55 protein-coding genes, 1 pseudogene and 1 riboswitch (2 of these 57 only partly in view) are annotated in these 57,437 nt (G+C 53.7%); of the genes and pseudogenes, 33 read left to right on the forward strand and 23 right to left on the reverse strand.

Going from position 1 to position 57,437, the window contains the following annotated elements; translation table 11 throughout:
* Nucleotides 1–564 carry the 3' portion of a DedA family general envelope maintenance protein YghB gene (gene yghB / locus B9P82_RS09650; RefSeq protein WP_016154504.1) on the forward strand. Its footprint begins 96 nt before the window's first position, so only the last 564 of its 660 coding nucleotides appear in the window; its start codon lies beyond the left edge, outside the window; the stop codon is at nt 562–564.
* A gap of 77 nt (nt 565–641) precedes the next feature.
* On the opposite strand, the gene B9P82_RS09655 is transcribed toward yghB, so the two are convergent.
* Nucleotides 642–1,541, reverse strand: a complete 900-nt coding sequence (locus B9P82_RS09655; RefSeq protein ID WP_029139662.1) for an AraC family transcriptional regulator — start codon at nt 1,539–1,541, stop codon at nt 642–644.
* A 194-nt stretch (nt 1,542–1,735) separates the two neighbouring features.
* Here B9P82_RS09655 and yqhD point away from each other — a divergent pair, with 194 nt between their 5' ends.
* The 3 genes and pseudogenes from yqhD to B9P82_RS09675 all read left to right on the forward strand — a co-directional run.
* A complete protein-coding gene (gene yqhD, locus B9P82_RS09660; protein WP_003838168.1) occupies nt 1,736–2,899 on the forward strand; it encodes an alcohol dehydrogenase in 1,164 nt (387 codons plus the stop codon).
* A 306-nt stretch (nt 2,900–3,205) separates the two neighbouring features.
* Complete coding sequence (gene dkgA, locus B9P82_RS09670) at nt 3,206–4,033, forward strand: 2,5-didehydrogluconate reductase DkgA (RefSeq protein WP_016154506.1); 828 nt, start codon at nt 3,206–3,208, stop codon at nt 4,031–4,033.
* Between the two features lie 91 nt (nt 4,034–4,124).
* Nucleotides 4,125–4,262 (forward strand): annotated as a pseudogene (locus B9P82_RS09675) (hypothetical protein); the annotation flags it as partial.
* 85 nt (nt 4,263–4,347) lie between these two features.
* Here the strand turns inward: B9P82_RS09675 and B9P82_RS09680 are convergent.
* On the reverse strand, nt 4,348–6,519 hold the full coding sequence (locus B9P82_RS09680) for a YgiQ family radical SAM protein (RefSeq protein ID WP_003024532.1): 2,172 nt from the start codon (nt 6,517–6,519) through the stop codon (nt 4,348–4,350).
* 199 nt (nt 6,520–6,718) lie between these two features.
* On the opposite strand from B9P82_RS09680, the gene B9P82_RS09685 reads away from it, so the two are divergent.
* Entirely contained in the window at nt 6,719–8,194 is a 1,476-nt protein-coding gene (locus B9P82_RS09685) for a TrkH family potassium uptake protein (protein ID WP_016157477.1), read from the forward strand.
* A 16-nt stretch (nt 8,195–8,210) separates the two neighbouring features.
* Here B9P82_RS09685 and ftsP read toward each other — a convergent pair whose 3' ends face one another.
* The 4 genes from ftsP to B9P82_RS09705 all read right to left on the reverse strand — a co-directional run bounded on the left by ftsP (nt 8,211) and on the right by B9P82_RS09705 (nt 13,400).
* The gene (gene ftsP / locus B9P82_RS09690; protein ID WP_046276172.1) at nt 8,211–9,623 is read right to left on the reverse strand and encodes a cell division protein FtsP; all 1,413 of its coding nucleotides are present in this window, start codon (nt 9,621–9,623) and stop codon (nt 8,211–8,213) included.
* A 71-nt stretch (nt 9,624–9,694) separates the two neighbouring features.
* Nucleotides 9,695–10,432 (reverse strand): 1-acylglycerol-3-phosphate O-acyltransferase, encoded by a 738-nt coding sequence (gene plsC / locus B9P82_RS09695; protein ID WP_016154509.1) that lies wholly within the window; start codon nt 10,430–10,432, stop codon nt 9,695–9,697.
* 195 nt (nt 10,433–10,627) lie between these two features.
* Entirely contained in the window at nt 10,628–12,886 is a 2,259-nt protein-coding gene (gene parC / locus B9P82_RS09700) for a DNA topoisomerase IV subunit A (protein ID WP_016157479.1), read from the reverse strand.
* A 118-nt stretch (nt 12,887–13,004) separates the two neighbouring features.
* Nucleotides 13,005–13,400, reverse strand: coding sequence for a YgiW/YdeI family stress tolerance OB fold protein (locus B9P82_RS09705; RefSeq protein ID WP_016154511.1), 396 nt, complete (start codon nt 13,398–13,400; stop codon nt 13,005–13,007).
* A 152-nt stretch (nt 13,401–13,552) separates the two neighbouring features.
* Here B9P82_RS09705 and qseB point away from each other — a divergent pair, with 152 nt between their 5' ends.
* The 4 genes from qseB (at nt 13,553) to B9P82_RS09725 (ending at nt 16,594) form a co-directional block, all read left to right on the forward strand.
* Nucleotides 13,553–14,212 carry a quorum sensing response regulator transcription factor QseB gene (qseB, locus tag B9P82_RS09710; RefSeq protein WP_046276171.1) on the forward strand — a complete coding sequence of 220 codons (660 nt, stop codon included), beginning with the start codon at nt 13,553–13,555 and terminating at the stop codon, nt 14,210–14,212.
* Nucleotides 14,209–15,558, forward strand: coding sequence for a quorum sensing histidine kinase QseC (gene qseC, locus B9P82_RS09715; RefSeq protein WP_047358645.1), 1,350 nt, complete (start codon nt 14,209–14,211; stop codon nt 15,556–15,558). The genes qseB and qseC overlap by 4 nt, the downstream gene beginning before the upstream one ends.
* Nucleotides 15,559–15,667: 109 nt before the next feature.
* Nucleotides 15,668–16,249, forward strand: coding sequence for an NAD(P)H-dependent oxidoreductase (locus B9P82_RS09720; RefSeq protein ID WP_016154514.1), 582 nt, complete (start codon nt 15,668–15,670; stop codon nt 16,247–16,249).
* A gap of 30 nt (nt 16,250–16,279) precedes the next feature.
* Nucleotides 16,280–16,594, forward strand: coding sequence for a putative quinol monooxygenase (locus tag B9P82_RS09725; protein ID WP_016154515.1), 315 nt, complete (start codon nt 16,280–16,282; stop codon nt 16,592–16,594).
* 100 nt (nt 16,595–16,694) lie between these two features.
* On the opposite strand, the gene parE is transcribed toward B9P82_RS09725, so the two are convergent.
* The 5 genes from parE to nudF are packed head-to-tail and all read right to left on the reverse strand — an operon-like array spanning nt 16,695 to nt 21,100.
* Nucleotides 16,695–18,587 (reverse strand): DNA topoisomerase IV subunit B, encoded by a 1,893-nt coding sequence (gene parE, locus B9P82_RS09730; RefSeq protein WP_003024571.1) that lies wholly within the window; start codon nt 18,585–18,587, stop codon nt 16,695–16,697.
* A gap of 28 nt (nt 18,588–18,615) precedes the next feature.
* Nucleotides 18,616–19,197, reverse strand: a complete 582-nt coding sequence (gene yqiA, locus B9P82_RS09735; protein WP_003024575.1) for an esterase YqiA — start codon at nt 19,195–19,197, stop codon at nt 18,616–18,618.
* Nucleotides 19,197–20,024 carry a 3',5'-cyclic-AMP phosphodiesterase gene (gene cpdA, locus B9P82_RS09740; RefSeq protein WP_016154517.1) on the reverse strand — a complete coding sequence of 276 codons (828 nt, stop codon included), beginning with the start codon at nt 20,022–20,024 and terminating at the stop codon, nt 19,197–19,199. The genes yqiA and cpdA overlap by 1 nt, the downstream gene beginning before the upstream one ends.
* A 24-nt stretch (nt 20,025–20,048) precedes the next feature.
* Nucleotides 20,049–20,471 (reverse strand): DUF1249 family protein, encoded by a 423-nt coding sequence (locus B9P82_RS09745; RefSeq protein WP_016154518.1) that lies wholly within the window; start codon nt 20,469–20,471, stop codon nt 20,049–20,051.
* Nucleotides 20,468–21,100, reverse strand: coding sequence for an ADP-ribose diphosphatase (gene nudF, locus B9P82_RS09750; protein ID WP_016154519.1), 633 nt, complete (start codon nt 21,098–21,100; stop codon nt 20,468–20,470). Before nudF ends, B9P82_RS09745 begins: the two co-directional genes overlap by 4 nt.
* A 199-nt stretch (nt 21,101–21,299) precedes the next feature.
* On the opposite strand from nudF, the gene tolC reads away from it, so the two are divergent.
* The 3 genes from tolC (at nt 21,300) to B9P82_RS09770 (ending at nt 24,769) form a co-directional block, all read left to right on the forward strand.
* Complete coding sequence (gene tolC / locus B9P82_RS09755) at nt 21,300–22,778, forward strand: outer membrane channel protein TolC (RefSeq protein ID WP_088583064.1); 1,479 nt, start codon at nt 21,300–21,302, stop codon at nt 22,776–22,778.
* A 147-nt stretch (nt 22,779–22,925) separates the two neighbouring features.
* Nucleotides 22,926–23,603, forward strand: coding sequence for a DUF1190 family protein (locus tag B9P82_RS09765; RefSeq protein ID WP_016154521.1), 678 nt, complete (start codon nt 22,926–22,928; stop codon nt 23,601–23,603).
* Between the two features lie 5 nt (nt 23,604–23,608).
* Nucleotides 23,609–24,769, forward strand: a complete 1,161-nt coding sequence (locus B9P82_RS09770) for a glutathionylspermidine synthase family protein (RefSeq protein ID WP_019077698.1) — start codon at nt 23,609–23,611, stop codon at nt 24,767–24,769.
* A gap of 85 nt (nt 24,770–24,854) precedes the next feature.
* Here the strand turns inward: B9P82_RS09770 and ygiD are convergent, their stop codons facing one another.
* The gene (ygiD, locus tag B9P82_RS09775; RefSeq protein ID WP_016154523.1) at nt 24,855–25,643 is read right to left on the reverse strand and encodes a 4,5-DOPA-extradiol-dioxygenase; all 789 of its coding nucleotides are present in this window, start codon (nt 25,641–25,643) and stop codon (nt 24,855–24,857) included.
* Between the two features lie 147 nt (nt 25,644–25,790).
* Here ygiD and zupT point away from each other — a divergent pair, with 147 nt between their 5' ends.
* Nucleotides 25,791–26,564 carry a zinc transporter ZupT gene (gene zupT, locus B9P82_RS09780; protein WP_016157488.1) on the forward strand — a complete coding sequence of 258 codons (774 nt, stop codon included), beginning with the start codon at nt 25,791–25,793 and terminating at the stop codon, nt 26,562–26,564.
* 65 nt (nt 26,565–26,629) lie between these two features.
* Here the strand turns inward: zupT and B9P82_RS28460 are convergent, their stop codons facing one another.
* The gene (locus tag B9P82_RS28460; protein WP_016154525.1) at nt 26,630–26,806 is read right to left on the reverse strand and encodes a hypothetical protein; all 177 of its coding nucleotides are present in this window, start codon (nt 26,804–26,806) and stop codon (nt 26,630–26,632) included.
* 397 nt (nt 26,807–27,203) lie between these two features.
* Between B9P82_RS28460 and B9P82_RS09790 the strand changes: the two genes are divergently transcribed.
* The 3 genes from B9P82_RS09790 to dsbI are packed head-to-tail and all read left to right on the forward strand — an operon-like array spanning nt 27,204 to nt 30,384.
* Complete coding sequence (locus B9P82_RS09790) at nt 27,204–29,000, forward strand: aryl-sulfate sulfotransferase (protein WP_047358649.1); 1,797 nt, start codon at nt 27,204–27,206, stop codon at nt 28,998–29,000.
* A 23-nt stretch (nt 29,001–29,023) separates the two neighbouring features.
* Nucleotides 29,024–29,692: a thiol:disulfide interchange protein DsbA/DsbL gene (locus B9P82_RS09795; protein ID WP_019077701.1), complete on the forward strand. Its 669-nt coding sequence runs from the start codon at nt 29,024–29,026 to the stop codon at nt 29,690–29,692.
* Nucleotides 29,693–29,706: 14 nt separating this feature from the next.
* Nucleotides 29,707–30,384, forward strand: a complete 678-nt coding sequence (dsbI, locus tag B9P82_RS09800) for a protein-disulfide oxidoreductase DsbI (protein ID WP_046276262.1) — start codon at nt 29,707–29,709, stop codon at nt 30,382–30,384.
* 83 nt (nt 30,385–30,467) lie between these two features.
* On the opposite strand, the gene ribB is transcribed toward dsbI, so the two are convergent.
* Nucleotides 30,468–31,121, reverse strand: a complete 654-nt coding sequence (gene ribB / locus B9P82_RS09805; protein WP_016154529.1) for a 3,4-dihydroxy-2-butanone-4-phosphate synthase — start codon at nt 31,119–31,121, stop codon at nt 30,468–30,470.
* A gap of 106 nt (nt 31,122–31,227) precedes the next feature.
* Nucleotides 31,228–31,376: riboswitch (FMN riboswitch) on the reverse strand.
* A 132-nt stretch (nt 31,377–31,508) separates the two neighbouring features.
* Between ribB and ubiK the strand changes: the two genes are divergently transcribed.
* Nucleotides 31,509–31,805: a ubiquinone biosynthesis accessory factor UbiK gene (gene ubiK, locus B9P82_RS09810; protein ID WP_003024618.1), complete on the forward strand. Its 297-nt coding sequence runs from the start codon at nt 31,509–31,511 to the stop codon at nt 31,803–31,805.
* Nucleotides 31,806–31,839: 34 nt separating this feature from the next.
* On the opposite strand, the gene glgS is transcribed toward ubiK, so the two are convergent.
* From glgS to B9P82_RS09830, 4 genes are all read right to left on the reverse strand, one after another.
* A complete protein-coding gene (glgS, locus tag B9P82_RS09815) occupies nt 31,840–32,046 on the reverse strand; it encodes a cell surface composition regulator GlgS (protein ID WP_019077704.1) in 207 nt (68 codons plus the stop codon).
* 308 nt (nt 32,047–32,354) lie between these two features.
* A complete protein-coding gene (gene hldE, locus B9P82_RS09820; RefSeq protein WP_016154530.1) occupies nt 32,355–33,788 on the reverse strand; it encodes a bifunctional D-glycero-beta-D-manno-heptose-7-phosphate kinase/D-glycero-beta-D-manno-heptose 1-phosphate adenylyltransferase HldE in 1,434 nt (477 codons plus the stop codon).
* 59 nt (nt 33,789–33,847) lie between these two features.
* The gene (gene glnE / locus B9P82_RS09825) at nt 33,848–36,688 is read right to left on the reverse strand and encodes a bifunctional [glutamate--ammonia ligase]-adenylyl-L-tyrosine phosphorylase/[glutamate--ammonia-ligase] adenylyltransferase (RefSeq protein WP_047414042.1); all 2,841 of its coding nucleotides are present in this window, start codon (nt 36,686–36,688) and stop codon (nt 33,848–33,850) included.
* A 125-nt stretch (nt 36,689–36,813) separates the two neighbouring features.
* Entirely contained in the window at nt 36,814–38,115 is a 1,302-nt protein-coding gene (locus B9P82_RS09830; protein ID WP_049268736.1) for a CYTH domain-containing protein, read from the reverse strand.
* A gap of 241 nt (nt 38,116–38,356) precedes the next feature.
* Here B9P82_RS09830 and B9P82_RS09840 point away from each other — a divergent pair, with 241 nt between their 5' ends.
* The gene (locus B9P82_RS09840; RefSeq protein ID WP_016154533.1) at nt 38,357–38,977 is read left to right on the forward strand and encodes a TIGR04211 family SH3 domain-containing protein; all 621 of its coding nucleotides are present in this window, start codon (nt 38,357–38,359) and stop codon (nt 38,975–38,977) included.
* 61 nt (nt 38,978–39,038) lie between these two features.
* Nucleotides 39,039–40,274, forward strand: a complete 1,236-nt coding sequence (locus B9P82_RS09845) for a multifunctional CCA addition/repair protein (protein WP_101700285.1) — start codon at nt 39,039–39,041, stop codon at nt 40,272–40,274.
* Between the two features lie 52 nt (nt 40,275–40,326).
* Here B9P82_RS09845 and bacA read toward each other — a convergent pair whose 3' ends face one another.
* Together bacA and folB are read right to left on the reverse strand one after the other, a co-directional pair.
* Nucleotides 40,327–41,145, reverse strand: coding sequence for an undecaprenyl-diphosphate phosphatase (gene bacA, locus B9P82_RS09850; protein WP_016154535.1), 819 nt, complete (start codon nt 41,143–41,145; stop codon nt 40,327–40,329).
* 86 nt (nt 41,146–41,231) lie between these two features.
* Nucleotides 41,232–41,600 carry a bifunctional dihydroneopterin aldolase/7,8-dihydroneopterin epimerase gene (folB, locus tag B9P82_RS09855; protein ID WP_003828442.1) on the reverse strand — a complete coding sequence of 123 codons (369 nt, stop codon included), beginning with the start codon at nt 41,598–41,600 and terminating at the stop codon, nt 41,232–41,234.
* Between the two features lie 106 nt (nt 41,601–41,706).
* Between folB and plsY the strand changes: the two genes are divergently transcribed.
* Complete coding sequence (gene plsY, locus B9P82_RS09860; RefSeq protein WP_016154536.1) at nt 41,707–42,324, forward strand: glycerol-3-phosphate 1-O-acyltransferase PlsY; 618 nt, start codon at nt 41,707–41,709, stop codon at nt 42,322–42,324.
* Nucleotides 42,325–42,355: 31 nt separating this feature from the next.
* Here the strand turns inward: plsY and B9P82_RS09865 are convergent, their stop codons facing one another.
* Nucleotides 42,356–43,297 (reverse strand): L-tartrate utilization transcriptional activator TtdR, encoded by a 942-nt coding sequence (locus B9P82_RS09865; RefSeq protein ID WP_016154537.1) that lies wholly within the window; start codon nt 43,295–43,297, stop codon nt 42,356–42,358.
* A gap of 212 nt (nt 43,298–43,509) precedes the next feature.
* Between B9P82_RS09865 and ttdA the strand changes: the two genes are divergently transcribed.
* The 10 genes from ttdA (at nt 43,510) to ureG (ending at nt 51,585) form a co-directional block, all read left to right on the forward strand.
* Nucleotides 43,510–44,418 (forward strand): L(+)-tartrate dehydratase subunit alpha, encoded by a 909-nt coding sequence (ttdA, locus tag B9P82_RS09870; RefSeq protein WP_016154538.1) that lies wholly within the window; start codon nt 43,510–43,512, stop codon nt 44,416–44,418.
* Complete coding sequence (gene ttdB, locus B9P82_RS09875) at nt 44,415–45,020, forward strand: L(+)-tartrate dehydratase subunit beta (RefSeq protein WP_016154539.1); 606 nt, start codon at nt 44,415–44,417, stop codon at nt 45,018–45,020. The genes ttdA and ttdB overlap by 4 nt, the downstream gene beginning before the upstream one ends.
* Nucleotides 45,021–45,068: 48 nt before the next feature.
* A complete protein-coding gene (locus B9P82_RS09880) occupies nt 45,069–46,532 on the forward strand; it encodes an anion permease (protein ID WP_101700286.1) in 1,464 nt (487 codons plus the stop codon).
* Between the two features lie 123 nt (nt 46,533–46,655).
* Nucleotides 46,656–47,480 carry an urease accessory protein UreD gene (locus B9P82_RS09885; protein ID WP_200011998.1) on the forward strand — a complete coding sequence of 275 codons (825 nt, stop codon included), beginning with the start codon at nt 46,656–46,658 and terminating at the stop codon, nt 47,478–47,480.
* 10 nt (nt 47,481–47,490) lie between these two features.
* Nucleotides 47,491–47,793, forward strand: a complete 303-nt coding sequence (locus B9P82_RS09890; protein WP_016154542.1) for an urease subunit gamma — start codon at nt 47,491–47,493, stop codon at nt 47,791–47,793.
* A 9-nt stretch (nt 47,794–47,802) separates the two neighbouring features.
* A complete protein-coding gene (locus B9P82_RS09895; protein WP_016154543.1) occupies nt 47,803–48,123 on the forward strand; it encodes an urease subunit beta in 321 nt (106 codons plus the stop codon).
* Nucleotides 48,116–49,819, forward strand: coding sequence for an urease subunit alpha (gene ureC, locus B9P82_RS09900; RefSeq protein ID WP_019077710.1), 1,704 nt, complete (start codon nt 48,116–48,118; stop codon nt 49,817–49,819). The genes B9P82_RS09895 and ureC overlap by 8 nt, the downstream gene beginning before the upstream one ends.
* 9 nt (nt 49,820–49,828) lie before the next feature.
* Entirely contained in the window at nt 49,829–50,287 is a 459-nt protein-coding gene (ureE, locus tag B9P82_RS09905; protein ID WP_101700287.1) for an urease accessory protein UreE, read from the forward strand.
* Nucleotides 50,287–50,958, forward strand: coding sequence for an urease accessory protein UreF (locus B9P82_RS09910; RefSeq protein WP_101700288.1), 672 nt, complete (start codon nt 50,287–50,289; stop codon nt 50,956–50,958). The genes ureE and B9P82_RS09910 overlap by 1 nt, the downstream gene beginning before the upstream one ends.
* A 9-nt stretch (nt 50,959–50,967) precedes the next feature.
* Nucleotides 50,968–51,585, forward strand: a complete 618-nt coding sequence (ureG, locus tag B9P82_RS09915; protein ID WP_016157503.1) for an urease accessory protein UreG — start codon at nt 50,968–50,970, stop codon at nt 51,583–51,585.
* A gap of 48 nt (nt 51,586–51,633) precedes the next feature.
* On the opposite strand, the gene tsaD is transcribed toward ureG, so the two are convergent.
* Nucleotides 51,634–52,647 carry a tRNA (adenosine(37)-N6)-threonylcarbamoyltransferase complex transferase subunit TsaD gene (tsaD, locus tag B9P82_RS09920; protein WP_003024694.1) on the reverse strand — a complete coding sequence of 338 codons (1,014 nt, stop codon included), beginning with the start codon at nt 52,645–52,647 and terminating at the stop codon, nt 51,634–51,636.
* Nucleotides 52,648–52,882: 235 nt separating this feature from the next.
* Between tsaD and rpsU the strand changes: the two genes are divergently transcribed.
* The 3 genes from rpsU to rpoD all read left to right on the forward strand — a co-directional run bounded on the left by rpsU (nt 52,883) and on the right by rpoD (nt 57,093).
* A complete protein-coding gene (rpsU, locus tag B9P82_RS09930; RefSeq protein ID WP_001144069.1) occupies nt 52,883–53,098 on the forward strand; it encodes a 30S ribosomal protein S21 in 216 nt (71 codons plus the stop codon).
* Nucleotides 53,099–53,338: 240 nt separating this feature from the next.
* Nucleotides 53,339–55,084 (forward strand): DNA primase, encoded by a 1,746-nt coding sequence (gene dnaG, locus B9P82_RS09935; RefSeq protein WP_003828467.1) that lies wholly within the window; start codon nt 53,339–53,341, stop codon nt 55,082–55,084.
* 164 nt (nt 55,085–55,248) lie between these two features.
* On the forward strand, nt 55,249–57,093 hold the full coding sequence (gene rpoD, locus B9P82_RS09940; RefSeq protein WP_016154549.1) for an RNA polymerase sigma factor RpoD: 1,845 nt from the start codon (nt 55,249–55,251) through the stop codon (nt 57,091–57,093).
* Between the two features lie 45 nt (nt 57,094–57,138).
* On the opposite strand, the gene mug is transcribed toward rpoD, so the two are convergent.
* Nucleotides 57,139–57,437, reverse strand: partial view of a G/U mismatch-specific DNA glycosylase gene (gene mug / locus B9P82_RS09945; protein WP_101700289.1) — the 3' portion only. The gene runs 208 nt beyond the window's last position; only the last 299 of its 507 coding nucleotides appear in the window; its start codon lies beyond the right edge, outside the window; the stop codon is at nt 57,139–57,141.

Genomic DNA, 57,437 nt, shown 5'->3' on the forward strand with positions numbered 1-57,437 from the left:
TTCGCCACACTGTTTTTAGAAAATGGCCTGCTGCCTGCCTCCTTTTTACCCGGAGACAGCCTGTTATTGCTGGCAGGGGCGCTGATCGCTCAGGACGTGATGAGTTTTATACCTACCATAGCTATTCTGACTGCCGCAGCCAGTCTGGGTTGCTGGCTGAGCTACATTCAGGGACGCTGGCTGGGCAACACGCGGACGGTAAAAGGCTGGCTGGCGCAATTACCTGATAAATATCATCAGCGCGCTACCTGCATGTTTGACCAACACGGGCTGATGGCACTGCTGGCGGGGCGTTTCCTGGCATTCGTTCGTACCTTGCTGCCAACAATGGCGGGAATTTCGGGCCTGCCAAACCGTCGGTTCCAGTTTTTTAACTGGCTGAGCGGTCTGCTGTGGGTCACCGTCGTCACCGGCTTTGGCTATGCGCTGAGCATGATCCCGTTCGTCAAACGCCATGAAGATCAGGTGATGACCTTTTTAATGATCCTGCCGATTGCCCTGTTAACCGCGGGTCTGTTGGGAACCCTGTTTGTCGTGATTAAAAAAAAATACTGTAGCGCCTGAGTATTAACCGTAGGCCGGGGTTCCCCCGGCATTTTCGCCTGATGACGTTTCGCTTATCAGGCCAGCGCTGAGCAAGTTTAACTCCCCTGCATCATTCGAATTCTGGCCGCATCCTCCCCCGGCGTTACGCCAAAGAAACGTTTGAATTCCCGACTGAATTGCGATGCGCTCTCATAGCCGACGCGCATGGCAGCCGCACTGGCCTTCATCCCGTCGTGGATCATCATCATCCGTGCTTTATGCAGACGATAGCTCTTCAGGTATTGCAGCGGCGACGTGCTGGTCACCGCTTTAAAATTATGATGAAACGCCGACACGCTCATGTTCGCTTCTGCCGCCAGCTGTTCGACATTGAGATTTTCGGTGTATTTGGTTTCAATGCGCTTTAGCACACGGCTTATCAAACTGAAATGCGTCTGGCGACTGACCAGCGCCAGTAATGCGCCGCCGCGCGGCCCGGTCAGCACATGGTAGAGGATCTCGCGAATAATCTGTTTCCCCAGAATACGCGCATCCAGCGGTCGCTCCATCACATCCAGCAGGCGCTCAGCGGCGCACAGTATTTCGTCAGAAAGCGTCGCGGAGTTGATCCCGCTGGCCGCCATGGCGGGCTGGAACAGCTCATCTTCCCCAATGTCCATCAACAGCTCCTGCAATTGCAGAATATCGACATTCAGGTAGATACCGGCCAGGGGAACCTCCGGCGTTGCATACGTTTCACATTCAAAGGGTAACGGTACGGTTAGCAACAGGTATTCGTTGGCGTCATAACGAAATACACGTTCATTGATATAACCAATTTTATGTCCCGAAAAGAGAAATATGATTCCTGGCTGATACATTACCGGTGTACGCGCTGCCGGCTCAGTGCCGTGCAGCAGGCGGACATCTGGCAGCAGTTCGCTGAGTTTATTTTCATTGTTTTTCAGCTGCTTAATTTTATCTGTCAGCAGGAGGCAGATCTCATCACGGTTCATAGAGCACCATTTCATCATCGGTTTGCAACCCTGACATAATGCGCAGATTTATCCGTTTTCTCCAGCAGTCTGTAGAAATGGGCAAGACATCGGCAGAAATGAGCATTGAGAGCAGCGCGGCTGACGACCACAATGTTCATCATCCGGCAGACACTCTCCTGCCCTCTTTTTTTACCCACATAAGGGAACGAGCAATGAACAACTTTAATCTCCATACCCCAACCCGCATTCTGTTTGGTAAAGGTGCGATTGCTGAGCTGCGCGATCAAATCCCTCAGGATGCTCGCGTATTGGTTACCTATGGCGGCGGTAGCGTGAAAAAAACCGGTGTCCTGGCACAGGTTCAGGATGCGCTGAAAGGCCTGGACGTGCTGGAGTTTGGCGGTATTGAGCCGAACCCGTCTTATGAAACGCTGATGAACGCGGTAAAAATCGTGCGTGATGAGAAAGTGACGTTCCTGCTGGCGGTAGGCGGCGGTTCGGTGCTGGATGGCACGAAATTCATCGCGGCTGCGGCACAATACGCTGACGGCATCGATCCATGGCGCATTCTGGAAACCCACGGCAACGACGTAACAAGCGCTATCCCGATGGGCTCCGTATTAACCCTGCCAGCAACCGGCTCTGAATCTAACTCCGGCGCGGTCATTTCGCGTAAAACCACCGGCGATAAGCTGGCCTTTATGACCCCATTTGTGCAGCCGGTATTCGCCGTGCTGGATCCGGTTTATACCTATACCCTGCCGCCGCGTCAGGTTGCGAACGGCGTCGTAGATGCCTTCGTACATACCGTTGAGCAGTATGTGACTTATCCGGTAGACGGGAAAATTCAGGATCGCTTTGCTGAAGGTATTCTGCTTACGCTGGTAGAAGAAGGCCCGAAAGCATTGCAGGAGCCGGAAAATTACAACGTGCGTGCGAACGTTATGTGGGCGGCAACCCAGGCGCTGAACGGTCTGATTGGCGCAGGCGTACCACAAGACTGGGCAACGCATATGCTGGGCCACGAACTGACCGCAATGCACGGTCTGGATCATGCTCAAACATTGGCTATCGTTCTGCCAGCGCTGTGGAATGAAAAACGCGATACCAAACGTGCCAAACTGCTGCAATACGCAGAGCGTATCTGGAATATCACCGAAGGTTCCGATGACCAACGCATCGACGCCGCTATTGCCGCAACCCGCGCTTTCTTCGAACAAATGGGCGTACCGACTCGTCTGTCTGACTACGGCCTGGACGGTAGCTCCATCCCAGCGCTACTGGAAAAACTGCAAGCGCACGGCGGTACGAAACTGGGCGAACATCAGGACATTACGCTCGAGGTCAGCCGTCGGATTTACGAAGCTGCCCGCTAAGGTTTTTTCACCTCCGCCTTTCATTTTTGGGTATTTATATTCTAAATATTTCGAGTTGCATAAAGGCAGCAAAGGAGAGAATCCCCAGGAGCTTACATAAGTCAGTGACTGGGGGTGAAACGACAAACCTGCCGGGAGCAGATTTGAACGCTGCTTGCAGCGGACCTGAAAGGGCGAGGCTCATGGATGGGCCGCGTAATAAAGCCAACGCATATGCAGCTTGAAGTATGACGAGGATAGGCCAGACTTAAGTCACACCTAACTTACCGGGGCTTGCCTCGGTAAACTCAATTCAGGGGAGGAATTATGACCGGTCCAACCATTATTAAACTACAGGATGGTAACGTCATGCCACAGCTGGGCCTGGGGGTCTGGAAGGCAAGTAACGAAGAGGTCATCACTGCCATTCATAAAGCGCTGGAAGTGGGGTATCGCTCAATTGATACCGCTGCGGCGTACAAAAACGAAGAAGGTGTCGGCAAAGCAATACGCGATGCGGGCGTACCGCGGGAAGAGTTATTCATCACCACCAAGCTATGGAATGATGACCAGAAACGCCCTCGGGAAGCCTTGCTCGAAAGCATGGAGAAACTCCAGCTCGATTACCTTGATCTTTATCTGATGCACTGGCCAGTTCCGGCGATCGACCACTACGTTGAAGCGTGGGAAAGCATGATCGATCTGCAAAAAGAAGGGCTGATTAAGAGCATCGGCGTGTGTAACTTTCAGATCAATCATCTCCAGCGACTGATGGATGAAACCGGCGTACCACCGGTGATTAACCAGATAGAACTTCACCCGCTTATGCAACAGCGCCAACTGCACGCCTGGAACGCAACGCATAAAATCCAGACCGAATCCTGGAGCCCGCTGGCGCAGGGCGGCAAAGACGTCTTTGATCAAAAGATCATCCGCGATCTCGCGGAGAAATATGGCAAATCACCGGCGCAGATTGTCATCCGCTGGCATCTGGATAGCGGCCTGGTGGTTATTCCGAAATCAGTCACCCCTGCGCGTATCGCAGAAAACTTTAACGTCTGGGACTTCCGCCTGGATAAAGATGAATTAGGCGAAATCGCAAAGCTCGATCAGGGCAAACGTCTGGGACCAGACCCGGACCAGTTCGGCGGTTAACCCCTTCTCTCCTGCCCGACCTCTCGTCGGGCCTTTACTGATTTGAATTTCGACGTAGACCACGTGCACAGCTAATTGAGTCCCATGCGTTCTGCCCCACTGGGGGCCGATTGAATCGCAGCAGAACCAATTTTTCGAGCAGTATGAAGGATATCTGTCGTCACACGATCGTGAACGGGCGGATGATGCAAAACTGGCCGCATTAGCGGCCAGAATTCGTGAGGCATAATTACTGAGCACTTCTGCCAGATGGCACCTTATCCGGCCGACGGTCTTTCAGGCCCGGTAAACATTTCACTCCCGGGCAAGACAGATTAGCGCCCTGCTACTTTCCCACGTTTTTTGTTCGCGGCAGGCGTCTGGCGCTGATGCGCCACAGGCGTGTGCTTGGTCAACGCCGGACGGGTATGACGGTTCTGGCGACGCGCTTCGCGCATCTCTTCCAGCGTAGGCGCCGGAACCAGACATTCGCGACGACCACCGATCAGATGCTTTTTACCCATATCTTCCAGCGCCTGGCGGATTAACGGCCAGTTGGCTGGATCATGGTAACGCAGCAGCGCTTTATGCAGACGACGCTGTTTATCACCTTTCGGCACCACCACGTCTTCACTCTTGTAACCAATTTTACCCAGCGGGTTTTTCCCGGTGTAATACATGGTTGTGGAGTTCGCCAATGGTGATGGATAGAAGTTCTGCACCTGATCCAGACGGAAACGACGTTGCTTCAGCCACAGCGCCAGATTCACCATATCCTCGTCACGCGTCCCAGGATGCGCAGAAATAAAGTATGGGATCAGGTACTGCTCTTTACCGGCCTGTTTAGAGTAGGTGTCGAACAATTCCTTAAAGCGATCGTAGCTGCCCATCCCCGGCTTCATCATCTTCGACAGCGGGCCTTCTTCAGTATGCTCTGGCGCAATCTTCAGATAGCCGCCCACGTGGTGGGTAGCCAGCTCTTTGATATAGCGCGGATCTTCAACCGCGATGTCATAGCGCACACCTGAAGCGATAAGGATCTTTTTAATGCCTTTCAAATCACGCGCACGGCGATAGAGGTTAATCGTCGGCTCGTGGTTAGTATCCATATGCGGACAAATATCCGGGTAGACGCATGACAAACGACGGCAGGTTTGCTCCGCACGCGGTGACTTACAGCGCAGCATATACATGTTCGCCGTTGGGCCGCCGAGATCGGAAATCACGCCGGTAAAGCCCGGAACGGTGTCGCGAATAGCTTCGATTTCATTGATGATCGAGTCTTCAGAGCGGCTCTGGATGATGCGGCCTTCGTGCTCGGTGATCGAACAGAACGAGCAGCCGCCAAAACAGCCACGCATAATGTTGATCGAGAAACGGATCATCTCGTAGGCCGGAATGCGGCTGTCGCCATACGCCGGATGCGGCACGCGCTTGTACGGCAGCGCAAAGACGCTGTCCATTTCTTCGGTAGAGAGCGGAATGGCTGGCGGGTTGATCCAGATGTAGCGATCGCCATGCTTTTGCATCAGCGCGCGCGCACAGCCTGGGTTGGTTTCGTGGTGCAGGATACGCGACGCATGTGCATACAGCACTTTATCGCCCTTCACTTTTTCGAAGGACGGCAGCAGCACGTAGGTTTTTTCCCACGGTTTCGGGCGCGGCGGCTGTACGGTTACCGCTTTCGCTTCCTGCTTTTTCGGTGCGACAGGTTTGTTGTCGGCACACGGCAAATCCTCGCCGTACGGATGCGGGATCGGGTCAATTTTGCCCGGCGTGTCGAGACGCGTGGAATCCACCCCACTCCAGCCCGGCAGCGCTTCTTTAACCATAATCGCGGTGTTACGCACGTCGCGGATCTGATCGATAGTTTCACCCATCGCCAGACGATGCGCCACTTCCACCAGCGGACGTTCGCCGTTACCGAACATCAGCATGTCGGCTTTTGAATCCACCAGCACGGAGCGACGAACGGTATCAGACCAGTAGTCGTAGTGCGCGGTACGGCGCAGGCTGGCCTCAATACCGCCGAGAATAACCGGCACATCTTTCCATGCTTCCTTACAGCGCTGGGTATAGACCAGCGTCGCGCGGTCCGGGCGTTTGCCCGCCACGTTGTCTGGCGTATAAGCATCGTCATGGCGCAGTCGGCGATCGGCGGTATAACGGTTGATCATCGAATCCATGTTGCCTGCGGTTACACCAAAGAACAGGTTCGGTTTACCCAAACGCATAAAATCGTCTTTGTTGTTCCACTCCGGCTGGGCGATAATCCCAACACGAAAGCCCTGCGCTTCCAGCATACGGCCGCAAATTGCCATGCCAAAGCTGGGATGATCGACGTATGCATCGCCGGTAACCAGAATGATGTCGCAGCTATCCCAGCCAAGTTGGTCCATTTCGTCGCGTGACATCGGCAAAAATGGTGCCGGGCCAAAACAGGCAGCCCAGTACTGCGGCCAGGAGAAAAGGTCTCTGTCCGGCTGGATCAGGGATATTGCGCTCATAGTGCTTCCAAAAATGGTAAAAAAATAATCAAAGGCCGGGGATTATACGCTGTATGTCAGCAAGAAATGAAGTGGAGTCTGAGTCAGACAAGTAGAAAGTGATTTAAATTGTTAAATTTTACGACGCCCATTTTTATCATTCATAATTAACACCATGCCGGCCAGCTGAGATAACTCTTTTTCGGCGGGGGATTTTTCATTGCGACTCAACGATTCACTGCATATTTCCCAGTTACGGGTAGTTGTTCACCTGTGCGGATTTCTGGTTCTTCTCTACAGCTTCTCCATGCTGCCGCCGATGACCATTGCTCTGTTAAATAAAGAGCGGAGCTTTTTCGCTTTTTTCAGCACATTTATGACGTTCTTTACCCTCGGCGGTGGAGCGTGGCTGGCAACCAAACATGCAGGAATTCAACTACGAACCCGGGATGGCTTTGTCATCATCGTCCTGTTCTGGCTGCTGTTTTCGTTTATCAGCGCCATGCCGATGTGGATGGACGATGGCTTAAATCTCTCCTTTGCCGATGCCCTGTTCGAAGGGGTTTCCGGGATAACCACCACTGGCGCTACGGTGATTGACGACGTCAGCGCCTTGCCGAAATCGTATCTGTACTATCGGGCTCAGCTCAATTTTATTGGCGGCCTGGGGGTTATTGTCCTTGCCGTGGCGGTATTACCCCTGCTGGGTATTGGTGGTATGAAGCTGTATCAGTCTGAAATGCCAGGTCCCTTTAAAGAAGAACGCCTCACGCCAAGGCTTGCTGATACCGCTCGTACGCTGTGGCTGACCTACGTCATTCTCGGCCTTATTTGTACTCTGGCCTACTGGGTTGCCGGGATGTCGTTTTTCGATGCCTTATGCCACGGGCTGTCGACGGTCTCTCTCGGCGGATTTTCCACCCGTAGTGAGAGCATCGGCTTTTATAACAGCCACGCTATTGAGTTAGTCGCCGGACTGTTTTCACTGCTGTCTGCGTTTAACTTCACTCTCTGGTACGTAGCTATTGTGAAACGTACCTTTAAGCCCTTTCGTCGTAATGCCGAGCTGCGTTTCTTTCTGCTTATTGCGCTGGTTGTCACCCTGATCGCCACCTGGCAGGTCTGGCGGGCGGGTATGTACGGGATAACGGACAGCCTGGTGCATGCCTTTTTTCTGGCCAGCTCCATGCTGACAGATAATGGCCTGTCGACGGCGGATTATGCGCAGTGGCCTTCGCACACGATATTCATGCTGCTCAGCGCCAGTTTCTTCGGCGGTTGTGTCGGCTCGACCTGCGGGGGGATTAAGGTGCTGCGTTTTTTGATTATGTTCAAGCAATGCCGTCAGGAGTTACACCAGCTCGCGCATCCTCGCGCCCTGCTGAATATCAAAGTGGGCAATAACGTGGTAAGCGACCGAGTAGTGCGTTCGGTATGGAGCTTTTTCTTTCTCTACGTTTTATTTACCAGCTTTTTTATCTGGGCGCTCAATCTGATGGGCTACGATCTCTTCTCCTCTTTCGCCACCGTTGCCGCCTGCATCAATAACATGGGGCTGGGATTTGGCATCACCGCAACGACGTTTGGCACCTTAAACGAGGAGGCAAAACTTCTGATGTGCGCGGCCATGATCATGGGGCGTCTGGAGATTTACCCCATACTGATCCTGTTCTCGCGCATGTTCTGGCGGGCGTAACGGAAACTCCGGCGCATTACGGCGCCGGGTTCACCAATATCTGTCCGATCGAACCACGATCCGCCATTTCCAGCGTCTGACTGTTAAAGTAGAACGGGAAATGAGCCCAAGAAGGTTGTCCGTAGTAGACCAGTAATTCAACCTGGCCGTCGACCCAGACGGTATCTTTCCAGCCCCGGTCTTCCGGGAACGGCATTGCGCCATTCACATTACGGATCAGGAACGAGACGCCTTCGATATGGAAAGACTGAGGCATATCCGCTCGTACCGTCCAGCGCTCCCAGGAGCCCTGCTGAGCGGTAATATCCATGCGGTTGACGTCCCACAGCTGACCGTTGATGCCGGGATCGTCATCCAGACTGATATCACGGCTGCGAATCGGTGAACCACTGAGGATTTCCGTTGGCAGCAGGCGCATTGGCAGACTGTCGGTCACCAGCGGCAGGAGACCGGTCGGGCGCAGCGTCAATACCAGCGTGGAGATGAGAATACTGGAAGGCTCAAAGAATCCGCGGATCCTGTCGACAATGCTGGCCGCCTCACCACAGGTGATAGAGACCTCATTTCCGTTAGTCATATCCACCAGGATCTCACGGCGCTCGCCAGGCGCCAGCGAGAGCTGCTTCACCGAAACGGGCGCAGGTAAAAATCCCTGATCGCTGGAAATCACATGCAGCGCGCGGCCATCGCTCATTTGCAACTGGTAACGACGCGAGTTTGAAGCGTTCAGCAAACGCAAACGCACCCAGCCGCGAGAGACTTCGACATACGGGCTTTGCGCCCCGTTGACCAGCAGCGTATCACCGACAAAACCACCGCTGCCGGGTTCGCTATATTCCGGCGTACCAAAGTTGTCCAGACGCTTGTCCTGGATAATGATCGGAAAATCATCCACGCCGTAGTGGTTGGGAATAGACAGTGATTTACTCACTTCATCTTCAATCAGCCACATTCCGGCAAGACCGTTATAAACCTGCTGGGCAGTACGATTTGGCGTATTGGCGTGATACCACAGCGTAGCGGCATTCTGACGAATCGGCAGCACTGGTGCCCAGTCTGCATTAGGGGACATCATGCGCGCCGGGCCGCCCATCAGCGGGCCTGGCACCTGTAATCCAGCGACAGTCATCGAGACATTTTCAGTCAGACGGTTGCTGTAGATAAGCTTGACGTCATCCCCTTTCCAGACGCGGATCGTCGGTCCCAGGTAGCGACCGTTAATCCCCCAGACAGGTGCGCGCGTGCCTTGCGTGAAGGACCAGTGGGCGCGTTGCAGCGTCATAAATAACGGCTGCCCCCGACGGGACTCCAGCAGCGGAGGTACGGGTAACGGTTGTTGCTGACCGGCAGCATTAGCCTTCAGCGGAACAGCACCTGCACACAGTGCGATCCCCGATGCCTGAATGAACTGACGCCGACTGAATGACATATAAACTCCATGAAAAACTGGCGATTAACACGCAGGAAATCTTTTCCTGTAACAAACCCGAATTGCGCGGATTAAACCTTACCGGCGGCTTCCCGCTCAGCAACTTCTTTATCGAGTTCTGCGATTTTTTGTTCCATCAGCGTACGGCAATGCGCTGCCAGTTCACGAACCTGATCTTTCCCAAAGTGGCTAATATCTACCGGCGGCAACATCTCTACAATCGCCAGACCATTATTGAGTCGGTTGAGTTTTATCTTATTCGAGGTGGTTGAAACGCACACCGGAATAACCGGGACACCCGCCGCAATCGCCGCATGAAACGCGCCGGTTTTAAACGGCAGCAGACCGCGACCACGGCTGCGCGTTCCTTCCGGGAACATCCAGATAGAAATACGACGTTTTTTGAAATGATTCACCACCGCCGCAATGGTGCTGTGCGCTTTGGTACGGTTGTTTCTGTCAATCAGCAGGTTGCCGGTTAACCAGTACAGCAGCCCGAAGAATGGGATCCACAACAGGCTTTTTTTGCCTACTGTCACCGTCGGCGGCTGAACGATATTCGCAGCGGTAACCATGTCATAGTTGTTCTGATGATTACAAATATAGATAGCATTACCATAGTTCTGCGCGTCTGCCGGCATGCGGCACTCAACCTTCAGGCCATAAAGGGGAGCCAGGCGGCCAAACATATGACCGAACGTTGCGACGTGTTTTGGATTTCGTGGGCTGAACAGACAGTATATGCAACCGAAAATACAGACCAGAACGCAGTAAATAACAGTAATGATTAAACGAAAAATATATAGCATAACAACCTCTGAGGCCTAAGAGCCTGGCATTTTACGTCACCTGATTCATCACGCAGTATCAGGTTAGGGCTTTGTTAAGGGCGGCTCTCTGGAAAAGCGTATTGTTAATCGCAACGCACGAATAAACAACGGTTTCACGGGAATTTTTAACGTTGGCTCTCCCCGGGCTAAAACAGGGAGAGCCGGACGGTAGCGTTATTCTTCGCTGTCGCCGTGACTGGCGCGTCGAGGCGAGTCAATGTCAATGCGATCGATACGCTGCAGACCACGCATTAGCGTACCGCGACGGCCACGCTCGCCGGTCACTTTCTGCAACTCTTCAGGACGCAGTTTAATTTTGCGCTTACCGACGTGGATAGTCAGCGTGCTTTGTGGCGGCAGCACGTAGAGCTGCGCCAGGCCATCTTCACCTTTCGCCGCTTCCGCTGAAGGGATATTGATAATCTTGTTCCCTTTGCCTTTTGACAATTGCGGCAAATCGCTTACCGGGAACATCAACATGCGACCGGCCTGGGTGATTGCCAGCAGCATATCGGTTTCATCTTCAATCACAACCGGCGGCATAACGCGCGAATTTTCTGGCAGCGTAATCAATGCCTTACCAGCACGGTTACGAGCTACCAGGTCGTTGAAGGTGCAGACAAAACCGTAACCCGCATCGGATGCCATCAGCAGTTTCTGATCGTCGCCTTCCATCAGCATGTGCTCAACCGTCGCGCCCGGCGGCAGCGTGAGCTTCCCGGTCAGCGGTTCACCCTGTCCACGCGCCGACGGCAGCGTAATCGGGTCGATGGCGTAGCTGCGTCCGGTCGAGTCCACGAACACCACTGGCTGGTTGCTCTTACCCTTCACCGCAGACTTAAAGCTGTCGCCCGCTTTATAGCTTAATCCCGGCGCATCAATGTCGTGGCCTTTCGCGCTACGCACCCAACCACTCTGGGACAGCACAATGGTCACTGGCTCTGACGGCAGCATGTCGTGCTCGCTCATCGCCTTCGCTTCTTCACGTTCCTGCAGCGGAGAGCGGCGTTCGTCGCCATAGGCCTCGGCATCAGCCTGCAGCTCTTTCTTCAGCAGGTTACTCATTTTACGCTCGGAAGCCAGAATGCCTTGCAGCTGATCGCGCTCTTTCGCCAGCTCATCCTGCTCGCCGCGGATTTTCATCTCTTCGAGTTTGGCAAGGTGGCGCAATTTCAGCTCAAGAATGGCTTCAGCCTGGGTTTCAGAAATGCCAAACCGCGACATCAGCTCGGGCTTAGGTTCATCCTCATGACGAATAATTTCGATCACTTCGTCAATGTTGAGGAACGCCACCAGCAAACCTTCAAGGATATGCAGGCGTTTAAGCACTTTTTCCAGACGATAGTTCAGGCGACGACGTACGGTATCGCGGCGAAACGCCAGCCATTCGGTGAGGATCTCCAGCAGATTTTTCACCGCCGGACGACCATCAAGACCGATCATATTCAGATTGATGCGGTAGCTTTTTTCCAGATCGGTGGTGGCAAACAGATGGTTCATCACTTGCTCCATATCCACACGATTGGAGCGCGGGACAATCACCAGACGGGTCGGGTTTTCGTGATCCGATTCGTCGCGCAGGTCGTCTACCATCGGCAGCTTTTTATTGCGCATTTGAGCGGCGATCTGCTCCAGCACTTTTGCCCCGGAAACCTGATGCGGCAGTGCGGAAATCACCACCGCGCCGTCTTCTTTCGTCCATACCGCGCGCATACGTACGGAGCCACGTCCGTTTTCGTAAATCTTACGAATCTCCGCCCGCGAGGTAATGATCTCCGCTTCGGTCGGGTAATCCGGCCCCTGCACGATGTCCAGCAACTGATCCAGCGTTGTTTTCGGTTGCTCAATCAGGGTAATCGCCGCTTTCGCCACTTCACGCAGGTTGTGTGGCGGAATGTCCGTCGCCATACCAACGGCAATACCGGTCGTGCCGTTCAACAGAATATTTGGCAGACGCGCAGGCAGCATCTTCGGCTCCTGCATGGTGCCGTCGAAGTTTGGCACCCAGTCCGACGTTCCCTGGCCGAGTTCACCCAGCAGAACTTCCGCATATTTAGACAGACGGGATTCGGTATAACGCATCGCCGCGAAAGATTTCGGATCGTCCGGCGCCCCCCAGTTCCCCTGCCCGTCGACCAGCGGATAGCGGTAAGAGAACGGCTGCGCCATCAGCACCATCGCTTCATAACAAGCGCTGTCGCCGTGTGGGTGGTATTTACCCAGTACGTCACCGACGGTACGGGCGGATTTTTTAAATTTGGCGCTGGCATTCAGCCCCAGTTCGGACATCGCGTACACGATGCGACGCTGAACGGGTTTCAAACCATCGCCAATAAACGGCAACGCCCTGTCCATGATGACGTACATGGAGTAGTTCAGATAGGCGGTTTCCGTGAATTCATGCAGCGCCAGGCGCTCTGCCATATCGCTCATTAATCGTGGTTCCTCAACTTTGTACCCCTCTATTGAAGGGCAATATTGCCGCAGATACTACCCTATCTGGCGTGTTGAGTCACAAAGAAAAGGGCCACGAGTGCGGCCCTGATGGGGATTATTTGGCAACTTTGGTAATCTGTTTCACGTCGATTTCAACGGAGTTCCAGTCTTTATCCACTTCCCCCTGGATTTCAACCACATCCTGCGGTGTGACGGTTACGCCGTTCCAGCGCTTGTGGTCGATATCCACATTCACTGTGCCGGTCGCATCTTTAAACACATACAGATCGTCGGAAATACGCTCAACGATGTTCCCACGCAGGGTAACCCAAGTGTCATCACGCAGTGATTTGGCGCTTTCTACCGTCGCGCTGCTACCATTCGGGCCGACAAATCCGCCATTTTGGCTTTGCGTGGTGGTTGTCGGTCCAGAGAAACCGCCCTGCTGCGCTGCCAGAACAGGTGCGGAACACAGTGCCATTACGGCAACCATTGCAGCTAATTTTTTCATCGTCATGTCTCCCTTTCATTTTGGTTTACGACTATTAAATAAGTTAATCCTTAACAAGTTCTTAAGGCAAAAAAAGATACTTTTTTTGCTGTACAGAGGCTGTAGTCGCAAGGTTTACTGACGCTAATGAGAGCGGCTGCAGGGAAGAACATATGCGTATTTTACTGATCGAAGATGACACATTGATCGGCGACGGCCTGAAAACAGGTCTGAGTAAAATGGGTTTCAGCATCGACTGGTTTACCGAGGGTCGCCAGGGGAAAGAAGCGCTCTACAGCGCCCCTTATGATGCGGTGATCCTCGACCTGACGCTGCCAGGCATCGACGGACGGGACATCTTGCGCGAATGGCGAGCCAACGGAAAGCAGGAGCCAGTGCTGATTCTGACCGCTCGCGACGCGCTGGCGGAACGCGTTGAGGGTCTGCGTCTCGGCGCGGATGACTATCTGTGCAAACCCTTTGCGCTGATCGAAGTTGCCGCCAGGCTGGAGGCGCTGGTGCGCCGTGCCAGCGGCCAGGCGAGCAACATATTGCGCCATGGCCAGGTGACGCTCGATCCCGGTGCGCTGGTTGCCACGGCGGCAGATGAGCCTTTGTCTCTCAAACCCAAAGAGTTCGCTCTACTGGAGCTGCTGATGCGCAATAAGGGTCGCGTCCTGCCCCGCAAACTGATTGAAGAAAAACTGTATACCTGGGACGAAAACGTCTCCAGCAATGCGATTGAGGTACACGTCCATCACTTACGCCGTAAGCTCGGCAGCGACTTTATCCGTACCGTGCATGGCATTGGCTACACCCTGGGTGACACATGAAACTCACACAACGCCTCAGCCTGCGCGTCAGGCTAACGCTTATTTTTCTGATTCTGGCATCAGCAACCTGGGCCGTTTCGAGCTTTGTAGCCTGGAAGCAGACCACCGACAATGTCGATGAGCTGTTTGATACCCAACTGATGTTGTTCGCCAAGCGGCTTAGCACGTTGGATATCAGCGACGTCACCACCTCAAGCAATATGGCTCGCACGCCGAAGAAGCTCAAGCACGGCCATATTGATGACGACGCGCTGACGTTTGCCATCTTCACCATCAACGGCAAAATGGTATTGCACGATGGCGACAACGGCCAGGACATTCCCTACAGCTACACCCGCGAAGGCTTTACCGATGGCCAACTCAAGGGGGACAACGACGCATGGCGTTTTCTGTGGCTGAATTCCGCTGACGGCAAATACCGCATTGTGGTAGGCCAGGAGTGGGAGTATCGAGAGGATATGGCGCTGTCGATCGTCACCGCCCAGTTAACACCGTGGTTGATTGCGCTGCCGCTGATGTTGCTAATCCTGGTGGTCATGATTAGCCGTGAACTCAGGCCGCTAAAAAAACTGGCGCAGGCTCTGCGCTGGCGCTCACCGGAATCGGAAGAGCCGCTCGATCCGAAAGGTGTGCCAAGCGAAGTACGCCCGTTGGTTGAATCGCTCAATCAATTGTTTACTCGCACCCATTCCATGATGGTTCGCGAACGGCGTTTCACTTCTGATGCTGCCCACGAGCTGCGCAGCCCGTTGACCGCGCTGAAAGTACAAACAGAAGTGGTGCAACTGTCAGACGACGACCCGCAAACGCGGGAAAAAGCGCTGGTACAGTTGCATGCGGGAATTGAACGCGCCACCCGACTGGTCGATCAGTTACTGACGCTTTCACGCCTCGACTCCCTCGACAATCTTCAGGATGTGGCGGAAATCTCGCTGGAGGAGCTTTTGCAATCCGCGGTGATGGATATCTACCATCCAGCCCAGCAGGCGCACATCGACGTGCGTTTGCAGATTAACGCGCACAACATCATGCGCACAGGACAGCCGCTGTTGCTGAGCCTGATGGTACGAAATCTGCTGGATAATGCGATCCGCTACAGCCCGCGGGGTAGCATTGTGGAAGTGACGCTCAACGCCCGTAATTTTAGCGTCAAGGATAATGGTCCTGGCGTTGCGCCAGAGGTCCTTACGCACATCGGGGAACGCTTTTATCGTCCACCGGGACAAAGCGTGACTGGCAGCGGTCTCGGCCTATCGATTGTCCGCCGTATCGCAATATTGCATGGAATGTCAGCCTCGTTTGGCAACGCTCCGCAAGGTGGCTTTGAAGCGAAGGTCAGTTGGTAATTGCGTTATTATTGCTCAAATAGCAAAAGACTTTGCACATTTTGCTAATTTCACCGCGTCGCTGGTAGGGGTAAAATCGTCTTCAAACGTATTTCCCTGAGGACACAAAATGAGCAACATTCTGATTATCAATGGTGCGAAAAAATTCGCCCACTCCAACGGTCAGTTAAACGACACCCTGACCGAGGTCGCGGATGGCCTTCTGCGCGACCTCGGGCATGATGTTAAAATCGTGCGCGCCGACAGCGACTATGACATTTCTGATGAAGTACAGAACTTCGTCTGGGCCGATGTGGTTATCTGGCAAATGCCTGGCTGGTGGATGGGTGCGCCGTGGACCGTGAAAAAATACATTGATGACGTGTTTACCGAAGGTCACGGTACGCTGTACGCCAGCGATGGTCGCACGCGTTCAGATGCGTCTAAAAAATACGGCTCCGGTGGGCTGATTCAGGGCAAAAAATACATGCTGTCACTGACCTGGAACGCACCGATGGAAGCTTTCACTGAAAAAGATCAGTTCTTCCATGGCGTTGGCGTTGATGGCGTTTATCTCCCGTTCCATAAAGCAAACCAGTTCCTGGGAATGGAAGCGCTGCCGACCTTTATCACCAATGACGTGATTAAAATGCCGGACGTCCCGCGTTATATCGCAGAATATCGCAAGCATCTGAGCGAAATTTTTGGTTAACTGGTAACCTGGAATTAGAAGGAGTTAACCATGCTTACCGTTATTGCAGAAATCCGTACACGTCCAGGTCAACATCACCGCCAGGCGGTACTGGATCAATTCGCTAAAATCGTTCCAACCGTACTGAAAGAGGAAGGCTGCCACGGCTACGCGCCGATGGTCGATCATGCTGCTGGCGTCAGTTTTCAGACCACAGCCCCGGACTCAATCGTGATGGTTGAACAGTGGGAAAGCATTGCGCATCTTGAAGCGCATTTGCAGACACCGCATATGAAAGCCTATAGCGAAGCCGTGAAAGGCGACGTGCTGGACATGAGTATTCGTATTCTGGAGTCTGGCATTTAAGATTGTCGATTTGCCGGATAACGCCATAAACAGACGTATCCGGCTTATATTGCAATCCTCAGGCCTGGTAAGCCCAGCGCCACCAGGCATTCACGGTCAATTACCCTTCGAGATCCGCCAGGTCGCCTTTCTCCTGCAACCAGTTACGGCGATCTTCAGAACGCTTCTTGGCCAGCAGCATATCCATCATTGCGTTGGTACGCTGATCGTCTTCGTCATCGATGATGAGCTGCACCAGGCGGCGGGTGTTCGGATCCAGCGTGGTTTCACGCAGCTGCATCGGGTTCATTTCACCCAGACCTTTAAAGCGCTGCACGTTCGGCTTGCCTTTCTTGCGTTTTAACTGCTCCAGCACGCCCGCTTTCTCTTCTTCCGTCAGCGCGTAATACACCTCTTTACCGAGGTCGATACGGTATAACGGCGGCAGCGCCACATAGACGTGACCGTGTTTCACCAGCGTACGGAAGTGTTTCACAAACAGCGCGCACAGCAGCGTGGCGATATGCAAACCATCGGAGTCCGCATCCGCCAGAATACAGATCTTACCGTAGCGCAGCTGGCTCAGATCATCACTGTCCGGATCGATGCCGATCGCCACCGAAATATCGTGAACTTCCTGCGAAGCCAACACTTCATCGGAAGAGACTTCCCAGGTGTTGAGGATCTTACCTTTCAGCGGCATGATCGCCTGATATTCACGATCGCGCGCCTGTTTAGCCGATCCGCCCGCCGAGTCACCTTCGACGAGGAACAGTTCGGTGCGATTAAGATCCTGTGCGGTACAGTCCGCCAGTTTCCCCGGCAACGCCGGACCGCTGGTCAACTTCTTGCGCACCACTTTTTTCGCGGCCCGCAGACGACGCTGGGCGCTGGAAATCGCCATCTCAGCCAGCAGTTCGGCTGATTGCACGTTCTGGTTCAGCCACAGGCTGAAAGCATCTTTCACCACGCCAGAGACGAATGCCGCGCACTGCCGCGAAGAGAGGCGCTCTTTGGTTTGTCCGGCAAACTGCGGATCCTGCATTTTTACCGACAGCACGTAAGCACAGCGATCCCAGATATCTTCCGCCGACAGCTTCACGCCGCGCGGCAGAATATTGCGGTATTCACAGAACTCGCGCATTGCATCCAGCAGACCCTGACGCAGGCCGTTAACGTGCGTACCGCCCTGCATGGTTGGGATCAGGTTCACATAGCTTTCAGTCAGCAGCTCGCCGCCTTCCGGCAGCCAGAGCAGCGCCCAGTCCACGGTTTCTGTTTCACCGCTGAAATTACCGATAAACGGTTTTTCCGGCAGCGTCGGCAAGCCATTTACCGCTTCGCTCAGATAGTCATTCAGGCCATCCTGGTAGCACCAGCGCTGTTCACTGTTATTGACCTCGTCCTTAAAGGTGATCTCAACGCCTGGGCACAGCACCGCTTTGGCTTTCAGTACGTGCGTTAAGCGCGAAACGGAAAAACGCGGGCTGTCAAAGAAGCTTTCATCCGGCCAGAAGTGCACGCTGGTTCCGGTATTGCGTTTACCGCAGGTACCTACAACCTGTAAATCCTGCACCTTATCGCCGTTCTCAAACGCGATGTTGTACACCTGCCCGTCGCGGCGCACGTTCACTTCCACACGCTTCGACAGGGCGTTGACCACGGAGATCCCCACCCCATGTAAACCACCAGAGAACTGATAGTTTTTGTTGGAGAACTTACCGCCTGCGTGCAGACGACAGAGGATCAGCTCTACCGCCGGAACGCCCTCTTCAGGGTGAATGTCTACCGGCATGCCGCGGCCATCATCAATAACTTCCAGAGACTGGTCGGCATGTAAAATCACGTCCACGCGTTTTGCGTGGCCCGCCAGTGCTTCATCCACACTGTTATCAATCACTTCCTGTCCAAGATGGTTCGGACGGGTTGTATCGGTGTACATCCCCGGGCGACGGCGTACCGGCTCAAGCCCAGTGAGTACCTCAATGGCATCAGCGTTATAAGTTTGCGTCATGGTTTAAATAAGCAATTCGAATTGATCGTCAGAAACTGTGCAGTCCAAGGAAATCGACAATCGGGTTGAAATAATCTTCGAAGCCCGTGAATGCGTGGTTTCCGCCCTCAATAACTGTCTGGCGGCAGGAGGCGTAATACGCCACCGCCTGGCGGTAGTCCAACACTTCATCGCCCGTTTGTTGAAGCAGCCAGATCAAATCCGGCGCTTCCAGCGGGTCAATCTGCATGACTTTAAGATCGTAAATATGGCGTGACTCTAGCACATATTGCTGCCCCGTGTAGGGGTTCTCGTTTTGACCGAGATAGTCGACCAGCAGTTCATAAGGTCGAACAGCAGGGTTCACCACCACCGCGGGCAGCATAAAACATTGCGACAGCCAAGTGGCGTAATAGCCTCCTAGCGAGGAACCGACAATTCCCAGCGACTCTCCGCCATGTTCGAGAATGATCGATTCCAGCATCTCTGCGGCCTGGGCCGGATACGGTGGCAACTGGGGTACGATCATCTCAACGTGCGGATGATGCTCCGCCAGCCAGTTTTTCAGCAAACATGCCTTCGCCGAACGAGGAGAACTATTAAATCCGTGAAGATAAAGAAGCGTAGACATCAGTAGCCTTCTGAAGCGGTATCAGGGTGGAACCGATTACCCTGCAGACGGCGTACCTGCGTCTGCAACGTCCCGTCAGCAAAAAGCTCCAGCGTCCGCCAGCCGGGGCTGATGGTATCTAACGTGAAGTTGGAACAGTGTGGCTTAAACTGCACACAGGTCGACGGCGTCGCCAGCAGCCGGCGTCCGTTCCAGTCCAAATCCAGTTCCTGATGAATATGCCCACACAACAAATACTTGGCACGAGGATAATTCACCAGCACGTTATCCAGCTCTGCGGCATTACGCAGGCTATGCTGATCGAGCCAGCTACAGCCTGCCGGCAGAGGATGATGATGCAGAAGCAGCAAAGTATTGCGCTCAGGCGCATCGGCAAGTTTACGTTCCAGCCATTCGAGTTGAAATTCGCTTAATTCACCGTGGGGAACGCCGAACACCTGGCTGTCCAGCAACAGGATTTGCCACTGTTCACCAATAAAGACGCGTTTAGCGGGTGAGATCCCCGCGTCCTGTAGCGCGCTGTACATTGCCGGCTGAAAATCGTGATTGCCCGGTAGCCAAACGCAGGGCGCACGAAAGCTTGCGATGCCCTCAGCAAAATGCTGATAGGCCGCAGCGGATTGGTCCTGCGCCAAATCACCAGTCGCGACGATCAGATCGTATTCAGGCGACTCTGCATGTATTGCATCCAGTACGGATTGATAGCTGTCCCAGGTGTTTACACCCAGCAGCGTTTCATGCTTTTCGGCAAACAGGTGAGTGTCTGTAATTTGTAAGATCCTGACTCTGGCCTCACCAGCCAAAGGAAGGGTTAACAGGCTTTCCAAATGGTGTCCTTAGGTTTCACGACGCTAATAAACCGGAATCGCCATCGCTCCATGTGCTAAACAGTACCGTAACCAGTCGGCCAGAAACTGATTAATTTGATGCTTTTCGTCGCGTTGATGCAACTTTTTATTTGGATAATCATACCGCGCTTTGAAGCGAAAGATCTGCTGACTCGAACACACTTCGGCCACCCTCGCGTCATGATACAGGCGGACTGTCAATGACGGCAGGCTCCAGTAAGTGACCGCGGGTGCCGTTTGTTCGATCGCGACAAGCGTAGTGTATCGGGTCGATTCAACGATCGTTAACCGATATTGTGCGTTTGCGACCTGATAGCTCACTGTTTCATCGGCTGCGTCATTACGCGGCAGCAGACGGCGCAATTGCGAATAGTTGGTTTCGCACAGGCGCATCATTTCAGGGAAGTCAGGTGTGTAACGCTTCATTTTTTCCACTCAGTTTTTAACTCTTGATAGTGCAGCTGTAACCATTGCAAGGCGATGACAGAAGCCGCGTTGTCGATTTTCCCCTCTTCAACCCATTGATAAGCCTGCTCCCGGCTCACCACATGAACACGAATATCTTCGTTTTCATCAGCCAGACCGTGGATCCCGCTCGCGGTCGTGGCGTCCACTTCGCCAACTAAAATAGACAGGCGCTCACTGGTGCCACCAGGGCTTGCCAGATAGCTCAGAACGGGCTTGGTACGTTTAACTTCCAACCCGGCCTCTTCCATCGCTTCACGACGAGCCACATCCTCAACGGTTTCGCCCTCTTCAATCATTCCGGCCACCATTTCCAGGAGCCACGGACTTTCGCTGGTATCAAACGCTGCGATACGGATCTGCTCGACCAGAACAACTTCGTCCCGCTCAGGGTCAAAGGGTAGCAAGACTGCCGCGTGTCCGCGCTCAAAAATTTCGCGCTTTACCTCACCGCTCATACCACCGTTAAACAGGCGATGGCGGAACCGATAAAGATCCAGTGAAAAAAAACCGCGGTATAGCGTTTCTCGTGCAATAATTTCTACATCATTTTTAGTGAAAGTCATTGGCAAGTTGTCTGGTTTACGCATTGTGCTGTCCTGAAACCAATAGTGATTAAAATGTGAATTTCAAGGTCGTTTGACTGATGTTTGAACGCCCTTGTGTTAAATTGATGCAAATTAACGCCGTATGGCACGTAACGCCAACTTTTTGAAGTGGCGGATTCTGCTAGAATCAGCAAATATTTTTACAATTTGATCAGCGCTAAATACTGCTTCACAACAAGGAATGCAAATGAAGAAATTGCTCCCCATCCTTATCGGCCTGAGCCTGTCGGGGTTCACTACTTTGAGCCAGGCTGAAAACCTGATGCAGGTTTATCAGCAAGCACGCCTGAGCAACCCGGAATTGCGTAAATCCGCCGCCGATCGCGATGCTGCATTCGAAAAAATTAACGAAGCGCGTAGCCCATTACTGCCGCAACTAGGTTTAGGTGCCGATTACACCTACAGCAATGGCTACCGTGATGCAAATGGCGTCAACTCCAACGCAACCAGCGCGTCATTACAATTGACTCAGACGCTGTTCGACATGTCTAAATGGCGTGCCCTGACGCTGCAAGAAAAAGCAGCAGGCATCCAGGACGTAACGTATCAGACCGATCAGCAAACGCTGATCCTGAATACCGCTACCGCTTATTTTAACGTACTGAACGCGATTGACGTGCTGTCTTACACTCAGGCACAGAAAGATGCGGTCTATCGTCAGTTAGATCAGACCACACAGCGTTTTAACGTGGGCCTGGTCGCCATCACTGACGTACAGAACGCCCGTTCACAATACGATACCGTGCTGGCGAACGAAGTTACCGCGCGTAACAATCTCGACAACGCGGTAGAACAGCTGCGCCAGGTGACCGGTAACTACTACCCCGAACTGGCTTCGCTGAACGTTGATGGCTTTAAAACCAACAAACCGCAGGCGGTGAACGCGCTGCTGAAAGAAGCAGAAAACCGCAACCTCTCATTATTGCAGGCGCGTTTGAGCCAGGATCTGGCGCGTGAACAGATTCGTCTGGCGCAGGATGGTCACTTACCGACGCTGGGTTTGACCGCCTCTACCGGCGTTTCTGACACCTCCTACAACGGGTCGAAAACCAACACCTCCCAGTATGACGACAGCAACATGGGCCAGAACAAAATCGGTCTGAACTTCTCGCTGCCGCTGTACCAGGGCGGGATGGTTAACTCGCAGGTGAAACAAGCGCAGTACAACTTTGTTGGCGCGAGCGAACAACTGGAAAGCGCACACCGTAGCGTGGTGCAAACCGTGCGTTCTTCGTTCAACAACATTAATGCTTCTATCAGTAGCATTAACGCGTACAAACAAGCGGTTGTCTCTGCCCAAAGCTCTTTAGATGCGATGGAAGCAGGCTATTCCGTAGGTACCCGTACCATCGTGGATGTGTTGGATGCCACCACCACGCTGTACAACGCCAAGCAGCAACTGGCGAATGCGCGTTATACCTATCTTATCAACCAGCTTAACGTCAAATCTGCGCTCGGTACGCTGAACGAGCAGGATCTGGTGGCGCTGAATAATACGCTGGGTAAACCGATCCCGACTTCTCCGGATAACGTCGCGCCGCAAAATCCGCAGCAAGATGCCGCTGTGAATGACTTCAACAGCAACGGCAATATGCCTGCGGCTCAACCAACGGCTGCACGTTCAACCAGCAGCAACGGTAACAACCCGTTCCGTAACTGATGCTGATGATGGGGCTTCGGCCCCGTCTGAACGTAAGGCAACGTAAAGATCCACCCCTTCTTCCGCATTCTCGCCTCTTCCCGCTTCAATTTCGACCAGTCATCCTCTATTCTGAGCAGAGTTACCACTGGGTCCTGGAAGACATAAATGAAACGGACAAAATCTATACATCACGCCTCGTTCCGCAAAAGCTGGAGCGCGCGCCACCTGACTCCTGTCGCTCTGGCAGTTACCGCTGTTTTTATGCTCGCGGGCTGTGAAAAGAGTGACGAAACGGTTTCGCTTTATCAGAACGCGGACGACTGCTCTGCAGCTAATCCGGGTAAAAGCGCCGAATGTACCACCGCGTTTAACAATGCGCTGAAAGAAGCTGAACGCACCGCGCCAAAATACGCCACTCGCGAAGACTGTATCGCTGAATTCGGCGAAGGCCAGTGCCAACAGGCACCTGCACAAGCGGGCATGGCGCCGACCGGTGAAGGCCAGGCTCAGGCGCAGAATCAAAGCAGCGGCAGCTTCTGGATGCCGCTGATGGCAGGCTATATGATGGGCCGCATGATGGGTGGCGGTATGGGCGCTCAGCAGCCGCTGTTCAGCTCGAAAAATCCGGCCAGCCCGGCATACGGCAAATATACGGATGCTGGCGGCAAAAACTACGGCGCCGCAACGCCGGGTCGCACCATGACCGTACCGAAAACCGCCATGGCGCCGAAACCGGCTACCACCTCTACCGTAACCCGCGGTGGATTTGGCGAATCTGTGGCTAAACAGAGCACCATGCAGCGTAGCGCAAGCGGTACTACCACTCGTTCAATGGGCGGCTGATCGTCATGGAAAGAGTCAGTATTGTTGAGCGCCCGGACTGGCGCGATAAAGCCACCGAATACGGTTTCAACTTTCACACTATGTACGGCGAACCGTACTGGTGTGAGGATGCGTATTATAAGCTCACGCTTGCTCAGGTCGAAAAGCTGGAAGAGGTCACCGCAGAGCTGCATCAAATGTGTCTCAAAGTGGTGGAAAGGGTCATCGCCAGCGATGAGCTGATGACCAAGTTTCGCATTCCGAAGCATACCTGGGGCTTTGTCCGCCAGTCCTGGCTGACACAGCAGCCGTCGCTCTATTCGCGTCTCGATCTGGCGTGGGACGGCACGGGCGAGCCTAAGCTGTTAGAAAACAACGCCGATACGCCAACCTCTCTGTACGAAGCTGCGTTTTTCCAGTGGATCTGGCTGGAAGACCAACTCAATGCAGGCAACCTGCCGGAAGGCAGCGATCAATTCAACAGTCTGCAGGAAAAGCTGATCGAGCGTTTCGCCGAGCTGCGTGAGCAGTATGGTTTTCAGTTGCTACATCTGACCTGTTGTCGCGATACGGTGGAAGACCGCGGAACGATCCAGTATCTGCAGGATTGCGCTGCCGAAGCTGAAATCGCCACTGAATTCCTCTATGTCGAAGATATTGGTCTTGGTGAAAAAGGTCAGTTCACGGATATGCAGGATCAGGTCATTGCTAACCTGTTCAAGCTCTATCCGTGGGAATTCATGCTGCGCGAAATGTTCTCCACCAAGCTGGAAGACGCTGGCGTTCGCTGGCTGGAACCAGCCTGGAAGAGCATCATCTCCAACAAAGCGTTATTACCGCTGTTGTGGGAAATGTTCCCGGATCATCCGAATCTGCTGCCTGCGTATTTCGCCGAAGATGACTATCCTCAGATGGATAAATTCGTCGTAAAGCCGATCTTCTCACGTGAAGGCGCGAACGTTTCCATTATCGAAAACGGTAAAACGATCGAAGCAGTGGAAGGGCCGTACGGCGAAGAAGGTATGATCGTGCAGCAATTCCATCAGCTACCGAAGTTTGGCGACAGCTATATGTTGATCGGCAGCTGGCTAATCAACGATCAACCAGCTGGCATTGGCATTCGCGAAGACCGCGCGTTGATCACGCAGGATCTCTCGCGTTTCTATCCGCATATTTTTGTCGAATGACTGAGAGTGCCGGGTGGTAGCTGCGTCTTACCCGGCCTACAGCACGAACTGTAGGCTCGATAAGCGCAGCGCCATCGGGCATTTATCATCCGACCTGCACCGACAACATACTCAAACTTCCCATCTCAATCCCGTCAACAGGAATAGTCACCGGCTCTTTGCCATCCCAGGCACCTAATACATACAGCAGCGGCAGATAGTGATCCGGTGTCGGATTCGATAACGATCCCCCTTCATGATCGAGATAGTTCACCAGCGGGTGCTGTTCAACCGGTCCCTGCCATGTCAGGTTTGCTTTAACATATTCGTTGAATGAGGTCGCCCACGGATATGGCGTGTTCTCACCGTGCCAACGCGCAGTGCGCAGGTTATGCACCACGTTGCCGCTGGCTACCAGCATAATGCCCTCATCACGCAGTGCCGCCAGCTTGCGGCCAATTTCAAAATGCCAGGCCGCAGGTTTGGTACTGTCAATGCTCAGCTGCACCATCGGAATATCCGCATGCGGGTACATCTTGATCAGCACGCCCCATGAACCGTGGTCAAAACCCCACGCCTCTTTGTCTAAGGTAACGGGCACTGGGGCCAGCAAGTCAACCAGATGCTGCGCCAGTTCCGGTGATCCAGGAGCCGGGTAATGGGTGTCATACAGCGCCTGCGGAAAACCGCCAAAATCGTGGATTGTTTTAGGCGCTTCCATCGCCGTCACGCCCGTGCCACGAGTGAACCAATGCGCCGAGACCACCACAATGGCTTTCGGGCGCGGCAACGTTTCCCCCAGTTGCTGCCAGGCGCGGGTATAAACGTTATCTTCCAGAACATTCATCGGGCTACCGTGGCCCAAAAACAATGCTGGCATACGAGTTGAAGACATGATGATATCCTTACTGAGGGAGTCATTTTGATACCACCACAATACGCTTATTCGGCTGATGAAGAACTCAGATAACCATGATGAAGATCATCAGTTATTTTGACGATCCAACCCGGACAGCAGATTGATAAGGAGTTTTATTTGTCGATGTCAGTACCTTTACTTCTGACTTTACTGGCAGGCGCCGCCACGTTTATCGGCGCATTTCTCGGCGTGTTAGGGCAAAAACCCTCCAACCGCGTACTCGCCTTTTCGTTAGGCTTCGCCGCAGGGATTATGTTACTGATCTCACTGATGGAGATGCTCCCAGCCGCACTGGCTGCTGAAGGTATGTCGCCGGTATTGGGCTACGGAATGTTTATCGTTGGCTTACTGGGATACTTTGGCCTGGACCGCCTATTGCCGCACGCGCACCCTCAGGATCTGGTACAGAAAACCACGCGGCCTCTGCCCGGCTCCATTAAACGTACCGCGATTTTATTAACGCTCGGCATTAGCCTGCACAACTTCCCGGAAGGGATAGCGACGTTTGTTACCGCCAGCAGCAACCTCGAGCTAGGCTTTGGTATTGCCCTTGCCGTCGCATTACACAATATTCCTGAAGGATTAGCCGTTGCGGGTCCAGTCTATGCAGCCACGGGCTCCAAACGGACGGCGATATTCTGGGCCGGGATCTCGGGCATGGCGGAAATCCTGGGTGGCGTACTGGCGTGGTTAATTCTGGGGAGCCTGATCTCGCCGGTGGTGATGGCGGCAATAATGGCAGCAGTCGCAGGAATTATGGTGGCGCTGTCCGTCGATGAGCTAATGCCGTTGGCAAAAGAGATCGACCCGAATAATAATCCCAGCTATGGGGTACTTTGTGGAATGTCGGTGATGGGGTTAAGTCTTGTCATCCTCCAGTCCATGGGGATCGGCTAATTCAGAGGGCGGATGCCACCCTGCTAATTTACAGCATCCGCTCATCCATAGCAGAACGTGAAGGACTATTCCTGTTCCTTAACCGCGCTGTTATCTTCGCCAGAACGACGAAAGAGTTTGTTTCGCGCCTCGAGTAATGCATCCCGGTCTTGCCGAAATGCCCGACAATAACGCTTCATATGGCAATAATAACCAACTGCAACGAGTGCAATTAATACAATCCAGTACCAGGCGATAAACATTCTTTTACCCTTAAAATTTAACATCATTAAACATTTAACGTTAAAATTTTACACAACCTTATTCTGACATACTCCTATAGTGGCATATTCCAGAAACAAATATATGATTTCGATCATATAAACCAGCAGCTATGCAAATAGTTAACACCGTTATAAAAAATAAAACAATGTCGACAAGATCACACTGCGCAATAATAAATATTGCCCTTAAAATAACGCACTCATACCATCCAAAAAATAATAAAAATTAGCGCCTGCAAAATAATACACCTCATCAATATTAATATATTCACCATAAAAGTAGCATCGGCAATACCATTTTTTATTATATTCACATCGTAAAAACATAATATATTCAGCACTGTTATATCTAAAGATAATATAAGGAGATATATCCATGTTTACACAGTACCGAAAAACACTTCTAGCCGGAACGCTTGCACTGACGTTTGGCTTTGTCGCAGGTAATTCATTTGCCGCTGGTTTCCAACCAGCCCAGCCCGCAGGAAAATTGGGTGCGATAATCGTTGACCCATACGGAAACGCCCCTCTTACCGCACTGGTTGAATTAGATAGTCACGTTATTTCGGATGTTAAAGTTACCGTTCATGGTAAAGGTGAAAAAGGAGTCCCAATTACCTATGCCGTCGGCAAAGAATCCCTCGCCACCTACGATGGGGTTCCTATTTTTGGCCTTTATCAAAAGTTCGCTAATAAGGTCACTGTTGAATATAAAGAAAATGGCAAGGCCATCAAGGAAGATTACGTGGTGCAAACATCTGCCATCGTTAATCACTACATGGATAACCGTTCTATTTCCGATTTACAGCAAACAAACGTTATTAAGGTCGCACCTGGCTTTGAAGACCGTCTCTATCTGGTGAATACCCACACCTTTACCGCGCAGGGCGCAGAATTCCACTGGCATGGTGAAAAAGATAAAAATGCCGGTATCCTGGATGCAGGTCCGGCCGGTGGCGCATTACCCTTTGATATCGCACCCTTTACCTTTGTCGTTGATACGGAAGGCGAATATCGTTGGTGGCTGGATCAGGACACTTTCTATGACGGTCATGACATGGATATCAACAAGCGCGGTTACCTGATGGGGATACGGGAGACACCGCGCGGCACCTTCACCGCCGTACAGGGCCAGCACTGGTATGAGTTCGATATGATGGGCCAGATTCTGGCCGACCATAAGCTGCCGCGCGGATTCCTCGACGCATCGCATGAGTCCGTCGAAACGGTGAACGGCACCGTACTGCTTCGCGTGGGTAAACGTGATTATCGTAAGGAAGATGGCATTCACGTACAAACTATCCGCGACCAGATTATTGAAGTCGACAAATCCGGTCGTGTTGTTGACGTGTGGGATCTGACAAAAATTCTCGATCCGATGCGTGATGCACTGCTGGGTGCGTTGGATGCGGGCGCGGTATGCGTCAACGTGGACCTCGCTCATGCCGGCCAGCAGGCAAAACTGGAGCCAGATACCCCCTACGGTGATGCCCTCGGCGTGGGTGCGGGTCGTAACTGGGCGCACGTTAACTCCATCGCCTTTGACGCCAAAGACGACGCCATCATTATCTCTTCCCGCCATCAAGGGGTTGTCAAAATCGGTCGCGATAAACAGGTTAAGTGGATCCTTGCACCGTCTAAAGGCTGGAATAAGGCGCTGGCAAGCAAGCTGTTAAAACCGGTTGATGATAAAGGCAACGCACTGAAATGTGATGAAAATGGCAAGTGCGAGAATACCGATTTCGATTTTACCTACACTCAACACACCGCATGGCTCTCCAGCAAAGGAACGCTTACCATTTTTGACAACGGCGATGGCCGTGGACTCGAACAACCGGCGTTACCAACAATGAAATACTCCCGTTTCGTAGAATATAAAATTGACGAGAAAAAAGGGACCGTCCAGCAAATTTGGGAGTACGGAAAAGAGCGCGGTTATGATTTTTATAGCCCTATCACCTCGGTTATCGAATATCAAAAAGATCGCGACACCATGTTTGGCTTTGGTGGTTCGATTAATTTATTTGACGTTGGACAGCCAACCATCGGCAAAATCAACGAAATTGACTACAAAACAAAAGAAGTCAAAGTCGAAATTAATGTCCTGTCCGATAAGCCAAATCAAACTCACTACCGTGCATTGCTGGTTCATCCACGCCAAATGTTTAAATAATTACATTAGATTAAGGATTAATTATGTCATCTAAATGGATCACTTCATTATTTAAAAGCGTGGTATTAACCGCCGCGCTTGCCTCACCGTTTGCAGCATCAGCGTTTACTGAAGGCACTGATTATATGGTTCTGGAAAAACCAATTCCCAACGCCGATAAGACGTTGATCAAAGTATTCAGTTACGCCTGCCCATTTTGCTACAAATATGATAAAGCCGTGACAGGGCCCGTGTCAGACAAAGTCGCCGATGTCGTTACTTTCACTCCGTTTCATCTGGAAACCAAAGGGGAATACGGTAAACAGGCCAGCGAAATCTTTGCCGTAATGATTGCCAGGGACATGGCTGCAGGTATTTCATTGTTTGACGCCAAATCACAGTTTAAAAAAGCCAAGTTCGCTTATTACGCCGCCTACCACGATAAGAAAGAGCGCTGGTCAGAGGGTAAAGATCCCGCTTCATTCATCAAAACAGGGTTGGATGCAGCGGGCATGAGCCAGGCTGATTTTGACGCGGCATTGAAGGATCCAGCCGTCCAGCAAACGCTGGAGAAATGGAAAGCAGCATATGATGTCGCCAAAATCCAGGGCGTTCCGGCTTACGTCGTCAATGGTAAATACCTGATCTACACCAAAAATATCAAATCTATTGATTCCATGGCTGAGCTTGTCAGAGAGCTCGCGAAAAAATAAACAGGGACCCGGCTATGGCTTTCATAAAAGGATCGTGGCGAGACTTATGTAATACACCGGTTGATACCCTGGTGAGATGGCAGGAACAGCGCTTTCTGTGGCTGTTGATGGCTTGCGCAATGGGTGGATTGATTATTCTGGCGCATTCGTTCTTCCAAATCTATCTCTACATGGCCCCCTGCGAACAATGTGTCTACATTCGCTTTGCCATGCTGGTGATGGTTTTTGGCGGATTGATTGCGGCAATCAACCCCAAAAATGTTGTTCTGAAGCTCATCGGTTGTATCGCGGCATTTTACGGCAGCATCCTGGGCATTAAGTTCTCCATCAAACTTAACGGCATTCATTATGCTGTACATAACCCGGACCCGGATTCGCTGTTTGGCGTACAGGGATGCTCCACCGATCCGACATTCCCTTTTAATTTGCCTCTGGCCAACTGGGCACCGGAGTGGTTTAAACCCACAGGAGATTGCGGCTATGACGCTCCCATCGTTCCCGACGGCGTGGCGCTCAGCAGTACGCAAAAGTGGTTTGTCGATCTGTACCAGCAGTCAGAAGGCTGGTATCTGATCCCGCCTTGGCATTTTATGAACATGGCGCAGGCCTGTTTGTTGGCCTTTAGTTTGTGCTTACTGTTGCTCGTCATTATGAGCGGCGCATGGGCATTAAAGCGGGTGAGAACCAAATAATCGGAGCAAGAAACAAAAAAACCGAAGCCTGGAAGATGGCTTCGGTTTTTTATGCTTACCGCGACTAACGTGGTAATTTGCGATTAGCTGGCTTTGCGCTCATGCGCCTGACGGTAAGCCACCAGGTCTTCGATAGTAACTACCGCCATATTATGCTTGCCGGCAAATTCGATACATTCTGGCGCACGCGCCATGGTGCCATCGTCATTGGTCAGTTCGCACAGCACGCCTGCCGGTTTAAACCCTGCCAGCGTCATCAGGTCGATGGTTGCTTCAGTGTGACCACCGCGGGTCAACACGCCACCTGCCTGAGCACGCAGCGGGAAAACGTGCCCCGGACGGTTAAGATCGGAAGGTTTAGCGCCATCCTGAATTGCCGCACGCACCGTAGTAACACGGTCCGCAGCGGAAACGCCGGTAGTCACGCCTTCTGCGGCTTCAATGGTCACGGTAAAACCGGTACCGTAAGCGCTGGTGTTATTTTCCACCATCATTGGCAGATCGAGCTGTTTGCGTCGGTCTTCAGTGATGCACAGGCATACAATACCGCTGCCGTGACGGATGGTCAGAGCCATCTGTTCAACAGTCATGGTTTCTGCCGGGAAAATCATATCGCCTTCGTTTTCACGATCTTCGTCGTCAAGCACCATCACACCGCGTCCTTCACGCAGCGCAGACAGCGCAAGTTCAACACGTTCGAAAGGCGTACCAAAAGAGGAAAGTAGCGTCTGATTCATGGTAAAAAAACCTCACTAAAATTATGGTTACCAGAATCAGGGCAGTCTTAGGAGTACCGTCTAAGCGGCAAAAAAATAACGTGAGCGGGTCCATGCCCGACTGGATCGTTACTCTCTCCCATCCGGACTCTAACCGTCGGCCCCGGAATTACACCGGATCTGCTGACCTTTGAGTTTGCACCCAAAGCGCTCGCGGGCTTTCAACCTGAGTTGATTTACCGCCGGTGGGGAATTTGCCCCGCCCTGAGAATAAGCGGGTTAACTATAACGCTATTGATTACCTTCATCAACGCCTTTGCTCGTCTTAGCTTCACACAATTCTGGTTTATGCCTGTGCCAGTTCGCACTACAATAGGCAACAACACGTACCAGTTCAGGGAAACCACAATGATTGACCCGAAAAAAATTGAGCAGATTGCTCGTCAGGTTCACGAGTCGATGCCGAAAGGGATCCGCGAGTTTGGCGAAGACGTCGAGAAGAAAATTCGTCAAACGCTGCAGTCACAGCTGACCCGTCTGGATCTGGTAAGCCGTGAAGAGTTTGATGTACAGACTCAGGTTTTGCTGCGTACCCGTGAAAAGCTGGCGCTACTTGAGCAACGTCTGACTGAGCTGGAATCGCGTGAAAAAACGGCAGAAGTTAAACCTGCTCCCGCGATCCCGTCAGTCGATCCGCAAGAGTAAAAACGACAACGGGCCGCAAGGCCCGTTTTTTCTGTTAGTGTTCCAGTTCTAGCTTCCTGGCCTCCGTCGCCTGCTGGCAGTACAGCGCATAGCGTTTGCAAAACCAGCTACGATGTTCTTCATCCATATTCCCAGTTATCGCCTGGATATCTACGGGATGGCCCTCAGCTTGCATCCTGGCAAAACTACGGGCCAGGAAATCGAAATTGTTCATTGAATACATATTGCTGTTCATGAGCATACCCTCCAGTTATTGAATATCTGTTAAGGCCATATGCTTTTTCTAATTTCAGTATTTCCCTGGATGCGAAGTTATTCTGTACATATTGTGCGCAAAAGCACTGCGCTGGTTCACAGTTTCCCACGAAATCTAAGAGGGGTCGGATTTAAGGTCAGCGTGACGCACGCTTATTGTGACGTCATGTAAAAGTAAATCGGGGGGGAGAAAGCCCTTCTCCCCTTATTCCTTTACTCTGGGTTGAAGAAAACAGCAGCATCAATAGCAAGAAACGTATCGAATCCAAAAGTTCGATACGTTTCCAGCATTTGTTATTTATCGCTGTCTTTTTGGATCTTCTTGATGATATTGGTCGTTGAGCAGCCATCTTCAAAGTTCAGCACCAGCACTTCTCCGCCGTTCGCCCACACTTCTTTGCTGCCCGCAATATCTTCCGGCTTATAGTCGCCGCCTTTTACCAGCAGATCCGGCAGGATGCCGGCAATCAGACGCTGTGGTGTGTCTTCTTCAAAAGAGACCACCCAGTCGACGGCTTCCAGCGCGCCCAGCACGATCATGCGCTGTTCCAGCGGGTTGACCGGACGCGTTTCGCCTTTCAGACGTTTGGTCGAAGCATCGCTGTTTACCGCCACGATCAGACGATCGCCCAGCTTGCGCGCATTCGCCAGATAGGAAACGTGGCCCGCATGTAGGATGTCGAACACGCCGTTGGTCATCACCACTTTCTCACCGCGCTTGCGGGCGCTGGCTACGGCCTGTTTCAGCTCAGACTCGCTCATCACGCCAAAGCCAGTGTCGGCCCGACCGCGCACGGCGTTTTCCAGTTCAATCGGGGAAACGGTGGAAGTCCCCAGTTTACCGACGACAACACCCGCTGCGGCATTAGCAAAATAGCACGCCTCTTCCAGAGTGTTCCCCGCCGCCAGCGTCGCAGCCAGCACGCCGATCACCGTATCGCCCGCCCCCGTCACGTCATACACTTCCTGCGCCTGCGTCGGCATATGCAGTGGCGATTTGCCCGGTTGCAGCAGCGTCATACCCTGTTCGGAACGCGTGATCAGCAGCGCGGAAAGGTCGAAATCTGCAATCACTTTCATGCCGCGCTCAACCAGTTCATCTTCGCTTTTGCACTTACCGGCCACCGCTTCAAATTCAGACAAATTCGGCGTCAGCAGCGTTGCGCCACGATAGCGTTCAAAATCGGTCCCTTTCGGATCGATAAGCACCGGCACCCCAGCCTTACGCGCCAGAGCAATCATCTGCTGCACGCTTGCCAGTGCGCCTTTGGCGTAATCGGAGAGCACCAAAGCGCCAATGGAGCCCAGAGCCTGGTTAATACGCTCATGCAGCGGCTGCGGATCCACGCCTTCAAAACCTTCTTCGAAATCCAGGCGAATCAGTTGCTGGTTGCGGGAAAGCACGCGCAGTTTGGTGATCGTCGGATGAGTTGGCACAGAAACGAAGTCACATTTTACGTTCACATCCGCCAGCGTTTTGCTCAGCGCACGCGCCGCGTCGTCAATCCCAGTCAGGCCGACCAGACGCGAATTCGCTCCCAGAGAGGCAATGTTCATCGCCACGTTTGCTGCGCCACCGGGACGTTCTTCAATGGTATCAACCTTCACCACCGGAACCGGCGCTTCAGGTGAAATACGGCTGGTAGGACCGTACCAGTAGCGATCTAGCATCACATCACCGACAACCATGACTCCTGCACGTTCAAACTCTGGCAGCGTTACTTTCATTCCTGTCTCCTGAGAGATTCTCTGAGGGTCTTAAAATTTGCGCGCGATAATAGCACACTTCACTCGGCAACCAGCCACTTCTGCCAGCTGTCACGCACCAGCGTACGTTCAGCGTCGAAGTGCTCCGGCGCCACATGGCCCGGAAGTTCCTGCAATGCAAGATGATGAAGTTCATCGCGCAGCGTCGTATAAGCACGGGTAAGCGCCAGCGCTTCCTGCTCATCCATAATGTCGTTTTGCGCCAGTAACTCCAGAATGCGCACGTTATCCGACCAGCGCGTCAGCTTCGGTTTTTCATGCGCATAGCGCAGCACCAAGTATTGCGTAATAAACTCAATGTCGGTGATGCCGCCTTCATCCGCTTTGATATCAAAACGATCGCGATGCTTATTGCCCAAATGGGCCCGCATTTTCTCACGCATTTCGCGCACATCGGTCTGCAAGGTTTTCGCATCGCGGACGAGGGTCATGATATCGCGACGAATCGCATCAAACTGAGAGGTCAACCGTGGGTCGCCGTACACCACTCGAGCGCGCACCAGCGCTTGATGCTCCCACGTCCAGGCTTCGTTGCGCTGGTAATCAGCGAAAGCCTCGGTTGATGTCACCAGCATTCCCGCCGCGCCGGACGGGCGCAACCGCGCATCCACTTCATACAAAATACCGGATGAGGTGCGGGTGCTGAAAAGGTGCATAATGCGCTGCGACAGACGCAAATAGAACTGTCGCCCGTCAATCTCACGCTCACCATCCGTCATCACGTCCATAGGACAGTCATGCAGGAAGATCAAATCAAGATCCGAACTGTAGCCCAGCTCCCAGCCGCCCAGTTTGCCATACCCGACGACGGCAAAACCGCGCCCCTCGCGCCCGTCAAGATGAGTGGGTTGCCCGTAGCGAGCGACCATCTGCATCCACGCCTGCTGGACTACCGCATCAATAATAGCTTCCGCCAGCCAGGTTAAGTGGTCGCTCACCTTCATCACCGGCAGCGTACCAGCGATATCTGCCGCGGCAATGCGCAGCAACTGCGTTTGCTTAAACTGACGCAGCGCTTCCAACTGCTGCTCTTCGTCATCTTCCGGTACGCGCAGCAAATACTGGCGCAGTTCATCACGGTAGGCATCCGTCGCGGTGGGTTGATACAGGGTGTTCGGATCCAGCAGTTCATCGAGCAACAGCGGATACCGCGCCAGCTGGCTGGCGATCATCGGCGAAGCGGCACATAACGAAATCAGATGCTTAAGCGCTCCGGGGAATTCGCTCAGCAGCTCCAGATAGGTCGTACGGGTCACAATGCCTACCAGCAGCGGTGTGATGCGCGACAGTGGGACTGAGGCGTCGTCACGCGAACAGACATCGCTCAGCAGATGCGGCATTAAGTGATCCAGCACCTGGCGTCCGCGTGGGCCAATGGTGCGTTTATCCAGCTCTTTGCGAAAATCGGCAATCAGAGACAGCACGCGCCGGCGATCGTCATCCGCCAGATGCGTCAGCACCGGCGTGGTGTCATCTTCCTGTAATGCGTCCTGCCACAGTTCACGCCACTGTTCTGAGAGCGACTCTTCCTGGGTTTCTGCTTCGTCATCGCCAATCAACTCGTTAAACACCCGGCGCACGTTGTCCATATGACTGGCCAGCACATCGGTTAGCTGCTGCCAGTCATCGACGTTCATCCCCCACGCCAGCCGCGCGCGGTTCAGTTCATCGCCTGGCAACGTCTGGGTCTGCTCATCATTGATACTTTGCAGCAGGTTCTCCAGACGACGTAAATAGAGATAGGCTGCACGCAGTTGTTCCGCGTCGGTGTCTGACAGCAGGTGCAACGCATTGATGGCGCTGAGCGTGGGTAACAGCGAGCGGGATTGCAATGACGGCTCGCGCCCACCGCGAATAAGCTGGAATACCTGCACGATAAATTCGATTTCACGAATACCGCCCGCGCCCAACTTAATGTTGTCTTTCAGACCACGGCGGCGCACTTCGCGGGCAATCATTCCTTTCATGTTACGCAGAGACTGGATCACACTGAAATCAATATAGCGGCGGAAAACAAAAGGCCGCAGCATAGCGCGAAGCTCACTGACGTAGGTACCGTCGCAATCGCCCATAATGCGGGCCTTGACCATCGCATAGCGTTCCCAGTCGCGCCCTTGTTCCTGGTAATAATCCTCCAGCGCGGAGAAGCTCAGCACCAGCGGGCCGCTGTCGCCAAACGGGCGTAAACGCATATCTACCCGATAGACAAATCCATCCATTGTGGGCTGATCCAGCACTTTGATGAGCCGCTGGCCCATACGGGTAAAGAACTGCGCGTTATCCAGCTCGCGACGTCCGCCCTGCGTACTACCGTGCTCCGGCCAGGCAAAAATCAGATCGATATCAGAGGAAAAATTCAGTTCGCCGCCGCCCAGTTTCCCCATACCTAAAATCAGCAGCGGTTGCGCAACACCTTGTGGATTACAGGGCGTACCCCATTCACGACAGCAGGCGGCGTATAACCAGTCACGCGCGGCGACGATCAGCGTTTCAGCCAAATGGCTTAGCTGCTGCAAGATACTCTCTTCCGTCACCAGCGACAGCGTCTGCGCCCAGGCGATACGCACCATGATGCGACGGCGAAACAGGCGCAGCTCACGCATCAGCGTGTTTTCGTCGCTAACGTCGACCAATGCTTGCTGTAACCAATCAGCATAGTGTTGCCATTCATCCGCCTCGGGTGGCGTGCTTTCCAGTTCGACCAGCCATTCGGGATGGGCAATAATGCTGTCGCGAAAAAAATCACTGAATGTAAGCACTGACTTCGCCTGAATGCTAAGCGAGGACTCAGATATTGCTGCTGGCAGCCGCTCAACAACGGTCGGCCAGTAATGCTGTAACGGTGAAGAGAGCTGCTTCATTTATGGATTATCCTTTGAATAGTACCGGGCAGCGGCATGTTGCCTTATCCAGCCTACATGACGCTTCCGCCCATCGCGTAGGCCTGATAAGCGCAGCGCCATCAGGCATCCCGGCCTCACCCTGATTATCGTTTTCCGCTGTGCAACCAGAACGGTTCCAAAGCAATCGCCTCGTTGCGGAAGTGTTCAATTTCAATGTATTGGTTAGCCGCAATGGCGTGACGTAAACCCTGCCAGGTGGCGATCCATTCCGATGCGACATTTTCGTCGTAGTATCCCGCCAGCATCAGCATGCTATCAATATTGCGCGTCAGGCGCGGAAGTTGATCGGCGTACTGATCGCCCAGCGGCTGAGCAAAAGCTGTTTTCAGTTCAGCGGCATGGCGCGAGAGATGGGTATCTGAGAAACGCTTAAAGGAGTCGGCTATTTTACCCTGCGCCTTCGCATCAAGGAACGGCTGCCACCCTTTGGTCACCAGCCATTCGGTCAACGCCAGCTTGGCCATCGCCGTTTGCGTGCTGTAAACCGCGGAAACGGCAGAAACGTCAGACGCAATGATCGCTTCCGACTGGGTCAGCAAATCACGTAAGTGAGCACTCGCTTTTCGCGGCACATTACCGCCAAACAGCATCAGAATGTGACGCACCAGGCCCATCGCAGCCAGCACCTCGGCTTTCGCCCCTTTGACGCCACGCACCCACAGCTCTTCATGGTACTGCCACTGTGATAATGCCAGCTCCAGCGCCGCTTCCAGCCCTTGCTCAATACTCGCTTTTGCCGGAACCTTCAAAATGCGCGTCGGTTTGAGTTCACGCGGTGCATTCCCCTGAGCCAGATGATAGCCGCGCGCCGCTTTACTCAGGCTGCCCTGGCGTAAACCGGTTTGCGATACCAGCTGGTTTGCCAGCTTCAATACCGCACGGGTATCGCCGCTTAACAGCTCCAGTTCAAGCTCACAGATAGGTTCAGCCAACTCGCCCGCTTTCACTTCCCCGAGATCGAGGGCCATTTCAATGCGGCTACCGTCGATATCAAGGTGCCATTTCTCACGGTAAAAATCGGTGCTGAAGAGCGGCTGTACCTGAGAGGCAAGTTCAGCGGGCAGTTTGCCATCAGGCCAGACTTCCGTTGGAAACAGGGAGAGATCCAACTCTGGCGCGTTCAGCGCAACGTTAAACTCCGGCCGCTGATGCAGGCCACCCGTCACTCGTCCGGCAATTTTCATGGTCATTTCGTAATGACCGTTCTCACCGCGAATACGCAGCCCCATATCGTGACCACGCAGCCACGCATCGGGCGTTTCGTAGTAGATATTCAGCAACTGGCTGGGCGCATGATGCTCTCCCCCCAGCGTATTCAGACGTTCACGTAGCGCATCTACAGCGTCACTATTGACGATAAATTTTAATTCGATTTCCTGGGCCATGGTCTTGTACTTATGGGTTATGTCACAGTTGAGAAAACTGACTGCGAACTAAGCTCGTTCTTTATGGTCAGTAGATAGTATTTTGCGCCAAATTGCCATGCAACGAGCAATTTGACGGGCGTAAAAGTTTCGAGTGGTGGCAAAAAGGACACAGATGATTCCGATTGATGTCGAATGCTTTGCGTAGAGACACTGATGCCACTACTATCGTTCCACTTTCTATGACAATAACGACAGCCTGATGCCAAAATTACGCCTGATTGGATTAACTTTACTCGCACTTAGCGCCACTGCAGTCTCTCATGCCGAAGAAAAGCGCTATGTTTCTGACGAACTGAACACCTGGGTCCGCAGCGGTCCGGGAGATAATTATCGCCTCGTGGGTACGGTTAACGCCGGCGAGGAAGTCACGCTATTACAGACCGATGCCAACACTAACTACGCCCAGGTGAAAGACAGCACCGGACGTACCGCCTGGATCCCACTGAAAGAGCTGAACAGTACGCCGAGCCTGCGTACCCGCGTTCCCGATCTGGAAAACCAGGTTAAGACCTTGACCGATAAGCTCAATAATATCGACACCACGTGGAATCAGCGCACCGCCGATATGCAGCAAAAAGTGTCGCAAAGCGACAGCGTAATCGACGGGCTGAAACAAGAAAACCAGAAGCTGAGGAACGAGCTTATCGTGGCGCAAAAGAAGGTCAGCGCAGCCAACCTTCAGCTTGATGACAAACAGCGCACCATCATCATGCAGTGGTTTATGTACGGCGGCGGCGTGCTGGGTCTTGGTTTGTTGCTCGGCTTGGTTCTGCCACACATGATCCCCAGCCGTAAACGCAAAGATCGCTGGATGAACTGAATCGCCTTCTCCGCCGCACTGACATATGATTAAGGGATCATAATTTCAAAAGGAAAGTGGCGTGAAGATTTATCTGGTCGGTGGTGCTGTTCGGGATGCGTTATTAGGGCTACCGATTAAAGATAAAGATTGGGTTGTTGTCGGCGCCACGCCGCAAGAGATGCTCGACGCGGGCTACCAGCAGGTAGGGCGCGATTTTCCCGTGTTTCTGCATCCGCAAACCCGGGAAGAGTATGCGCTGGCGCGTACCGAACGCAAATCAGGCTCGGGGTATACCGGATTCACCTGCTACGCCGCGCCGGATGTGACGCTGGAGGCCGATCTTCAGCGTCGCGATCTGACCATCAACGCAATGGCCCGCGATGACGACGGCGAGATTATCGATCCGTATAACGGACGCGACGATCTGGAAAACCGTCTGCTACGCCATGTGTCCCCCGCCTTTAGCGAAGATCCATTGCGCGTGCTGCGCGTGGCGCGCTTTGCTGCCCGCTATGCGCACCTCGGTTTTCGTATCGCTGAAGAAACCATGACGCTGATGCGCGATATGAACGCCGCAGGGGAACTGGAACACCTGACGCCAGAGCGGGTGTGGAAAGAAACAGAAGGTGCTTTAACCACCCGCAACCCACAGGTATTTTTTCAGGTCCTGCGCGACTGCGGCGCACTGCACGTCCTGTTTCCGGAAGTAGATGCTCTGTTTGGCGTTCCCGCGCCCGCGCAATGGCACCCGGAAATTGATACCGGTATTCACACGCTGATGACGCTGTCGATGGCGGCCATGTTAAGTCCGGAGGTCGACGTGCGTTTCGCCACGCTGTGCCACGATCTTGGCAAGGCATTGACGCCAAAAGCGCTGTGGCCACGCCACCACGGTCACGGTCCGGCTGGCGTGAAGCTGGTCGAGCAACTGTGCCAACGCCTGCGCGTGCCGAATGACATCCGTGATTTAGCCAAACTGGTAGCCGAGTTCCACGACCTCATTCATACCTTCCCGATCCTGCAGCCGAAAACCATCGTTAAGCTGTTTGATTCCATCGATGCCTGGCGCAAACCGCAGCGCGTGGAGCAAATCGCCCTGACCAGCGAGGCCGACGTGCGTGGGCGAACCGGTTTTGAAGCGGCGGATTATCCGCAAGGCACGCTGTTGCGTGAAGCCTGGCAGGTTGCGCAGGCGGTACCAACGAAAGACGTCGTTGAGGCGGGATTCAAAGGTCAGGCTATTCGCGAGGAACTGACCCGGCGTCGGATCGCGGCGGTGGCCGACTGGAAAGAACAACGTTGCCCGAAAGCGTAGACAGTGCATTGCCGGATAAGCGTTAACGCCGCTATCCGGCAAGCTAGTAAAATCAGAAGAACACGACGTAAACGGCAGCCGCCACAATAAAGCGGTAAATCGCAAACGGAATAAACGAGATGCGCTTAATCAGCTGCAGGAAGGTTTTGATCGCCACCAACGCCACGATAAACGCCGTCACGAAACCAACTGCAAACATCGGAATATCTGATGCGCTGAGGAACGTCCAGCTTTTGTAGAGATCCAGCGCCGTTGCGCCCATCATCATCGGCACGGCCAGCAGGAAGGAGAATTCGGAGGCCGCGTAACGGCTTACTCCCATCAGCATACCGCCAGAAATCGTCGCCCCGGAACGAGAAAAACCCGGCCACAGCGCCAGACACTGGAAACAGCCAATCATAAACGCCTGGCGATAGGTCATATCATCCAGACCCGGCGCACGCGGCTCTTTCGGCTTCAGGCATTCTGCGGCAATCAGCAGCACGCCCCCTACCACCAGCGCATACATCACGTTGATCGGGTTAAACAGCGATTTGATGATGTCGTGGAAAATCAGTCCCAGTACGACGGCAGGAACCATCCCCAACAGGATATGGCCCAGCGTCAGCCGACCTTTGCCAGTGCCTTCATGTGGGACCTTACCGAAGTGAATGCCAATCAGGCCAAACAGACGTCGCCAGAACATCACCACGACCGCCAGGATAGAGCCCAACTGGATAACCACCTCAAATGTTTTTGCGGTGTCACCCTCAAAACCCAGCAAGTGGCCAACAATAATCATATGGCCGGTACTGGAAACGGGTAAAAACTCCGTCAATCCTTCGACCACACCCAAAATTGCCGCCACCAGCAGCGAGTGCATATCACTCATTAATGAACCTCTAGATAGATAAACCACGGCGAAAACGAGCCGACATAAAGACCCTTTTATACCCGTTTGGTTTAGATATTATTATTTTAATTATTTTCTTTCAGATTATTGCCACGCTCAATGATAACCCCGACGTTGGCCGCACGGGCTACCGCGCCAGGTTTACTGAGTTTGATCCGCACCCATGGAGAATTAAAACGGCTCAGCAGCAGATCCGCCACCTCTTCCGCCACGCGTTCGACCAGCGCAAAGCGCCCGCCTTCCACATGATTAACAACCGTTTGAGCAATATCAGCATAGCTCAGGCAATCAGCCACATCATCGCTTTTAGCCGATTTACGGTTGTCCCACGCCATTTCGATATCGAACACCAACTGTTGTTCGATCGTTTGTTCCCAGTCGTAAACACCAATAGTGGTGATTACAGAAAGTTGCTCTATAAATACAATATCCATCACGACCTGCCTGCTTTTTGGCTAACCCGGATACCACTTCCGGCGAAATATGCGTATTATCCACAGAAGTAGCGTTTTACACGACATTTTCAAAACGGAACAGCTTATGAGTGCAATCGCGCCTGGAATGATTATCTTCGCGTACCTCTGTGGCTCAATTTCCAGTGCTATTCTGGTATGCCGCCTTGCTGGATTACCGGACCCGCGTGACAGCGGATCTGGGAATCCGGGCGCGACAAACGTATTGCGCATCGGTGGCAAAGGAGCCGCCGTCGCGGTGCTGATTTTCGACGTCCTGAAAGGTATGTTACCCGTCTGGGGTGCCTATGCGCTAGGCATTAGCCCCTTCTGGCTGGGATTGATCGCGATCGCCGCCTGTCTGGGTCACATTTGGCCGGTCTTCTTCGGCTTTAAAGGTGGGAAAGGCGTTGCCACCGCCTTTGGCGCAATTGCGCCGATTGGTTGGGATTTAACCGGCGTGATGGCCGGAACCTGGCTGCTGACCGTCTTATTAAGCGGCTATTCATCACTAGGCGCTATCGTCAGCGCGCTGATCGCCCCCTTTTACGTCTGGTGGTTCAATCCCCAGTTCACTTTCCCGGTGTCCATGCTGTCGTGCTTAATTCTGTTACGCCACCATGACAACATTCAGCGTCTGTGGCGTCGTCAGGAGCCAAAGATCTGGACCAAGCTGAAGAAAAAACGCGAAAGAGACCCTGAGTGATTTTAATGTCGGATAGCGACGTAACAGCGTCTTATCCGGCGTGGGGAATGTGATACCCCTCTACCGGTTTGCCTAATCGGTGCTGGCACCACGTCGCCAGAAACTCCACGCACACCCGAAGCTTCACGCTGCGATACAGCGGCTCCTGATAAACCGCCCAGATATTGGCGCTTTGCGCATAGTCCGGCAGCACGCGCACCAGTTCACCGCTTGCCAGAAACGGCTGCAGGTCCCATTCGGAACGCAGCATAATCCCTTTTCCCTGTAGCGCCCACTGCAACACAATCTCGCCGCTGTTAGAGGAAAGATGTCCCGCCACCTTGACCGACTTTTTCTCCTGGCCGTTATCCAGCTCCCACACCCCGTGGGTCATATCGCGTTCTTTAGTGACCAGGCAATCATGACGACTTAATTCCTGCAGCGTTGTCGGCTCACCGTATTTTTGTAAATACGTCGGCGCTGCACATAATATTCTTCTATTTTTCGTTAACAAATGCGCAATATAATAATCCGGAATCTCGTCATTAATACGAATATCCAAATCGATATTATCCTGCGCCAAATCAATTTGCCGATCATAAAGTTCAAAATGCACCTGTAATTCAGGATAGCTATGCATCAGTTCGGTAATAGCCGGTGCAATATAACTGCGCCCAAAGCCAAAGCTACAGCCGATACGAATCATCCCTGCCGGGCGCGTTTTGAGTTGCGTGACGTCATCGACCAGATGCTGATAGCCCGCAAGAATAGCCTGCGCATGTTCATAACAACGTTGACCACTCTCCGTGAGTGTCACGCCGCGCGCGGAGCGGCTTAGCAGCGTCGTCCCCAGCGTTGACTCAAGGATCTGAATGCGTTTCGTCACAAACGCGGGCGTTTGGCCGAGCGCCGCGGCGGCGGCACTGAAGCTGCCGCTATGAACAATTTCAACCAGGACCTGCAGGTCTTTCGCGAGGGGATACGTGTTCAGCATGATCGGTATATCCGTAAAGTTGTTAACCGCAGTGTAATTCCCTCATGCGTATTAAACCCTGCCTTTGCGCAATTTTTATTGCTTATCTGAACATCATTCACGATCTGTTAATTGGATATTCACAGTGGCAAATAATATAAAACCACATTTTTAGTGGTAGTTTGTGGCGGAGAATTTATTTCCAGATAAATAAAAGAACTGGAGTTAACAAGATGAGCAATCAAAATAACCAAAATGCGATAACTACGCTGACAAACATTGTCGCCGATTTTACCGCCATGATTTCTACCCGCATGCCTGACGACGTCGTAGATAAATTAAAACAGCTGCGTGAAGGCGAAACTTCGCCGATGGGTAAAATCATCTACCACACCATGTTTGACAACATGCAGAAAGCTATCGACCTGAACCGTCCGGCCTGTCAGGACACCGGCGAGATTATGTTCTTTGTGAAGGTCGGCTCCCGTTTTCCGCTGCTGGGCGAACTGCAAAGCATCCTGAAACAGGCCGTTGAAGACGCCACGGTAAAAGCGCCGCTGCGCCATAACGCGGTCGAGATTTTTGACGAAGTGAATACCGGCAAAAATACCGGTACCGGTGTGCCGTGGGTCACCTGGGACATCATCCCTGATAACGACGACGCGGAAATCGAAGTCTACATGGCAGGCGGCGGTTGTACGCTGCCGGGACGTTCAAAAGTGTTAATGCCTTCTGAAGGCTACGAGGGCGTGGTGAAATTTGTCTTCGAAAATATCTCCACGTTGGCAGTCAACGCTTGCCCGCCGGTGCTGGTGGGCGTAGGTATTGCCACCTCCGTGGAAACCGCCGCCGTCCTTTCTCGTAAAGCGGTGCTACGTCCTATCGGATCACGTCATCCGAATCCAAAAGCGGCCGAACTGGAACTGCGTCTTGAAGAAGGGCTGAACCGTCTGGGCATTGGCCCGCAAGGGTTGACCGGGAATAGCTCGGTGATGGGCGTGCATATCGAATCCGCCGCACGCCATCCGTCGACTATCGGCGTTGCCGTTTCTACCGGCTGCTGGGCACACCGTCGCGGCACGCTGTTGGTTCATGCTGACCTCTCCTTCGAAAACCTGTCTCACACCCGGAGCGCGTTATGAAAAAGATCCTCACAACCCCGATCAAAGCCGAAGATCTGGCCGACATTCGCGTTGGCGATGTCATCTACCTGACCGGTACGCTGGTGACCTGTCGTGACGTGTGTCACCGCCGCCTGATCGAACTGAAGCGCCCGATTCCTTATGACCTGAACGGCAAAGCCATTTTCCACGCGGGGCCCATCGTACGTAAGAACGGTGAAAAATGGGAGATGGTCTCCGTTGGCCCAACCACCAGCATGCGTATGGAAGCGTTTGAGAAAGACTTTATCGAGCAGACGGGCGTCAAACTGGTGGTCGGCAAGGGCGGCATGGGACCGCTAACGGAAGCAGGCTGCAAACAGTTTAAAGCGCTGCACGTAATCTTCCCGGCAGGTTGTGCGGTCGTGGCGGCAACCCAGGTTGAAGAGATCGAAGAGGTACACTGGACCGAACTTGGCATGCCGGAGTCCCTGTGGGTATGTCGGGTTAAAGAGTTCGGCCCGCTGATCGTTTCCATCGACACCCACGGCAATAACCTGATCGCCGAAAACAAAAAGCTGTTCGCTGAACGTCGCGATCCTATCGTCGATGAAATCTGCGAGCACGTGCACTACATCAAATAACCCTCCCGGAGAGGCGCTGCGCCTCTCCCTTTTCGTAGGGATACAACAATGGCACCTTTAGCTGGTTGGTGGCGATACCTGGCTCCGCTGGTGGTCATCGCCATTATTGCTGTACTGCCCGTCCCCAACGGCCTTGAGAGCCACACCTGGCTCTATTTTGCCGTTTTTACCGGTGTGATTGTGGGGCTGATTCTGGAACCTGTACCGGGCGCGGTGGTAGCGATGATTGGCATTTCGATCATCGCCGTCCTTTCACCGTGGCTGCTGTTCAGCCCGGAGCAACTCGCGCAGGACGGTTTTAAATTTACCGCCAAATCGCTGTCATGGGCGGTATCAGGTTTTTCAAACTCGGTAATCTGGCTTATCTTCGCGGCCTTTATGTTTGGTACCGGCTATGAGAAAACCGGGCTCGGTCGACGTATCGCGCTGATGCTGGTGAAAAAGATGGGGCACCGGACGCTGTTTCTCGGCTATGCGGTGATGTTCTCTGAACTTATCCTCGCTCCCGTCACGCCGTCCAACTCCGCGCGCGGGGCCGGAATAATCTACCCGATTATCCGCAACCTGCCGCCGCTGTATAACTCGCAGCCCAATAGCGCCAGTTCTCGCTCCATTGGCTCGTACATTATGTGGATGGGCATTGTCGCCGACTGCGTCACCAGCGCCATTTTCTTAACGGCGATGGCACCGAACCTGCTGTTAATCGGCCTGATGAAAGGCGCGTCCCACACGGCGCTGAGCTGGAGCGACTGGTTCTTAGGCATGCTGCCGCTGAGTATTTTACTGGTGCTGATTGTGCCCTGGCTGGCGTACGTGTTGTATCCACCGGTGCTGAAATCCGGTGATCAGGTTCCGCGCTGGGCGGATACAGAGCTAAAAGCAATGGGACCGCTCTGCGCACGCGAGAAAAAGATGTTGGTGCTGATGGTCGGCGCACTGGTGCTGTGGATTTTCGGCGGCGATTACATTGACGCCGCGATGGTCGGATACAGCGTAGTGGCGTTGATGCTGGTACTGCGCATCATTAGCTGGGATGACATCGTCAGTAATAAAGCCGCGTGGAACGTCTTTTTCTGGCTGGCCTCGCTGATAACGCTGGCGACCGGGCTCAATAACACCGGTTTTATTACCTGGTTCGGCAAGCTGCTGGCAAACGGGTTGAGCGGTTATTCGCCGATGATGGTGATGGTGGCGCTCATTGTGGTGTTCTATCTGCTGCGCTACTTCTTTGCCAGCGCCACGGCGTATACCTCCGCCCTGGCACCGATGATGATTGCCGCCGCGCTGGCGATGCCGGAAATCCCACTCCCGGTCTTCTGCCTGATGGTCGGCGCAGCCATTGGTCTCGGCAGCATTCTGACCCCGTATGCCACCGGTCCTAGCCCTATCTACTACGGCAGCGGCTATTTGCCGACGGTAGATTACTGGCGACTCGGTGCTATTTTTGGCCTGATTTTCCTTGTGCTGCTGGTGATTACCGGTCTGGTCTGGATGCCCCTCGTTTTACTGTAAAACACCATTGGGGCGGCATATTGTCGCCCCTTTATCCATAAGCTTCTCATATGATCGATTTCCCGATGTGCTGAGGCATACTTTTTTGTATGCAAACACCCTCATGCTGATAAGGGAAACGCTCTGGACACGGTTGCGCACGAGACACTCACACGGGGCTGGCAGGCCGAACTGGATCTGCATTTCACCCGCACTGGGCACAACACGGTGCTCGCCTCGGCGCGTCATCATGGTCCATTGACGGTTCAGCGTCCGTTTTACCCGGAAGAGGACGTCTGCCACCTCTATTTGCTTCATCCACCCGCGGGGATCGTCGGCGGGGATGAACTACACATTGCCGTAACTCTCAACGAAAACAGTCATGCGTTAATCACCCAGCCCGGCGCGGGAAAGTTTTATCGCAGCGGTGGGCCGCAGGCGTTGCTGCGCCAACATTTCACGCTCGCCCCGCACGCCACGCTGGAGTGGCTCCCCCAGGATACGATCCTCTTTCCTGGCGCCAACGCCACTATCCAGTCCGTCTTTCACATCGCGTCGGAGAGTCGACTGCTGGCCTGGGATCTGCTGTGCCTCGGGCGACCAGTTATGCAGGAGTCCTTCAGCCACGGCACGCTGCAAAACCGTCTGGAAGTGTGGCGAAATGGGCAGCCGCTGCTGATAGAGCGCTTGCAGTTGCAGAAGGGGGAGCTGAGCGGCGTCGCGCACCATCCGTGGGTAGGCACGTTGCTGTGTTATCCGGCCACTGAAAACATGCTGGAAGGCACGCGCGAGCGGCTGACGCCGCTTGGCGATTACGCCGGGGCAACGCTTAACGACTCACTGCTGACGATCCGCTTTCTTGCCGACGACAACCTGATTGTTCAGCGCGTTATGCGTGACATTTGGCAATTTCTGCGCCCGCTTTTGACACACAAACCGCCCGTACTACCGCGAATCTGGCAAACCTAAGAGACCCCGTATGGAACTGACCCCCAGAGAAAAAGACAAGCTGTTGCTGTTTACCGCCGCGCTGGTGGCAGAACGTCGCCTGGCCCGCGGGCTGAAGCTGAACTATCCGGAATCGGTGGCGCTAATTAGCGCTTTCATCATGGAAGGGGCACGCGATGGTCAAACCGTGGCCTCGCTGATGGAAGACGGGCGTCACGTCCTGCGCCGCGATCAGGTGATGGAAGGCGTTCCGGAGATGATCCCAGATATTCAGGTTGAAGCAACGTTTCCGGACGGATCAAAGCTGGTCACCGTCCACAACCCGATCGTTTAAGGAGCGGCAATGATCCCAGGTGAATATCAGATAGCCAAAGGCAATATCGCGCTCAATCAGGGGCGGGAAACCTGTACGATCGTGGTGGAAAATCATGGCGACAGACCCATCCAGGTGGGATCGCACTATCACTTTTCCGAGGTGAACCCGGCGCTGCGCTTTGACAGGCGGGCTGCACGCGGCTTTCGTCTAAACATTCCTGCGGGCACGGCGGTACGTTTTGAGCCGGGACAAAAACGCGAAGTCGAACTGGTGCGCGTCGCTGGCGCACAAAGGATCGTGGGTTTTCGCAGCGAAGTGATGGGGGCACTGGAGGCAAATGATGAGTGAAATTTCACGGCAGGCGTACGCCGACATGTTTGGCCCAACCACCGGCGATAAGGTACGTCTGGCGGATACCGACCTGTGGATTGAGGTGGAAAAAGACTTCACCACCTACGGCGAAGAGGTCAAATTCGGCGGCGGGAAAGTGATCCGCGACGGCATGGGTCAGGGACAAATGCGCGCGCAAGCGTGTGTGGATCTGGTGATAACCAACGCCCTGATCGTCGATCACTGGGGGATCGTGAAAGCGGATATCGGCATCAAGGACGCCAGGATCTTCGCCATCGGTAAAGCGGGTAATCCCGATATTCAGCCCGACGTCACGATCCCGATAGGTGTGGGAACTGAAGTCATCGCCGGGGAAGGCAAGATCGTCACCGCGGGCGGTGTGGATACGCATATTCACTGGATCTGCCCACAGCAGGCACAGGAGGCGCTGGTTTCCGGCGTAACGACGATGATCGGCGGCGGCACCGGCCCGGCAGCAGGAACTAACGCCACCACCTGCACGCCGGGTCCGTGGTACATCGCGCGCATGCTGCAGGCGGCAGACGCCTTGCCGGTTAACATCGGTTTGCTCGGCAAAGGCAACGGCTCAAACCCTGACGCCCTGCGCGAGCAAATCACCGCGGGCGCCATTGGCCTGAAAATCCATGAAGATTGGGGCGCTACGCCAGCCGCCATCAACTGTTCCCTGGAAGTAGCAGAGGAGATGGATATCCAGGTGGCGCTGCACAGCGATACGCTCAATGAGTCCGGTTTCGTTGAAGATACGCTGGCGGCGATTGGCGATCGCACCATTCATACTTTTCACACCGAAGGCGCGGGCGGCGGCCATGCGCCGGATATCATCACCGCCTGCGCGCATCCAAATATTCTGCCCTCCTCCACTAACCCGACGCTGCCCTATACCGTCAACACCATCGACGAGCATCTCGACATGCTGATGGTTTGCCACCACCTCGATCCGGATATCGCCGAAGACGTGGCCTTTGCCGAATCACGCATTCGCCGGGAAACGATCGCTGCCGAAGATGTGCTGCATGACATTGGCGCGTTTTCCCTGACCTCGTCCGATTCACAGGCGATGGGGCGCGTGGGCGAAGTGATCCTGCGCACCTGGCAGGTGGCGCACCGCATGAAGGTTCAGCGTGGTCCGCTGGCAGAAGAAACAGGCGACAACGACAACCAGCGCGTTAAACGCTACGTCGCCAAATACACCATCAACCCGGCGCTAACCCACGGCATCGCCCACGAAGTTGGCTCCGTTGAGCCTGGCAAACTGGCCGATCTGGTGCTGTGGTCCCCAGCCTTTTTTGGCGTAAAACCAGCGACGATCGTAAAGGGCGGGATGATCGCCTGTGCGCCGATGGGCGATATCAACGCCTCGATCCCCACCCCGCAGCCGGTGCATTACCGCATGATGTTCGGCGCACTTGGCGCGGCGCGGCATCGTACTCGGCTGACCTTTATTTCGCAGGCCGCTAACGCGCAAAACATCCCGCAGCAGCTCAATTTGCAAAGCGCCATCGCCGTCGTCAAAGGCTGTCGGACGGTGAAAAAGGCCGACATGATCCACAACGGCCTGCAACCCAATATCACCGTCGATGCTCAGACTTATGAGGTGCGCATTGATGGCGAACTTATCACCAGCGAACCGGCAGACGTTTTGCCGATGGCGCAACGCTATTTCCTGTTTTGAGGAGTGACGATGATCTACCTGACCCAACGCCTTGACCACGCCCACCGCGTCACCGCAAGCGTCACGCTACCCATTGATATTCGAGTAAAAAGCCGTGCCAGAGTGACGCTGAACGACGGTCGCGAAGCCGGGCTAATGCTTCCGCGCGGTTTGCTGTTACGCAGTGGTGATCTGCTGACCACCGAAGATGGCAGCGAGGTGATCGAAGTGATCGCCGCGCCGGAGTCGGTTTCCGTGGTGCGCTGCGCCGATCTTTTCCTGCTCGCCAAAGCCTGTTATCACCTCGGCAATCGCCACGTTCCGCTGCAAATTCTGCCGGATGAGTTGCGCTACCATCACGATCATGTGCTGGACGCCATGTTGCGCCAGTTCAGCCTGGAGGTGACGTTCGCTCAACTACCGTTTGAACCGGAAGCAGGCGCTTATGCCAGTGAATCACACGGGCATCATCACGCCCATGCGCACTGATGCATAACATCCAACAGCTGCGTCTGATGCAGCTCGCCAGCAGCGCTCTCCCGGTGGGGTCGTTTACCTGGTCCCAGGGTCTGGAGTGGGCGGTTGAAATCGGCTGGGTGAAAAGCGCCGATGACTTCTCTGACTGGCAAATCCAGCAGATGGAGCAGAACTTCTTTACCGTCGACCTACCGCTACTGGCGAGACTGTATCGCGCCTGCGAGCAGGACGATCTCGCTGCAGCACGCCGCTGGAGCGCTTACCTGTTGGCCTGTCGGGAAACCCGCGAACTACGGGATGAAGAACGCAGTCGGGGCGCGGCGTTTACTCGGCTGGTCACCGACTGGGAAGCGGATTGCTCGCGGGAGTGGCGCGCGCTCTTTATCGACAGCCAACTCTGCGGTATGGCCTGGCTGGGCGTGCGCTGGAAAATCCCCCTGACCGAGCTGGCGTTAAGCCTCGGCTACAGCTGGATTGAGAGCGCAGTGATGGCTGGCGTCAAACTGGTCCCTTTTGGGCAGCAGGCGGCCCAGCGTTTGATCATTGCGCTCTGCAATCGGTATGCGCAAGGTCTGGCACAGGCGCTGGCGTGTCCTGACGCCAGCCTCGGCTCAGCAACGCCGTTGGCGGCCATCGCATCTGCCCGGCATGAAACCCAATATTCCCGATTATTCCGCTCCTGAGGAGAAAAAATGAGTAACAACAAGCATCCCCTGCGCGTGGGCGTTGGCGGCCCGGTTGGCTCCGGCAAAACGGCGCTGCTGGAAGCGTTATGCAAAGCCATGCGCAGCAGCTATCAACTGGCGGTGGTAACCAACGATATCTATACCAAAGAAGATCAGCGCATTCTCACCGAGGCAGGCGCCCTGGAGCCAGACAGGATCGTCGGCGTGGAAACCGGCGGTTGCCCGCATACCGCTATCCGTGAAGATGCGTCGATGAATCTGGCCGCCGTAGAGGCGCTGAGCGAGAAATTCGGCAATCTGGATCTGATTTTTGTGGAAAGCGGCGGCGATAACCTGAGCGCCACCTTCAGCCCGGAATTAGCGGATCTGACGATCTATGTGATCGACGTTGCCGAAGGTGAGAAGATCCCGCGTAAAGGTGGCCCGGGGATCACCAAATCTGATTTTCTGGTGATCAATAAAACCGATCTGGCCCCTTACGTGGGCGCCTCGCTGGAGGTGATGGAGCGCGATACCCTACGCATGCGCGGCGAGCGTCCGTGGACGTTTAGTAATTTAAAATCCGGAGAGGGTCTGGAAAAAATTATCGCGTTTCTGGAAGAGAAAGGGATGCTGCGGGAGTAGAGTATTGCCCGGTGGCGCTACGCTTACCGGGCCTACAATATTATGTACTTATGCCGCCGGTAATTCCGCCAGCGGCCAGCGAGGACGCACGGTCACGCCAAGATCCGCCGTTGCACCCGCTTTAAAACGCACCATGCCCGCGTAGGCGATCATCGCCCCGTTATCGGTGCAAAATTCCGGACGCGCGTAAAACACTTCGCCACGACGCTTTTGCATCATCTCGGCCAGTTTTGCACGCAGCGTACGGTTAGCGCTCACGCCCCCCGCCATCACCAGACGTTTAAAACCGGTTTGATCCAGCGCGCGTTTACACTTGATCATCAGCGTATCAACCACAGCATCTTCAAACGCACGAGCGATATCTGCACGCGTCTGATCGTCATTTTCGTTATTACGAATGGTATTCGCGGCGAAGGTTTTCAGGCCGGAGAAACTGAAATCCAGACCCGGACGGTCGGTCATCGGGCGCGGGAAGACAAAGCGTTTTTCAACGCCTTGCGATGCAAGCTTTGACAGCATTGGGCCGCCAGGATAATCCAGCCCCAGCAGCTTGGCCGTTTTATCGAACGCTTCACCGGCGGCATCATCTATCGATTCACCCAGCAATTCATACTGCCCAATACCGGTGACGCTGATCAGCTGCGTGTGACCGCCGGAAACCAGCAGCGCAACGAACGGGAAAGCAGGGGGATTATCTTCCAGCATCGGCGCCAGCAGATGCCCTTCCATATGGTGCACAGGAATTGCCGGTACGCCCCAGGCGAACGCCAGCGAACGTCCTACGGTTGCGCCGACCAGCAGCGCGCCAACCAGACCAGGACCTGCGGTATACGCCACCGCATCAATCTCTTTTGCCGTCAGTCCCGCTTCTTTCAGCGCGGCCTGGATCAGCGGTACGGTTTTACGTACGTGATCGCGCGAGGCCAGTTCTGGCACTACGCCGCCGTAGTCAGCGTGTAATTTCACCTGACTATACAATTGGTTGGCTAAAAGACCTTTTTCATCGTCGTAAATGGCGATGCCGGTTTCATCGCAGGATGTTTCAATACCCAGTACACGCATGACTTGTTTTACCTCGCTCTATTACCGCGCAGTGTAGGACCAATGCGGGTTGATGTAAAACTTTGTTCGCCCCAGGAGTTCCGCTCGTGTATACTCCTTATCCTTATAAAAGTCCCTTTCAAAATCGCGTCGGTGCTTTACAAAGCAGCAGCAATTGCAGTAAAATTCCGCACCATTTTGAAATAAGCTGGCGTTGATGCCAGCGGCAAACCGAATTTATAAAGGTGAGAGTTACATGCCGGTAATTAAAGTACGTGAAAACGAGCCGTTCGACGTAGCACTGCGTCGCTTCAAGCGTTCATGCGAAAAAGCAGGTGTTCTGGCGGAAGTTCGTCGTCGTGAGTTCTATGAAAAACCGACTACTGAACGTAAGCGCGCTAAAGCTTCTGCTGTGAAACGTCACGCGAAGAAACTGGCTCGCGAAAACGCACGCCGTACTCGTCTGTACTAATCCATTGAGAGCCAAGGCTCTCAATTCAGACAGAGTTGTAGTTGTAAGGCCGTGCTTCCGGAAGGAATGCGCGGCTTGTTTTCGTTTATACGCGTCATCATTCAAGCTGCCTCTGCGTTGGCTGCAGTCGTTCCCTCCAGTCACGTACTGATGTACGCTCCTGAGGATTCGCTCCCTTGCCGTCTTGAAGCATCTTGAATGATTTTGTGTATATAAGTCATAAAAAAATAAACGGGGCATATGGCTGGACGAATTCCACGCGTATTTATAAATGACCTGCTGGCAAGAACCGACATTGTCGATCTCATCGACGCGCGGGTAAAGCTGAAGAAGCAGGGCAAAAATTATCACGCGTGCTGTCCGTTCCATAACGAAAAAACCCCCTCTTTCACCGTAAACGGTGAGAAACAGTTTTATCACTGCTTTGGGTGTGGCGCACATGGCAACGCCGTCGACTTTCTCATGAACTACGACAAGCTCGAGTTTGTGGAAACCGTCGAAGAACTGGCCGCAATGCACAACCTTGAAGTGCCCTATGAAGCAGGCAGTGGCCCTAGTCAGATAGAGCGCCATCAACGGCAAAGCCTTTATCAATTGATGGACGGCCTGAACACTTTTTATCAACAGTCTTTGATGCAACCCGCCGCTACCCCCGCGCGCCAGTACCTGGAAAAGCGAGGATTAAGTAGCGACGTGATCACCCGTTTTGCTATTGGTTTTGCGCCCCCCGGCTGGGACAACGTCCTGAAACGGTTTGGCGGCAATGCTGAGAATCGTAAATCGCTGGTCGATGCGGGAATGTTGGTCACCAACGATCAGGGACGCAGTTACGATCGCTTCCGCGAACGGGTGATGTTCCCCATCCGCGACAAACGTGGTCGGGTCATTGGTTTTGGTGGACGCGTGCTGGGCGATGCCCTGCCGAAGTATCTCAACTCCCCGGAAACCGATATTTTCCATAAAGGCCGCCAGCTGTATGGCCTTTATGAAGCCCAGCAGGATAACGCCGATCCGCAGCGCCTGTTAGTGGTAGAAGGCTATATGGATGTGGTGGCGCTGGCGCAATACGGCATTAACTACGCTGTGGCATCCCTTGGGACGTCAACCACCGCCGATCACATCCAGTTGTTGTTCCGCGCGACGAACAACGTAATTTGCTGTTACGACGGTGACCGTGCCGGACGCGACGCAGCATGGCGCGCGCTGGAAACCGCACTGCCCTATATGACAGACGGACGCCAGCTACGCTTTATGTTTTTACCTGACGGCGAAGACCCCGATACGCTGGTGCGTAAAGAAGGGAAAGAGGCCTTTGAAGCCCGGATGGAGCAGGCGCTACCACTCTCCGCGTTTTTATTTAACAGCCTGTTGCCGCAGGTGGATTTGAGTACCCCAGACGGACGCGCACAGCTCAGCACGCTGGCATTACCGCTGATTACTCAGGTACCAGGAGAAACGTTACGCATTTATCTGCGACAGGAGTTGGGAAACAAGCTCGGCATTCTTGATGACAGCCAGCTTGAACGTTTAATGCCAAAACTGGCAGAAAATGGGGCTTCCCGCCCTGTTCCACAGCTAAAACGTACGACCATGCGTATACTTATAGGGTTGCTGGTACAGAACCCGGGGCTCGCCCCGCTGGTTCCGCCGTTAGGCGCACTGGATAGCAATAAGCTGCCTGGACTTGGCTTATTCAGAGAACTGGTCAACACTTGTCTGGCTCAGCCAGGTCTGACCACCGGACAACTTTTAGAACACTATCGTGGCACAAATGATGCTGCGACCCTTGAAAAACTGTCGATGTGGGACGATATAGCAGATAAAGATATCGCAGAAAAAACCTTCACCGACTCACTCAACCATATGTTTGATTCGATGCTTGAGCTGCGCCAGGAAGAGTTGATAGCTCGTGAGCGCACACACGGTTTAAGCAGCGAAGAACGCCGGGAACTCTGGACGCTGAACCAGGAACTGGCCAAGAAATAACAGAAAGACAAAAGTATTTAACGGCTTAACTGCCGAATATCGCTCGGGAAGCCCCCGACAGCCGCACGGAGAGGCAGCGGCAAAATATAAGTATGCCCTCGTTTTGCCGTTGGCGGTTTTACCGCCCAACACCAATCAAACGAATTAAGTGTGGATACCGTCTTATGGAGCAAAACCCGCAGTCACAGCTGAAGCTACTTGTCCAACGTGGTAAGGAGCAAGGCTATCTGACCTATGCCGAGGTCAATGACCATCTGCCGGAAGATATCGTCGATTCAGATCAAATCGAAGACATCATCCAAATGATCAATGACATGGGTATTCAGGTGATGGAAGAAGCACCTGATGCCGATGATCTGCTGCTTGCTGAAACCTCCAACAGCACCGATGAAGACGCGGAAGAAGCGGCTGCCCAGGTTCTGTCCAGCGTTGAGTCCGAAATCGGTCGTACAACTGACCCGGTCCGCATGTACATGCGTGAAATGGGTACCGTTGAACTGTTAACCCGTGAAGGCGAAATCGACATCGCTAAACGCATCGAAGACGGGATTAACCAGGTTCAATGCTCCGTTGCCGAATACCCGGAAGCCATCACCTACCTGCTTGAGCAATACGATCGTGTAGAAGCTGAAGAAGCGCGTCTTTCCGATCTGATCACCGGCTTTGTCGATCCGAACGCGGAAGAAGACATGGCGCCAACGGCGACACACGTCGGTTCTGAACTCTCTCAGGAAGAGATGGATGACGATGCAGACGAAGATGAAGAAGATGACGACGACAGCAGCGATGACGACAACAGCATCGACCCTGAATTAGCGCGTGAAAAATTCGGTGAACTGCGTACTCAGTACGAAATCACTCGCGACACCATCAAAGCGAAAGGCCGCAGCCATGCTGCCGCGCAGGAAGAAATTCAGAAGCTGTCTGAAGTGTTCAAACAGTTCCGCCTGGTGCCGAAGCAGTTCGACTACCTGGTAAACAGCATGCGCGTCATGATGGACCGCGTGCGTACTCAGGAACGTCTGATCATGAAGCTCTGCGTTGAGCAGTGCAAAATGCCGAAGAAAAACTTCATCACCCTGTTCACTGGCAACGAAACCAGCGAAACCTGGTTCAACGCGGCAATCGCGATGAACAAACCGTGGTCTGAAAAACTGCACGACGTGGCAGATGATGTTCACCGCGGACTGCAGAAACTGCAGCAGATTGAAGAAGAAACCGGCCTGACCATCGAGCAGGTTAAAGACATCAACCGTCGCATGTCCATCGGTGAAGCGAAAGCCCGCCGTGCGAAAAAAGAGATGGTTGAAGCGAACTTACGTCTGGTTATCTCTATCGCCAAGAAATACACCAACCGTGGTCTGCAGTTCCTGGATTTGATTCAGGAAGGTAACATCGGTCTGATGAAAGCGGTTGATAAGTTTGAATACCGTCGTGGTTACAAGTTCTCTACCTATGCAACCTGGTGGATCCGTCAGGCGATCACCCGCTCGATCGCGGATCAGGCACGTACCATCCGTATCCCGGTACATATGATTGAGACCATCAACAAGCTCAACCGTATCTCCCGTCAGATGCTGCAAGAGATGGGCCGCGAGCCGACGCCGGAAGAGCTGGCTGAACGCATGCTGATGCCGGAAGACAAGATCCGTAAAGTGCTGAAGATCGCTAAAGAGCCTATCTCCATGGAAACGCCGATCGGCGACGATGAAGATTCGCATCTGGGTGATTTCATCGAGGATACCACCCTCGAGCTGCCGCTGGATTCTGCTACCACCGAGAGCCTGCGTGCCGCAACGCACGACGTTCTGGCTGGCCTGACCGCCCGTGAAGCGAAAGTTCTGCGTATGCGTTTCGGTATCGATATGAATACCGACCACACGCTGGAAGAAGTCGGTAAACAGTTCGACGTTACCCGCGAACGTATCCGTCAGATCGAAGCGAAAGCGCTGCGTAAACTGCGCCACCCGAGCCGCTCTGAAGTGCTGCGTAGCTTCCTCGACGATTAATCTCGCCGCATAAGCATAAACGCCACCGCAAGGTGGCGTTTTTCTTTATAGTCCCCGCCTGGCCAGGGCGTCATTCACTTCCTGATACGCCTCCACCAGTTTATCCAGCGTAATCCGGCTTAACCCGCTGGGATTCGGCAAAACCCATATTTGCGTCGCGCCAATAGTCAGCGTTTGTTTTCCCCACTGCGCCCCACGCTGGCTGAGGCCCTGCTCAAATGCCTGCTTCCCAAGGATTGCGAGTCCGGCGGGCTGATACTCTTCTATTTTCTCAATGAGCTTACGACCGCCGTTGCGCATCTCCTGTAACTTCACTTCATTGGCTTGCACCGTCGGTCTGTCGA

Source organism: Citrobacter sp. L55 (genome assembly GCF_002850715.1).
Lineage (GTDB): Bacteria > Pseudomonadota > Gammaproteobacteria > Enterobacterales > Enterobacteriaceae > Citrobacter > Citrobacter braakii.

Coding starts and splice junctions, on each gene's coding strand:
- dsbI (WP_046276262.1), top strand. CDS start 29,707: ATGGCTTTCATAAAAGGATCGTGGCGAGACTTATGTAATACACCGGTT.
- B9P82_RS09830 (WP_049268736.1), bottom strand. CDS start 38,115: ATGGCCCAGGAAATCGAATTAAAATTTATCGTCAATAGTGACGCTGTA.
- ftsP (WP_046276172.1), bottom strand. CDS start 9,623: ATGTCATTCAGTCGGCGTCAGTTCATTCAGGCATCGGGGATCGCACTG.
- ureG (WP_016157503.1), top strand. CDS start 50,968: ATGAGTAACAACAAGCATCCCCTGCGCGTGGGCGTTGGCGGCCCGGTT.
- dnaG (WP_003828467.1), top strand. CDS start 53,339: ATGGCTGGACGAATTCCACGCGTATTTATAAATGACCTGCTGGCAAGA.
- B9P82_RS09770 (WP_019077698.1), top strand. CDS start 23,609: ATGGAAAGAGTCAGTATTGTTGAGCGCCCGGACTGGCGCGATAAAGCC.
- tsaD (WP_003024694.1), bottom strand. CDS start 52,647: ATGCGTGTACTGGGTATTGAAACATCCTGCGATGAAACCGGCATCGCC.
- qseC (WP_047358645.1), top strand. CDS start 14,209: ATGAAACTCACACAACGCCTCAGCCTGCGCGTCAGGCTAACGCTTATT.
- B9P82_RS09865 (WP_016154537.1), bottom strand. CDS start 43,297: ATGCTGAACACGTATCCCCTCGCGAAAGACCTGCAGGTCCTGGTTGAA.
- B9P82_RS09680 (WP_003024532.1), bottom strand. CDS start 6,519: ATGAGCGCAATATCCCTGATCCAGCCGGACAGAGACCTTTTCTCCTGG.
- B9P82_RS09890 (WP_016154542.1), top strand. CDS start 47,491: ATGGAACTGACCCCCAGAGAAAAAGACAAGCTGTTGCTGTTTACCGCC.
- tolC (WP_088583064.1), top strand. CDS start 21,300: ATGCAAATGAAGAAATTGCTCCCCATCCTTATCGGCCTGAGCCTGTCG.
- glnE (WP_047414042.1), bottom strand. CDS start 36,688: ATGAAGCAGCTCTCTTCACCGTTACAGCATTACTGGCCGACCGTTGTT.
- ureC (WP_019077710.1), top strand. CDS start 48,116: ATGAGTGAAATTTCACGGCAGGCGTACGCCGACATGTTTGGCCCAACC.
- rpsU (WP_001144069.1), top strand. CDS start 52,883: ATGCCGGTAATTAAAGTACGTGAAAACGAGCCGTTCGACGTAGCACTG.
- glgS (WP_019077704.1), bottom strand. CDS start 32,046: ATGCTCATGAACAGCAATATGTATTCAATGAACAATTTCGATTTCCTG.
- bacA (WP_016154535.1), bottom strand. CDS start 41,145: ATGAGTGATATGCACTCGCTGCTGGTGGCGGCAATTTTGGGTGTGGTC.
- yqhD (WP_003838168.1), top strand. CDS start 1,736: ATGAACAACTTTAATCTCCATACCCCAACCCGCATTCTGTTTGGTAAA.
- B9P82_RS09655 (WP_029139662.1), bottom strand. CDS start 1,541: ATGAACCGTGATGAGATCTGCCTCCTGCTGACAGATAAAATTAAGCAG.
- nudF (WP_016154519.1), bottom strand. CDS start 21,100: ATGCGTAAACCAGACAACTTGCCAATGACTTTCACTAAAAATGATGTA.
- ttdB (WP_016154539.1), top strand. CDS start 44,415: ATGAAAAAGATCCTCACAACCCCGATCAAAGCCGAAGATCTGGCCGAC.
- plsY (WP_016154536.1), top strand. CDS start 41,707: ATGAGTGCAATCGCGCCTGGAATGATTATCTTCGCGTACCTCTGTGGC.
- ubiK (WP_003024618.1), top strand. CDS start 31,509: ATGATTGACCCGAAAAAAATTGAGCAGATTGCTCGTCAGGTTCACGAG.
- B9P82_RS09880 (WP_101700286.1), top strand. CDS start 45,069: ATGGCACCTTTAGCTGGTTGGTGGCGATACCTGGCTCCGCTGGTGGTC.
- zupT (WP_016157488.1), top strand. CDS start 25,791: ATGTCAGTACCTTTACTTCTGACTTTACTGGCAGGCGCCGCCACGTTT.
- B9P82_RS28460 (WP_016154525.1), bottom strand. CDS start 26,806: ATGTTTATCGCCTGGTACTGGATTGTATTAATTGCACTCGTTGCAGTT.
- B9P82_RS09790 (WP_047358649.1), top strand. CDS start 27,204: ATGTTTACACAGTACCGAAAAACACTTCTAGCCGGAACGCTTGCACTG.
- B9P82_RS09895 (WP_016154543.1), top strand. CDS start 47,803: ATGATCCCAGGTGAATATCAGATAGCCAAAGGCAATATCGCGCTCAAT.
- parE (WP_003024571.1), bottom strand. CDS start 18,587: ATGACGCAAACTTATAACGCTGATGCCATTGAGGTACTCACTGGGCTT.
- ttdA (WP_016154538.1), top strand. CDS start 43,510: ATGAGCAATCAAAATAACCAAAATGCGATAACTACGCTGACAAACATT.
- hldE (WP_016154530.1), bottom strand. CDS start 33,788: ATGAAAGTAACGCTGCCAGAGTTTGAACGTGCAGGAGTCATGGTTGTC.
- B9P82_RS09795 (WP_019077701.1), top strand. CDS start 29,024: ATGTCATCTAAATGGATCACTTCATTATTTAAAAGCGTGGTATTAACC.
- folB (WP_003828442.1), bottom strand. CDS start 41,600: ATGGATATTGTATTTATAGAGCAACTTTCTGTAATCACCACTATTGGT.
- B9P82_RS09840 (WP_016154533.1), top strand. CDS start 38,357: ATGCCAAAATTACGCCTGATTGGATTAACTTTACTCGCACTTAGCGCC.
- qseB (WP_046276171.1), top strand. CDS start 13,553: ATGCGTATTTTACTGATCGAAGATGACACATTGATCGGCGACGGCCTG.
- parC (WP_016157479.1), bottom strand. CDS start 12,886: ATGAGCGATATGGCAGAGCGCCTGGCGCTGCATGAATTCACGGAAACC.
- yqiA (WP_003024575.1), bottom strand. CDS start 19,197: ATGTCTACGCTTCTTTATCTTCACGGATTTAATAGTTCTCCTCGTTCG.
- B9P82_RS09720 (WP_016154514.1), top strand. CDS start 15,668: ATGAGCAACATTCTGATTATCAATGGTGCGAAAAAATTCGCCCACTCC.
- dkgA (WP_016154506.1), top strand. CDS start 3,206: ATGACCGGTCCAACCATTATTAAACTACAGGATGGTAACGTCATGCCA.
- plsC (WP_016154509.1), bottom strand. CDS start 10,432: ATGCTATATATTTTTCGTTTAATCATTACTGTTATTTACTGCGTTCTG.
- B9P82_RS09910 (WP_101700288.1), top strand. CDS start 50,287: ATGCATAACATCCAACAGCTGCGTCTGATGCAGCTCGCCAGCAGCGCT.
- ribB (WP_016154529.1), bottom strand. CDS start 31,121: ATGAATCAGACGCTACTTTCCTCTTTTGGTACGCCTTTCGAACGTGTT.
- ygiD (WP_016154523.1), bottom strand. CDS start 25,643: ATGTCTTCAACTCGTATGCCAGCATTGTTTTTGGGCCACGGTAGCCCG.
- B9P82_RS09705 (WP_016154511.1), bottom strand. CDS start 13,400: ATGAAAAAATTAGCTGCAATGGTTGCCGTAATGGCACTGTGTTCCGCA.
- ureE (WP_101700287.1), top strand. CDS start 49,829: ATGATCTACCTGACCCAACGCCTTGACCACGCCCACCGCGTCACCGCA.
- B9P82_RS09745 (WP_016154518.1), bottom strand. CDS start 20,471: ATGAAGCGTTACACACCTGACTTCCCTGAAATGATGCGCCTGTGCGAA.
- B9P82_RS09725 (WP_016154515.1), top strand. CDS start 16,280: ATGCTTACCGTTATTGCAGAAATCCGTACACGTCCAGGTCAACATCAC.
- B9P82_RS09765 (WP_016154521.1), top strand. CDS start 22,926: ATGAAACGGACAAAATCTATACATCACGCCTCGTTCCGCAAAAGCTGG.
- rpoD (WP_016154549.1), top strand. CDS start 55,249: ATGGAGCAAAACCCGCAGTCACAGCTGAAGCTACTTGTCCAACGTGGT.